This window comes from Citrobacter sp. CK206 (assembly GCF_030333125.1).
GTDB classification, from domain to species: Bacteria; Pseudomonadota; Gammaproteobacteria; order Enterobacterales; family Enterobacteriaceae; genus Citrobacter_B; species Citrobacter_B koseri.
Genome location: NZ_JAOWGM010000025.1, coordinates 1 through 57,671, shown reverse-complemented (window position 1 = coordinate 57,671; position 57,671 = coordinate 1). Strand labels below are relative to the sequence as shown.

Genomic DNA, 57,671 nt, shown 5'->3' with positions numbered 1-57,671 from the left:
ATAGAGCAGCGTACTGGCGCTCAGTTTGGGGAAGGCGTTAATGGCCAGTGCAGGTGTGCCGCCGTTACGCAGTTTTTCCACAAAGGCATTGTCTAATTCAGGTTCGTCAGAAAACAGACCGATGATGCCGGGCACGTTGGTTTTTTCCTGCAACAGGGAAAAGATGTCCTGATGATAATGAACGAAAAACTCCCCCGTTCGCCGGGTGAGTTTGCCAAACGGCTGAGCGGAAAATTTAAAATGATGCTGATACATGGTGTCTCGCTGTACTTTCTGGCTTCTGGAAACGTTGCGCTAAAAATAATTGAGCGGGTTTATTCGGGCAAATGCCGGACAGGAGAAAATTACTCTGATTATTTTCGATAACACCAGTAAGTGAAATCGTCAATGTTTTTCTGCAATAAAGTTGCCGGGAAAGCGAGTGGTCGACTTTCTTGCCGCTCATTACTATTTGCCGCACCGATTGGCGCAGCCGGTGCTGCGAAATTTAGCTTTATTAAAGGCATTTAAATAATGAGGATGCAGCTTTTCTCCCGATTGATTGCTCCCTGCATGATGTTTGTTTTACTGATATTCAGCGGGCATCAAGGGTATGTCGTTTTTAAAAACTATAATAAGGTTACAAACAAGTTAAATAACAGAAAAATTAACGTGCGTAAAAATGACGAAAAAGAAAAGTCATTTGCGCTTTTTCAGCCTGCCGTCTGGCAGCGAAATACGCCAGCAGCGGTTAAATCGCCGCTCTCTGCCGAGATTGAAGGCATCGTCAGCAGCGATGAAAGATGGCTATCGTTTGCCATTATTAAAACGCCTGCGGGACAGCAAAGTTATCGCGAAGGCGAAAGCCTCGTGGGAGTGAATGACGCCTGTATTGAGGAGATCAATAACGACAATGTGGTGGTTAATTATGAAGGTACTACGCAGGTACTGGCATTAAAGAAACCTGATTATTTCAGAGGCGGTGTTGAAAGCGGCCCACTACAAAAACCGACAAACGATGCCGGTGCAGAGAGCCTGCATCTTAATGATGTCCTGGTGCTAAAACCGTTTATTGAAAAAGGTCGTCTGGAGGGGTACGAAATCAACCCGCGCAATGCTTCGTCTTTCTTTCAGAACAGTGGGCTGGAGAAGGGCGATGTGGTTGTGAAGGTGAACAGTACCGATATGACGAAAGAAGAACAGGCGAAAAGCATCATTGCTGGCTGGTCAAAAATGAAAGAAGCGGCGGTAGTCGTAAGACGTCACGCTCACCTGGAAAATATTCAGGTCAATGTTTTAAACAACTAACAAGTGAATTGCCATGAAGAAATTTCCGTGGGCGTGCGTGGCGCTGACAACTCTGGCGTTATATTCCAGTTCGCTCTTTGCGGCGAATTTTAGCGCCAGCTTTAAAAATACTGATATTCGTGAATTTATTGATACGGTTGGCCGTAATCTTAATAAAACGATTCTGGTCGATCCGTCGGTACAGGGAACCGTATCGGTTCGGACGTATAACGTTTTGACCGAAGATGAATACTATCAGTTTTTCCTCAGCGTGCTGGATTTGTACGGACTTTCCGTGATTCCGATGGATAACGGCATGGTGAAAGTGGTTCGTTCATCCGTTGCGAGAACCGCGGGAACGCCGATTGCCGACAGCAAAAATCCCGGTAAAGGGGATGAAATTATTACCCGCGTCGTGCGGATGGAAAATGTACCGGTACGCGAACTGGCGCCGCTGTTGCGCCAGCTGAACGATGCGACCGGTATCGGCAACGTGGTGCACTTTGAGCCGTCAAACGTCCTGCTGCTCACCGGTAAAGCCTCGGTGGTGAACCGCCTGGTCGATCTGGTTCAGCGCGTCGATCGTTCCGGCGTACAGCGGCGCGAAATCGTTCCGCTACACTACGCCTCCGCGAAAGAACTTTCGGATATGTTGAATAACCTCAACAACGAAGAGCAAAAAGGGCAGAACGCACCGCAACTGGCGACCAAAGTGGTGGCGGATGAGGAGACGAATAGCCTGGTCATTAGCGGCAGTGAAGAAGCGCGGGCGCGTACCCGCACGCTGATAGCGCAGCTTGATCGCGAGCAGAATAACGAGGGGAATACCCGTGTCTTCTACCTGAAATATGCTAATGCCGCCAAAGTGGTGCCGGTGTTAACGGGCATTGGAGAGCAGATGAAGGACAAGCCGGGCGCGGCGAAAAGTAAATCGCCGGTTGCCGCGACCGATCTGAATATTACTGCCGACGAGTCGACAAACTCACTGGTGATCACCGCGCAGCCGAACGTGATGAACTCGCTTGAGAAGGTGATCGACAAGCTGGACATTCGCCGTCCCCAGGTACTGGTGGAAGCCATTATCGCTGAAGTGCAGGATGGCGCCGGAACCGATCTCGGCGTGCAGTGGACGAGTAAACACGGCGGCGTACAGTTTGGCGCAACCGGTCTGCCGATCGGCCAGGTTAAGAACGGGACGATAAAAGGCGTGAATTTTACCGGTATGGCGACAGGTTTCTTTAACGGCGATTTCGGCGCGCTGATGACGGCGCTGTCGACCAACGGCAAAAACGACATTCTCTCCACGCCGAGCGTGGTGACGCTGGATAACAAAGAAGCGTCGTTTAACGTTGGTCAGGATGTGCCGGTGCTTTCTGGTTCGCAGACGACGACGGGCGACAACGTCTTTAACACCGTTGAGCGTAAGACGGTGGGGACGAAGTTGAAGATCCTGCCGCAGATTAATGATGGCGACATGATCCACATGAAGATCGAGCAGGAAGTTTCCAGCGTGGACGCCAGTTCGACGGAGGATTCGTCTTTAGGCCCCACCTTTAACACCCGCACGATCAATAACGAAGTGATGGTTCACAGCGGGCAGACGGTAGTGCTGGGAGGGCTTATCGAAAATGTCACCAAACAGAATGTGTCGAAAGTGCCGTTGCTTGGCGATATTCCTCTGGTGGGGCAACTGTTCCGCTACACCTCGCAGGATACCACCAAACGAAACCTGATGGTCTTTATCCATACCACCGTTCTGCGCGATGACGATAACTACAGCGCCGCGTCGAAAGAGAAATACGACCAGGTGCGCGCGCGCCAGCAGCAGCGTATGGAGGAGAAGAAAATGGGCATCCTGGAGCCGGGCGATAACGCCATTCTGCCCGCGTTCCCGTCGCCCGTAAAAACCAGCACTGCTGCGCCAGCCACGGCGTCGCGCAATCCGTTTAAAGAGTAAGCCGGGGTGTCGCGTGGATGAATTAAGCAAAAATTTGTGCAGCAGCAGCTTCGCAAAAGACAACGGTATGCTGCTTTATCACAACGACGTATATATCCGTGAGGATGCGCCCGCGTTTGCCCTGCTGGAGATGCGTCGCGTGCTGGGGCGTGCCTTTACGCCGGTAACATTAACGCCAGAAGCGTTTGAAGAGATGCTGGCTAAAATCTGGCAGCAGAATAGCGGTGTTTCGCAGCAGCTGGTTGATGATATGGATGCCAATATCGATCTGATGGCGTTAACCGAGGAGATCCCCGATAACGAGGATTTGCTGGATAACGATGAAAACTCGCCGGTTATCCGTCTGATTAACGCCATTCTTGGCGAGGCGGTGAAGGATGGCGCGTCGGATATCCATATCGAAACCTTTGAGCGCACGCTGAGTATCCGTTTTCGCGTTGACGGCGTGCTGCGTCCTGTATTGCAGCCCGCGCGTAAGCTGGCGCCGCTGCTGGTATCGAGGATTAAGGTGATGTCCAAACTGGATATCGCCGAAAAACGCCTGCCGCAGGACGGTCGCATCTCCCTGCGCATTGGGCGTAAAGCAGTGGATGTGCGTGTCTCAACCATCCCGTCGCAGTATGGCGAGCGGGTGGTCATGCGTCTGCTGGATAAAAGCAACCTGAAGCCGGATATCAATAAACTGGGGCTGATCGACGAAGAACTGGAACAGCTCAAGGGACTGATTGGCCGCCCGCACGGGATTATCCTGGTGACCGGGCCGACCGGGTCCGGTAAGAGCACGACGCTTTACGCCATCCTCTCGGCGCTAAACGGCCATGAACGCAATATTCTTACCGTTGAAGATCCGATCGAATATGAACTGGAAGGCGTGGGGCAGACGCAGGTTAACCCGCGAGTGGATATGACGTTTGCCCGAGGCCTGCGCGCGATCCTCCGTCAGGACCCGGATGTGGTGATGATCGGTGAAATTCGTGACGGCGAAACCGCGCAGATTGCGGTTCAGGCGTCGCTTACCGGCCATCTGGTCATGTCTACGCTGCATACCAACAGCGCGGCGGGAGCGATTACCCGGTTGCGCGATATGGGGCTGGAGTCGTTTTTAATTGGTTCATCGCTGCTTGGCGTCATTGCCCAGCGTCTGGTTCGTCGGCTGTGCCCTCACTGCCGTGCCGTCAGTCCGCTGGATGATAATGAAAAACCGCTGTTCAGCTTTATGGAGAGCCCCCCCGACGTGATTTATCGCGCCGTGGGGTGTGAACAGTGCCGCCAGAGCGGTTACCAGGGACGCGCCGGTATTCATGAGTTTCTGCTGGTGGACAGCGCGATGCGCCGCGCTATTCATGAAGATAAAGACGAAATGTCGATTGAAACTCAGCTGTTTAAGCAGGCCTACAGCCTGCGGGAAAATGGTTTGTTGAAGGTGATCTCCGGCGTCACCTCGCTGGAGGAAGTGATGCGTGTTACCGCCGAGCGCGGAGGTGACGAATAATGGCCTGGTTCGCATGGACGGCTACGGATGCCGCCGGGAAAACCCGGCGCGGCGCCTTGCAGGCTGAAGGCCCAAAGCAGGTGCGCCAGACGCTGCGCGAACAGAAGCTGATGCCGATCAGCATTACGCTCACCCGCGAGCGCGCCGCCGGAAAGGGGGCTCAGAAAGGCGCAAAACTTTCGACACCGGTGCTCTCAATGTTTACCCGCCAGCTGTCGACGTTGGTTAATGCCGCACTGCCGCTGGAGAGTGCGCTGAAGGCGATTTCTAAGCAGACGGAAGACAAAAAGCTGGCGGTGATGGTCGGTGAGATCCGCGATAAAGTGGTGGAAGGGCACACGCTTTTCGACGCTTTCAGCCAGTTTCCGCGTACTTTCGACAAGCTCTATTGCACGCTGGTGATGGCAGGGGAAAAGACCGGGCATCTCGGCGGCGTGCTGGAAAAGCTGGCTGAATACAACGAACAGCGACAGAAAATGAAAAGCAAGCTGTCGCAGGCGATGGTCTATCCCATCACCCTGACGGTGGTGGCGATTGCGGTTATCTCCATTCTGCTGGTGGCGGTGGTGCCGCAGGTCATCGAACAGTTTGTGCATATGAAGCAGCAGTTGCCCGTCACCACCCGTACCCTGATTGCGGTCAGCGATTTTTTGCAGGCTTACGGAATGGTTATCGGCGGCGGCCTTGTCGGATCGTTTATCGCTTTTAACGCCTGGCTTAAAAAAGAGCGTCATCGTTTTGCATATCACCGCTGGCTGGTGAACCGTTCGCCGCTGAAAAAACTGGTCTGTGCAATAAACAGTGCCCGTTACATCCGCACCCTGAGCATTTTACAAGCCAGTAGCGTGCCGTTGCTGGAAGGTATGTATATCGCGATGGACGGTATTGAGAATCTGTATGCGCGTCAGGTACTGGAACAGGCGGCGGATACCGTGCGTCAGGGCGCGTCATTATATAACGCACTGGAGCAGGCCAGATTATTTCCGCCAACCATGCTTTATATGATTGCTTCTGGCGAAGAGAGCGGCGAACTCGGTTCATTAATGGATCGCGCCGCCGAAAACCAGGAGTCGGCATTACAACATCGCATTACATTAACGCTGTCGGTATTTGAACCGGCGCTGGTGGTGACGATGGCGACGGTGGTTTTATTTATCGTACTGTCAATATTACAACCGCTTCTTCAGCTCAATAATATGGTGGGTTAATTATGTCTGTGAAAAAAAATAGCCTGAAAGGTCAGGCCGGGTTTACTTTGCTCGAATTAATGGTGGTCATCGTTATTCTTGGTGTTCTGGCCAGCATGGTGGTGCCGAATCTGATGGGGAATAAAGAGAAAGCGGATGCGCAAAAAGCGACCAGCGATATTGTCGCACTGGAAGGCTCGCTGGATATGTATAAGCTCGATAACCATCGCTACCCAACCACCGAACAGGGGTTGCAGGCGTTGGTGACGAAGCCGGAGATCGCGCCGATTCCCAACGGCTATCGTGCTGACGGTTATATTCGCCGTCTGCCGCAGGACCCGTGGGGAAATGATTACATTCTGGTTAGCCCTGGCGAACATGGCGCGGTAGATGTTTTCTCCTCCGGCCCGGATGGTGAAGCGAATACCGCCGATGATATAACGAACTGGTCTTTAGATAAAAAAGATAAGTAATGAATAAGCAACGTGGATTTACATTGCTGGAAATTATTCTGGCGCTGGTTATTTTTGCCAGCTGCGCCATGATGGTGGTTTCGACAATACCCTCACGCAGCGGCGCAGATATATTAGGCCAGCAATTACAATCCCTCGTTGAATATGGTTCTGATCGGGCAGTGATGGACGGAAATATAGTCGGGCTGGTGATGACGCCAACGGAATATCAGCTGGTGAAGTGGGCCGGGGAAAACGGCGGGCGTCATTGGGCGCCGCTGACAGCCGGGCGTATTTTCACCCACGGACAGTTTCCTGAAGAGATGCACGTTTCGCTCGCTCCCCAGCGTCTGGCGGCCACGCCTGATGCCGATCCGCAGGTGCTCTTTTTACCGGATGGGGAAATTAGCCGATTCACGCTGACGTTGCAGAGCTATGACAAACAGCACCATTTCCGCGTGGTGTCGCAGGGCGCTTCACCCGTTTTGGTAGAGAACAATGACTAAACCGGAAGCGAAAGAACAGGGTATGACGCTGTTGGAAGTCATGGTGGCGCTGGTGATCTTTTCTACCGCAGCGCTGGCGTTGATGAATTCCGTCTCGCTGAATGTGCGTTTTACGCACGGTCTTGCCGATACGCTACAGGCCAGTTGGGTTGCGGAAAACCAGCTCGCGCAAGCGCAGCTTGCAAAAAGCGTTTTTCCCGACGTCGCTGAAGAAGGCAGTGAAACGATGGGTGGACGCAACTGGAACTGGCGCAAACAGCGGGTGAAAACCGATGACAAGGCGTTTGCCGATGAAGTCCAGGTGTATGCCGAAGGCGAAGAGGGCCAGCCGGTCATCACGCTGCGGGTTGTCCCGCCGAAGGAGCGCAAATGAATACGCCACTCCGTCGCCAGCAAGGTTTTACGCTGCTGGAGATCATGATTGCGCTGACGATTTTTGCCGTGATCAGCACCCTTGCCTGGCAAATCCTTGACGGCGCGATGCGCACCACCACGGCAACGGATGCTGCTGCGACGACGCTTAATCAGCTTCAGCGAGCCTGTAACCTGCTGGAGCGCGATTTCTCTCAGCTCCAGCCGCGCGCGCCGCGCAATGAAACGGATGTGTTTCGTCTGGATCAACATGCCGTCGAGCTGACGACGGTAAGCGGCGTCAGTGGGCAAATTCAACTGGAACGCGTGCGCTGGCGGCTGGAGGCGCATCGCCTGTGGCGTGATGTCTGGCCTGACATTGATAGTCCAACTGACGTGAGTCCAGAAGAAGTCCCGATTTTAAGCAACGTTAAAGCGATGAAGTGGCGATTCTGGCGACAGGGCTGGCAGACGACATGGGTTGAAACCGCCCATCAGCCGGAAGGCGCCGAACTGACGCTGACGATGGAAAACGGGGATACCTGGCGCTGGGTGTTTATGACGCCGGGAGACATGCCGGAAATCCAGGGAGCAAAGAAAGACGAAAGCGCTGAGGCTGCACAACCCACGCCTGCTGACGTTACGGCATCGGTTCCGCCAGCACGCGATGGAGAACAGCAATGAACACGCAATCGGCGCAAAAACAGCGCGGCGTCGCGCTGCTGGTGGTGTTGATTTTGCTGGTGATGATGTCAGCGCTGGCGGCAAAGATCGGTCAGCAGTTTTGCCGAAATTTGCAGAAAACCCGCTATCAGGTCAGTCAGCAGCAGCTGCGCTGGGCGATGCAAGGCCAGGCTGCGGCGATAAAAGATCGTCTGCAAACCGACGCCAGCGGTGAGAGCAATGGATTATCGCCAGAAGGCGCGTGGCACGAACCGCTGGAAACTCAGGGTGAGAACTATACCGTCGTGAGCCAGATTGAGGACGCCCAGACCTGCTTTAACGTGAACAGTCTGCTGGTCATTGACCCTGCTCTTCCTGCGGATAGCGCCGCCGCGCAGCCGACAAAGCCGGTGAAAGAGCAGATCGTTGAACAGTTGCTGATCGACAGCGGCATCAGTACGGCAGCGGCGGAAGAGGTTTATCAACAACTGGTGGATTATCTGGACGCTGACAGCACAACCGCAAAAGAGGCTCTGGAAAGCGATGCCTGGGCGGGCGTGACGCCGCAGCGCCTTCCTGCGAATCAGATGATGCGCACCATCAGCGAGATAAAACGGTTGCCGGGTTTTCCGGTGGCGGCTTATCCCCGCGCCAGCAAGGTGCTGTGCGCGCTGCCTGATACGGAGAGCAAAGTGGATGTGAATACCCTGAAGCCCGGGCAGGCGCCGCTGTTGTCTGCGCTGTCTGCGGGGACGTTAAGTGAGGATGACGCAGCACGGCTGATTGCCTCGCGCCCGGAAGAAGGGTGGGCGTCGGTTGACGCGTTCAGTAAAACGCTCGAAACAAACTATCCGCAGAGCAAAGCGATCCTCGCGCAGATGCAGGCGTTTGTTGCGGTGAACAGTCACTATTTCCGGGTCGAGAGTACCGGTAATACTGATGATTTAACGCTGCGCGTTGTCAGCCAGATTCATGTCGATCGTGACTCTGGCGAGGTGAGAACCTGGCAACGCCGTTACCGAATGATTGAATAAGAAAAGTCATAGTCTATGAAACAGGTACTTTTTATTCGTCCCGATGCAAACGTGGACGGGAAAATCGAGTGGTGCGTCTCCGGTAGCCAGCAGGTGGCAACGCTGGAAAGTCGGGATGCGCTGAGAACGCTTGCCGTAAATCCCCTGGCGACACGCGTTTGTTTGCTGTTGCCCGCCAGTGAGATGGTGTTCCGTCATTTTACCCTGCCCAAAAAAGGGTTATCGACGGCCTCCACACCGTTTTCATGGCTGGCGGAAGAGACGCTGATCGGCGATGTGGACTCGCTGCACTGGACGGTATTGCGGAAAAAAGGGCGGGAAGTGGATGCCGTGGCCATTGACGCCACCTGCTTTGAGCGCTGGCTTGCGCTGTGCGAAGAGGCCGGACTGAAGGTGATTCAGGTATTGCCGGACGCCGTTCTGCTGCCGGTAAACGAAGGCGGCAGTACGCTGGTTTCCTGTGACGAAAGCTGGTGGCTGCGTTTTCCGCCGTTCGGCGCCTGCGAAGCGGATGCTACGCTGCTGCCGCTGTTGCTGGCGCAAGGCGGCGATGGCGAAGTGCGCTGCTACGGCGAAGCACCTGCGGGTATCGATGTCACTGAACAACTGCCGTGGCAGCATCCGCTGGTATTGATTCAGCCGCAATGGAAAGCGTGTCGCGCCAATATGCTGCATGGCGCATTTGCCGCCTGCGGCAAAGAGGTGGGGCGATTTCGTCATCTGAGGACAGCAATGGCGGTGTCTGCGCTGCTGTCGATGGGGTTGCTGATTGGCCCGCGAGTGGCAATGGCATGGATGTTGGTTCAGCAGGAAAATCAGGTACAGGCCGAGATTTCCCAGGTCGCTCAACACTATTTCCCGAGTCTGCGGCAGAAAACCAATATCAAATACCATTTTGGTCAGAATATTAAAAAACAGAGCAAAGGTATTTTTCTGCAACTTGAGGCGCTGGGACAGGTTAAACAGTCTGTGCCTGCTATTGAGATAAATGAAGTGGAATATGACAACGCGCAGAATGTGTTGACGCTGAACGCGGCCTCGCCGAACGCGCAGGCGTTACAGGATTTCGTTACGCAGGCCACTCCCCATTTTGACTTTGCGTTACAACCGGTTTCGAACCAGTCACCCTATACGGCGATCGTGACGGGGAAATATAAATGAAAGAGCGAATTGCACAATTAAAAGCGCGCTATCAAAACTACAGCGATCGCGAGCGTGGTCTTATTACGCTATGTGCGGCGGCGATGTGCTGCGCGGTAATTTATTACGGCGGCATTATTCCGCTGGATCATATGATTCAAAACAGCCAGTCCACGTTAATGCGGCAAAAAGAGACGCTGCGCTGGATGCGGGACGAAATCGATAAAAATCATTTACAGGCGAAAGTCTTAAAAACGAACAACCCGCGAACGGTTATTGAAGAGAGCGCGAAAGAGATCCATCTCGCGTTGTCTGATATTCGTCAGGATGAACGCTCACTCTCTTTTGTTGTTGAACAGGTCAATATTTATGAACTGAAAAACTGGCTACGTGAAGTGAATGTCACGTCCGGCGTTCAGTTGCAAAAAATGGATTTGCGGCCGGTCGATCGTCAAAGCGACGTGAAAGCCAATATTACGCTGAGCTGGAATAAAAACGCATGAATACGATCATGTTGTTTCGGGAAAGCTGGCCGATTGGGTTTTGCATAATGAGCGCCTGCCTGGGCGGGATCCTCGGCAGTTTTCTTGGCGTAGTCAGCGAGCGCGTTCCCGCAATGGTGATGGAAAAGGAAGGGGCGGGGAATTTACTTTTTCCTGCCTCGCACTGCGCGGACTGCGGGCATCAACTGGCCTGGTGGGAAAATATTCCGTTACTGAGCTGGTGCTGCCTGCGCGGTCGTTGCCGCCATTGCCAGTCTGTGATTCCCCTGCGCTTGCTGTTGGTGGAGTTAGCCAGTGCGCTTTTTTTTGCGGCAACGGCGGCGGCGCTCCCTTCCTTTGTCACGCTGATCGCGCTGTGGGTTTTATGGTGCGGTTTGCTGCCGCTCACGATGATTGATGCGAAATATATGCTGTTGCCGGATTGTCTCACGCAGCCGCTGCTGTGGGCTGGGCTGCTGCTGCATTGCGTTTTCCACACGATGCCGTTGGCGAGCGCGTTATATGGCGCCGTTGCGGGGTATCTCATTCTGTGGCTGGTGTACTGGAGTTTTCACCTGCTGACGGGGCGGGAAGGGCTTGGACAGGGCGATTTTAAGCTACTGGCGGCGCTGGGGGCGTGGTGCGGCTGGCAGGCGTTACCGTTATTAATTCTGGTTGCGGCATTAAGCGGTATTGTGCTGTATGGCCTTTTTTACTCTGGCGTAAATAAAGCGGGGCAAATTCCTTTTGGTCCCTGTCTGGCCTTTTCGGGAATGGCGATGTTTATCTTCCAGACATTGCAATTCACATTCTGACGCGGTTGGTCAAGTGTTTTTTTAAATTCTTTCGCCGAGGGAATAAAGGGAACTTATTTATTTTCCAGATTATCATTGTCGCATAAGTCAATAGAATTAATGCTTATGCCATTTTAGGGAGGAGCGCAAAGCGAAATAGATTATTTCATTTTTATAATGGGTTGGTTTCCGTTGTCTTAAATACATTACTGTTTGCAATTCGTCCATGCTCTAAGGAATGCATGGCTGTTAAATATTCACGAATAAAATTATCAGGAATTAATAATGAAATTTATGAAGCCTAAATATCTGGCACTTTTTGTGGCAGCAGCGACAAGTCCGGTTTTTGCCGCTGCGCCGGGTACGCCGTCTATTACCAGCGGCAATGATAAATTCGCTATTGTGGAAGTGGATCAGGCTGCGCAGGATTATAACAACCTGGTGAAAGTTCATAACGATGGCGTGGACGTCAAGGTGGAATGGAACGTCTGGAGCGGCGATGCGCCGACCTCCGCGAAAGTGCTGTTGGATGGTAAGACCGTATGGTCTGGCGCAGGTAGCGCTGCCGGTTCTGCGACCTTCAAAGTCAAAAAAGGCGGTCGTTATCAGGAGCAGGTTGAATTATGTAATACCAGCGGGTGTACGAAAAGCGCCAGCAAGCTGATTATTGTGGCGGATACCGACGGTAGCCATCTGCTGCCGCTGAATACCACCATGAAGGAAAACAATAAAACGTTTGCTCAGCATACCGATAAAGTGGTGGGCGCGTACTTCCCGGAATGGGGCGTGTATGGCCGTAATTTCCCGGTAGATAAAATCCCGGCGGCTAACCTGAACCATATCCTGTACGGCTTTATTCCCATTTGCGGCGGTGACGGCATCAATGACAGCCTGAAATCCATCGAGGGCGGCAACAGTTTTGAAGCGCTGAAACGCGCCTGTAATGGCCGACAGGACTATACCGTGGCGATCCACGATCCGTGGGCGGCGCTGCAAAAACCGCAGGCTGGCGTCTCTAACTGGGATGACCCGTATAAAGGCAACTTCGGTCAATTGATGGCGCTGAAAAAAGCGCACCCGGATCTGAAAATCCTGCCATCGGTTGGGGGATGGACGCTTTCCGATCCGTTCTTCCAGATGCATGACAGCGCGATTCGCGCGCGGTTTGTTGCTTCCGTTAAGGATTTCCTGAAGACATGGAAATTCTTCGACGGCGTAGATATTGACTGGGAATTCCCGGGCGGCGGCGGTCAGAATGAAACGCTGGGCAACCCGCAGCAGGATAAAGCGACCTACACGGCACTGATGCACGATCTGCGCACCATGCTTAACGAACTGTCTGCCGAAACCGGTCGGACTTACGAGTTGACCTCCGCTATCGGTTCCGGTCAGGACAAAATCGAAGACGTGGACTACGCCCAGGCGCAGCAGTATATGGATCACATCTTCCTGATGAGCTACGACTTCTACGGCGGCTGGAGCAACACCGATCTGGGGCACCAGGCGGCGCTGCACGGCGCAGAGTGGAAACCGGACACCAAATACACCACGGAAAATGGCGTCAATGCGTTGCTGGCGCAGGGCGTGCAGCCAGGCAAGATCGTGGTGGGCGCGGGGATGTATGGCCGTGGCTGGACTGGCGTGCATGGCTATACCGGCGACAATCCGTTTACCGGTACGGCTACCGGCCCGGTGAAAGGCACCTGGGAGCCGGGCGTGGTTGATTATCGTCAGATTGTTAATGAATACAAAGGCAAACCAGGCTGGGAATACCGTTACGACGCTGCGGCGGAAGCGCCGTATATTTTCAATAAATCCACCGGCGACCTGATTACCTATGAAGACGCCCGCTCTGCGGCGGCGAAAGGTAAATACGTCCTGGCTAACAACCTCGGCGGCCTGTTCTCCTGGTCTATCGACTCTGATAACGGCGACATTCTGAACGCGATGAACGAAAGCTTGCTGGGTGGGGGTTCTACGCCGGTTGAGCCGGTTGTAACCAACCATGCGCCAGTCGCGACCGCAGTTGATCAGGTCGTCACCGGCCCGGCGACGGTCACGCTGGACGGTTCTGCCTCTACCGACCCGGATGGCGATGCGATCACCTATAAGTGGATGCAGATCTCCGGTCCGTCCGTAACGCTGAACAAGAGCACCAGCGCGAAAGCGAACTTTAACGTCGCCGCCGTCTCCAGCAATCAGAATCTGGCGTTCCGTCTGACCGTTACCGATGCGAAAGGTCTGAGTAACGCCATTGACGTTCAGGTCGTGAACAAAGCGCCAAAAGCGAACCAGGCCCCGGTTGTGAATCCGCTGGAAACGGTGTCGCTTGAAGCAGGCGCAACCTACACGCTGAATGCGCAGGCTGCCGATCCTGATGGCGACGCGTTGACCTACGCCTGGAGCGTGCCGGGCGACATGAACGCGACGGGGACAGACACCTCCAGCGTGACCATCACCGCGCCGGAAGTGAGCTCTGCCTCGACTTACACCGTCAGCGTCGTGGTCAGCGATGGTAAAACCAGCGTGCAGTCCAACGTGCAGATTAACGTTACGCCAAAAGCGGCGCCGGTGCCGTCCGACGAAGGGACGACACCGTCTGATGAAGGCACCACACCATCCGATGAGGGGACGACGCCGTCTGATGAAGGCGCGGCAACCGGCGGTTGCGACAGCCCGGTTGATGCCAATGCCAGCCACTACGCGGCATGGGACGCCAGCAAAATCTACAACAATGGCGATACCGTCAGTTTCGATCACCTGGTGTGGAAAGCGAAGTACTGGACGCAGGGCAATCAGCCAGGCTTCGGCGTGGACGCGTGGGAACTGGTCAGCCAGGTGAAATTCAACTGGCGTTCCGATGTGGTTTACAACGGCGGTGAGACTACCACCTATCAGGGGTCTGTATACCGCGCCAAATGGTGGACGCAGGGTGATAAACCCGGCAACAGCGATGTGTGGGTGAAAGAAGGCGCCGCCGCAGACTGTCAATAATCCTCTTACCTTAATAATGCGGATACGTTATCTATCCGCGAAGGGTAGCCGCCCCTGTCTGGGGGCGGCCATCTCTAAAAAATAATGTGCATAACGGACAAGGAGCAGATCACCCCGACAACTGGATGAAAATATGAAACGTTTAATTTTGTTGTTATTGATGTTAAGCCAAAGCGCGTTTGCCAACTGCTGGGACAGAGCCGCAAATTATTATCATGTTGACCCTTATTTATTATTTGCCATTGCGCAAGTCGAGTCTGGCATGAATCCCTATGCGGTAGGCCGAAATCACGACGGGACGAGAGATGTCGGGTTGATGCAAATAAATAGCTCGCATTTTTCAGCGCTGGAACGCCGTGGCATTGATGAGTATCGACTGATACTGGAACCCTGTACATCTATTATGGTCGGCGCGTCGATCTTATCCGATATGATCAAAGTATATGGTTATAACTGGGAGGCGGTAGGCGCATATAACGCCGGGGTTAAAAAAGAGAATTACCCGCAGCGCATGATTTACGCGCATAAAGTCTGGGAAACATACCAGCGTATAAAAATGACCACGCAATATAAATAAATCCAGTCGTTTTTATTTTTTGAAGAATTCCTGCTGGTGTTCTTCGAAAAGTAAAACCCCAGGTTCTGACGTTTGTTTATTCGTGTTGTTAATGGACAACGCAGAATTTGAATTAATCACTATTGTACATAAAGGAAAAATTGAAATGAGCAAAAGGACATTATTGAGTGTACTCATTGCGGGTGCCTGTACGGTGCCGTTTATGGCGCAAGCAAATACATTGCAGGCCAGCAGCAGTGAGCCTTACACCATAAAAGCCAGCGATCTGGCGAAAAAGGAGCAGGAGCTGACAAATTTCCCGTTGATGGCTTCGGTGAAAGAGACGATCCAGACGCTGGATAATGCCCAGGTAGAACTCATTGAACCCGGTCGCGCCGCCAACCCGGAAAACGTCAAACGCGTTGAGGGGATCATCAAAGCCAGCGACTGGGAATATCTTTTCCCGCTGCGTGCTAAAGAATATACCTACAGCAATTTCCTGAAAGCAGTCGGCAAATTTCCGGCGCTGTGTAAGACCTATAACGATGGTCGCGACAGTGATGCGATTTGCCGCAAAGAGCTGGCTACGATGTTCGCCCACTTTGCGCAGGAAACCGGCGGCCATGAGAGCTGGCGTCCAGAGGCCGAATGGCGTCAGGCGCTGGTGTATGTGCGTGAAATGGGCTGGAGCGAAGGGCAGAAAGGCGGCTATAACGGCGAATGTAACCCGAGCGTCTGGCAGGGGCAAACCTGGCCGTGCGGCAAAGACAAAGATGGTGAATTCCTGAGTTACTTTGGCCGCGGTGCGAAACAGTTGTCCTATAACTACAACTACGGGCCGTTCTCCGAAGCGATGTATGGCGACGTTCGCACGCTACTGGATAAACCGGAGCTGGTTGCCGATACCTGGCTGAACCTGGCGAGCGCTATTTTCTTCTTCGCCTACCCGCAGCCGCCGAAACCTAGCATGTTGCAGGTCATCGATGGCACCTGGCAGCCGAACGCGCACGATAAGGCTAACGGTCTGGTGCCCGGCTTTGGCGTCACCACCCAGATTATCAACGGCGGCGTTGAATGCGGCGGCCCGACGGAAATCGCGCAGTCGCAGAATCGTATCAAATACTACAAAGAGTTCGCTAACTACCTGAAAGTACCGGTTCCGGCAGATGAAGTGCTGGGCTGCGCCAACATGAAGCAGTTCGATGAAGGCGGCGCGGGCGCATTGAAGATTTACTGGGAACAAGATTGGGGATGGAGCTCGGATACGCCGGACGGCAAAACCTATGCCTGCCAACTGGTGGGTTATCAGACGCCATTCAGCGCGTTTAAAGAGGGGGATTACACGAAATGTGTACAGCATTTCTACAATGTGAACATCATTAATGATGACGGTTCTTCGACTAAACCGGATGAAGAGCCCGTAACGCCAACACCGGCTGATGATACGCCTGCACCTGCGCCAGTGCCGGATGAAACGCCAGCAGAGCCGACCACCGTTAACCATGCGCCGGTAGCCCATATCGCAGGGCCGATTGGCGCGGTAGATGCGGGGGCGCAGGTCTCTTTGAGCGCGGAGGGGTCGACTGACGAAGACGGCAACAAACTGACCTACACCTGGCGTGCTCAGGATGGTCAGACCGTGTCTGGCGAAGACAAAGCGGTCGTAACCTTCGCCGCGCCGGAAGCGGCGACCGCTCAGCAGTACGAGGTGAGTCTGACCGTCAGTGATGGTGAGCTGAGCAGCACCACCTCTTATCTGCTCAACGTGAAAGCGAAAGCGGCAACGCCATCTCAGGACGACGGCGCTTCGGGTTCGTATCCGGCATGGAGCGCGAACAGCAAGTACAATGCGGGCGATATCGTGAATAACCACGGTAAGCTGTTCCAGTGCAAACCATTCCCGTATAGCGGCTGGTGTAATACGGCGCCGGCCTATTATGAACCCGGCGCGGGTCTGGCATGGTCTGACGCGTGGAGCGCGCTGTAATGACAATATAAAACGACAACGCCTGAAATGCCCGATGGCGAAGGCTTATCGGGCCTGCGGCGGGTGGGTCGTATCTATTGTGCCATCCGGTACAACAACAATCTGACGGCAACCTGATGGTTGCCGTTTTTTGTGTTCACTGTGCGCCGGTCAGCGCGGTAGCTTGCCGTGATCGCGCAGCCAGGCGGCGGTACGCTCAATGCCTTCATCCAGCGTGACGATGGGCTGATAGCCCAGCTCTTCCTGGGCGCGCGTGGTGTCCAGCGTAAAATCGAAATTCAGCTTGGAAACGCCGTAGTGCGTCAGCGTCGGCTCTTTCGCCGATTTATTGCCGAAACGCTCCATGCTGCGGGCGATCATATCCAGCATCGGATACGGAACCGAACGGATTCGGCAATCAATGTTTAATTCATCAATCAGCTTTTGCACAATGCTGCGCAGCGTCCGGTGTTCGCCATTTGTGATGTTATAGACCCGACCAGAAGGCAGCTTGTCACTGCTTTCCTGGCTTGCCAGCCACATCGCGTGGACGGCATTTTCATAATAAGTCATATCCACCAGCGCGCTGCCGCCGTGCGGCAACAGAACGCTGCCGTAGTGGTGCATCATATGCGCCAGACGCGGAATAAAGACTTTATCGTGTGGGCCAAACAGACTTTGCGGGCGCAGGACGGTAAAACGCGTCTGCGGGTTGGCCTGCGCCAGCAGGTTAATCACCTCTTCACCGGCCGCTTTGCTGCGTGCAAATTCATTGGCGAAGCGGTGCGGACGAAAATCCTCTTTGATATCGCGATGGTGGTGATAATCAAAATAGAGTGACGGAGAGGAGATATGAATAAAGTTACGTACGCCCCAGGCGACGGCCCATTCGCCAAGGCGTCGGGTGGCGCGAACGTTCGCCAGATCGAAGGCTTCCTGGGTTCCCCACGGCGAGGTGAAACTGGAGCAGTGCCACAGCGTATCAATGCCTGCGAGCATCACTTTTGCCTGCGAAGAGACCAGCTCGGTCAAATCCGCATGGACAAATTCCGCTCCCATTTTTTGCAGCAGCTTGCCCATCGCTTCATTGCGACCGGTAGCTCTGACGCTGATGCCTTTATTGCGCAAAAACTCAACCGCGTTTCGACCTAAGCCGCTGGTGGCGCCGGTAACCAGTACCTTCATATCAATCCACTGTGGTTAATAGAACTTCGTGCGCATTCTTCCGTGAATTACGTCGGTATGCAATGGGAAACATGAAAGAATACAGTATGTTTTTATGATTAATCTGTGATTTGTTCTGCAAGCCGGGCGATTCGCTTTGCCATGCCCCGGAAAATAAAGAGATGCGCCGGGATCATCAGCAGCCAGTAGAAAAGGCCGGGCATCCCGTGCGGGTGCCACCAGGCGCGCACGTCAATTTGCCGGTGATCGCCTTTATCTTCAAGGGTAAAGCTCAAACGGCCAAGGCCCGGCGCTTTCATGCCAAACAGTAAGGTCAGCTGCTTTTCCGGCTCGACAATGATGACTTTCCAGCTGTCCACCGTGTCGCCGGTCTGAAGAAGCGCGTGTTCAGGTCGGCCTTTTGCCAGTCGATGCCCCACCAGCAGATCCATTGCCGCACGCGTTTTCCAGAGAATATTGCCAAAGAAATAGCCTTCTTTGCCGCCGAGACGGTTGATCACCTGCCACAGGGCTTTCCGGCTGGCGGAGGTTTTAACCGTGAATCCGGCCTGTTTGGCAAAATAGCCATACTCTGGTCGCCAGCGGGCAAATGCCTGGGCGTCGTATCCCCAGTCGCTGGAGTTGACCAGTTTTTCTTCCTCCTTCAGCGTGCGACGCACGGCATCGTCAAAGGTGATAAGCGTCTGGGGAACCAACGTCCGCAGTTCGGTATCATCGGCCAGCAGGTCATGTTTCAGCCCCTGGATCAGCGCTTTTGCCGTGGTCGGCGGAACGGACGTAATGACATTTAAAAACCAGACTGAAATCCAGCGGGTCGGAAAAGGGATGGGGATCAGCAGGCGATGTTTGCCGCTGACGGCCATAAAGTGCTTGAACTGCTCCTGATAGCTTAAGACCTGCGGCCCGGCGGCTTCGAGAACCCGGTGCTCGCAGGCAGGGTGATCCAGCAACGCCACCAGATAGTGCAGCAAATTTTCCAGCGCGATGGGCGTGGTTCGGGAGCGCACCCAGCGAGGTGGCGTCAGCACCGGCAGGTTGTAGACCATATCGCGCATCACTTCGAAGGCGGCTGAACCTGCGCCGACGATAATGCCGGCGCGCAGTTCAGTCACCGGCACGCCGGATTCGCGCAGCGTCTCCGCAGTTAACTGCCGGGCGCGCAAATGGTCAGACTGCTCATGTTTCGGCGCCTGCAACGAACTGAGGAATATGAGCTGTTTGACCGGTACTTCACGCAGCGCATCGCGCACGTTCATCGCAACCTGGCGCTCATGGGCAATAAAATCGCCGCCTTCGCCCATGCCATGCACCAGATAATAGACGGTGTCGACCTCGCGGAGCAGCGCGGGCAGATTATCCGGCCAGTTGAGATCGACTTTATGACAACTGACGTTAGCCAGTTGCTGTTTTTCCAGCCGTTCAATGCGACGTGCCGCCGCCAGAATCTGATGCCCTTGCGCGCTGAGCGCCCGCACCAGATGTTGACCAATGTAACCACTGGCGCCAAGAACCAAAATACGTTGCGGCACGTCCGTCTCCTTAGCGGGTTAAAAAGGTGCGCCAGTGGGCGGCGACTTCAGCAAGCTGTTCACGCGATACGTCCAGATGCGTCACCAGACGCACGATCGGCGACGCGTTGATCAGCACGTCATGTGCCTTCATGTATTCGCCCAGCGCCGCCGCGTTCTCTTCACCAACGCGGACAAACAGCATATTGGTGTCGTGACGCATAACATCCGCGCCGGCTTCACGCAGTTGCTCCGCCATCCAGGCCGCGTTGTCGTGATCGTCCTGTAAACGTGCGACGTTATTCTTCAACGCGTACAGCCCGGCAGCCGCCAGAATACCCGCCTGACGCATACCGCCGCCGGTCATTTTGCGCCAGCGGATGGCGCGCTTAATGTAGTCCTGGTTGCCGACTAACAGTGAGCCTACCGGCGTCCCCAGACCTTTTGACAGGCAAATGGTGAATGAGTCGCAGTATTGGGTAATGTCTTTCAGTTCGCAGCCGTAGGCGACGACCGCGTTAAAAATACGCGCGCCGTCAACGTGTAACGCCAGACCGCGCTCGCGGGTAAATTCCCACGCCTGTTTTAAATATTCGCGCGGCAGCACTTTACCGTTGTGGGTGTTTTCCAGACTGAGTAAGCGAGTGCGGGCAAAATGGATATCATCCGCCTTGATCTTCGCGGCGACCTTATCCAGCGGCAACGTACCGTCTGCGGCGGCATCAATGGGCTGCGGTTGAATGCTGCCCAGCACCGCCGCGCCGCCTGCCTCGTACAGATAGTTATGCGCGCCCTGACCGGCGATATACTCTTCGCCGCGTTCACAGTGGCTGAGCAGAGCGACCAGGTTAGCCTGAGTGCCGGTGGGTAAAAAAATCGCCGCGTCTTTGCCGGAAAGCTCAGCGGCGTATTGCTGGAGGGCGTTGACGGTTGGGTCATCTCCGTACACGTCGTCCCCGACCGGGGCGGCCATCATCTCTTCGAGCATGGCACGACTTGGCCGGGTAACGGTATCACTACGTAAATCGATCATTGCACATCCCTATAGTTTAAAAGGCGATGTGCATTGTTTTACCTTAGCCAGTTGGTTTTCGCCAGTTCGATCACTTCATCACCGCGCCCGCTGATGATCGCGCGCAGCATATACAGGCTAAACCCTTTGGCCTGCTCCAGTTTTATTTGCGGCGGAATGGCCAGTTCTTCTTTCGCCACGACCACATCGACCAGTACCGGACCGTCGATAGACAGCGCGCGTTGCAGCGCCTCGTCGACGTCGGCGGCTTTTTCAACGCGGAGCCCTGTAATGCCGCAGGCTTCAGCAATGCGGGCGAAGTTCGTGTCGTGCAGTTCGGTGCCGTCGGTGAGGTAGCCGCCCGCTTTCATCTCCATTGCCACAAAGCCCAGCACGCTGTTGTTGAAAACAACAATTTTTACCGGCAGCTTCATCTGTACGACAGAGAGGAAATCGCCCATCAGCATACTGAATCCCCCGTCGCCGCACATGGCGATCACCTGACGACCCGGTTCGGTGGCCTGGGCGCCTAACGCCTGCGGCATGGCATTGGCCATTGAACCGTGGTTAAACGATCCCAGCAGACGGCGCTTACCGTTCATTTTCAGATAACGCGCCGCCCATACGGTCGGCGTGCCGACGTCGCAGGTAAAGATGGCGTCATCTGCGGCGAAACGGCTGATCTGCTGCGCCAGATATTGCGGGTGAATCGCTTTCTCGCTCGGTTTGGCTAAATCATCCAGCCCTTTGCGCGCGTCGCGATAGTGCTCCAGCGCTTTATCAAGGAATTTACGATCGGTTTTTTCTTCCAGCATCGGCAATAACGCGGCGAGCGTGGAGTGAATATCGCCGACCAGCGCCATATCGACTTTACTGTGCGCGCCAATGCTTGCCGGGTTGATATCGATTTGAATGATTTTGGCGTCGGTCGGGTAAAAGGCGCGATAGGGAAACTGGGTGCCGAGCAGGATCAGGGTGTCAGCATTCATCATCGTATGGAAACCGGATGAGAAGCCGATCAATCCCGTCATGCCCACATCGTAAGGGTTGTCGTACTCCACATGCTCTTTGCCGCGCAGCGCATGAACAATTGGCGCTTTAATTTTGGCGGCGAATTCCACCAGCTCTTTATGCGCGCCCGCGCAGCCGCTGCCGCACATCAGGGCGATATTGCTGGAGTAACGTAATAGCTGTGCCAGTTTTTTCAGCTCTTCTTCGGCCGGGGTCACGATCGGCAGCGGGGCATGATACCAGTGGGTGCTGGCGCTTTCCGGCGCCGGTTTCAGCGCAACGTCGCCCGGCAGCACCACGACGGAGACGCCACGGTTAAGCACCGCTTTACGCATGGCGATCGCCAGTACCTGCGGAATCTGCTCCGGGGTGGAAACCAGCTCGCAATAGTGGCTGCATTCGCGAAACAGCTCTTGTGGGTGGGTCTCCTGAAAGTAGCCGCTGCCGATTTCGCTGGAAGGAATGTGGGCGGCGATAGCCAGAACCGGGACGTGATTACGGTGGCAATCGAACAGACCGTTAATCAAATGCAGGTTGCCAGGCCCGCATGAACCCGCGCACACCGCCAGTTCACCGGTGAGTTGCGCTTCCGCGCCAGCGGCAAAGGCGGCGACCTCTTCATGGCGCGTCGACATCCAGTCAATCGTCCCCATCCGGTTCAGGCTGTCGCTCAGGCCGTTCAGGGAGTCGCCCGTCACGCCCCAGATACGTTTCACGCCAGCCTGTTCAAGTGTTTTTGCAATGTAAGCGGCAACGGTTTGTTTCATGGTTTTCCATCTCCTGTAATGTGATACCGGTTACAAGTTTAGATGAAGATAATCGTTACGCTTTGTCATCCCCCCTTATTTTCAGCAGCTATATTTCAACCGACAGAACGCGTAATTTAATGGCAAACCAGCCGGAACCAGGAGTCAATTCAGATGGTTACAACGTTATTAAATGCAGTGAACCGTATGCTGACGCATGAAGATTTTGGCAAGTTTCTGTTACGCCTCGCAGTAGGGGGGCTGATGCTGTTTCACGGCCTGCATAAACTGTTCGACGGTATTGATGGCATTAGCAATATGCTGATTGCAAAAGGATTGCCCGGGTTTATCGCCTATGGCGTGCTGGTGGGCGAGGTGATTGCGCCTTGCCTGATTGTGCTGGGTATTCTTACGCGTCCTGCCGCGCTGGTGCTGGCATTGACGATGGTGGTGGCGTGGTTAATGGTCGGCACCGGGAAAACCTGGCAACTGGATGCCGTCGGCGCATGGGCGATAGAGAGTTTAGTTTATTTCTTTATTGGCGCGCTGGCGGTGGCGTTTCTGGGGGCGGGGCGGTTCTCTGTTGCGGGAAATTCGGCCTGGCGGTGAGGAATTGCCGGATGGCGGCGTAAATGCCTTACCCGGCCTGCCGAAAAATGGCAGGCCGGGTAAGCGAAGCGTCATCCGGCAATGAGAGCTTATGCCAGAACTAAATCGCCCTGCGGATGGCAGGAGCAGGCCAGTACATAACCGTCGGCGATTTCCGCATCGGTCAGCGTCATGGTGCTGCTGACCGTATATTCACCGGAAACCACTTTGGTTTTGCAGCAGCCGCATACGCCAGCACGACATGCCACAGTCACCGGAACTTTATTGCTTTCCAGCGCGTCCAGCAGCGTGGTGCCGACAGGCGCGTAAAACTCCTGCGCCGGTTGCAGTTTGGTGAACTTCAGACCCTCCGTTGCCGCTTCGGCAACTGGTGTAAAGAACTTCTCTTTAAAGAAGCGCGTTACGCCGAGCGCTTTCACTTCCTGCTCAACCATGTCCATATACGGCGCCGGGCCGCAGGTCATGACGGTGCGCGATGCCAGGTCCGGCACGTTTTTCAGTAATTCAGTGGTCAGGCGACCCGCCACGAAACCGTGGGTCGCATTGTTCTCCGCCACCAGCGTGACCGGGTACTGACGCCATTCCTCAGCGAAAATCACATCCTGCGGCGAACGCACGTTGAAGATCACCTGCACATCTGCCTGCGGGCGGTATTTTGCCAGCCAGCGACGCATCGACATAATTGGCGTGACGCCGCAACCGGCCGCCAGCATCAGGAACTTGTCTTCGGCTTTGTCTTCACAGATAAAGTCGCCCATCGCATCGGACAGCCAGATATAGTCGCCGCGTTTCACCTCGCGGGTTAACCACTGTGAACCTGCGCCTTCATCAATGCGACGGATCGTCAGCGTAATGTACTCGCTCACGCCCGGCGTGGACGAAATGGTGTAGGCCCGCAGCGTATCCGCAGAGTTGCGAACGCTGACCAGCGCATACTGACCGGCACGGTACGGATAGTGATCGTGACACAGTAATGAGAGAGTCCACACATCCGGGGTTTCCTGATGGATGTGATGTACCTGCATCCGCCACGGACACTGAGTGGTTGGCATCGTCATTCTAAAACTCCTTACGCGCTCAACAGTTGCTGCATATCTTCTTCAACGGTGGTGACCTGACGCAGGCCAAATTTCTCGTTGAGGACAGCCAGCAGATCCGGGGTGAAGAAACCTGGCGCAGTCGGCCCGGTCACGATGTTTTTCACGCCCAGAGACAACAGCGTCAGCAGGATGACGATCGCTTTCTGTTCGAACCAGGAGAGCACCAGAGACAGCGGCAGGTCGTTCACGCCACAGCCCAGTTTTTCTGCCAGCGTGACGGCCAGAATGATGGCGGAGTAAGCGTCGTTACACTGACCAGCGTCAACCAGACGCGGCAGACCTTCGATGTCGCCGAATTCCAGTTTGTTGAAGCGGTATTTACCACAGGCCAGCGTCAGAATCAGGCAGTCATCCGGTACGCTGGTCGCGAAATCGGTGAAGTAGTTACGTTCGCCACGCGCGCCGTCACAGCCGCCCACCAGGAAGATGTGACGCAGTTTTTCGCGGCTGACCAGGTCGATCAGGCTGTCTGCTGCGCCCAGCAGCGTCTGGCGACCGAAACCAACGGTGATCAGATGCGGGATTTCGCTGTACGGGAAGCCTGCCATCTGCTGCGCCTGAGCGATAACCGGAGAGAAATCTTCGCCTTCCAGGTGGTTTACGCCCGGCCAACCGACGATGCTGCGCGTCCAGATACGGTCGTCATACGCGCCAACGGTCGGGTCAATGATGCAGTTAGAGGTCATCACGATAGGGCCAGGGAAGCGGGCGAATTCAACCTGCTGGTTCTGCCAGCCGCTGCCGTAGTTACCGACCAGGTGTTTGAATTTACGCAGTTCCGGGTAACCGTGCGCGGGCAGCATTTCACCGTGGGTATAGACGTTCACGCCAGTCCCTTCGGTCTGCTCCAGCAGGTTGTACAGATCTTTCAGGTCGTGACCGGAGATCAGGATGCACTTACCTTCAACCGCTTTCACGTTAACCTGAGTCGGGGTCGGGTGGCCGTATTTGGTGGTTTCACCGGCATCCAGGATGCTCATCACTTTGAAGTTCATCTGGCCGATTTCCATAGAACATTCCAGCAGAGCGTTCATATCGGAAGGCCAGGTGCCCAGCCACGCCATGATTTTGTGGTACTGCGCGTAGATGTCGTTGTCATACTGACCCAGAACGTGGGCGTGCTCCATATACGCTGCCGCACCTTTCAGACCATACAGGCAAAGCAGACGCAGGCCGAGGATGTTCTCGCCAATAGCGGCTTTGTCTTTGTTCGGGGTGAACTCGGCAGCCTGACGTTGCAAATCGCCTAGATCGTCGCTGACCAGTTGCAGGTCGGCCATCGGGTTGTTTACCGTGGCGCTTGCATCGATGTTCTGGCACTGCGCTTTCAGCGATTCGCGCAGGGCGATCGCTTCACGGGCATAGCCGACGATACGCGGAGAGTCGAAGTTAACGTTGGTCAGAGTGGAGAAAAATGCACGCGGGGCAAAGTTGTCAACGTCATGATCGATGATGCCATATTCACGGGCTTTAGCAGCCCATGCAGACAGACCTTGCAGGGACGCAATCAGCAGATCCTGGAGATCGGACGTTTCCGCTGTTTTACCGCACATACCCTGCGCGTAGGAGCAGCCGTTCCCCGCCGGAGTACGGATGGTTTGTTCACATTGCACACAAAACATGGTCACACCTTTTTTAAAGTTATATTTAATATACATGTTTAAGGTTATGCCTGCGCGCAAAGGGATAAAAGTGATTTCTTACATAATTTACAGGGAGATTGATTTAGCGCAATTTTGGCGGCAGGGTTCTACCGCCAGGGAGGTATCAGGCTGAGAAAAAGGCCATCAGGATTGGCACCAGCAGGCTGAGGATAAAACCGTGAACGATGGCGGCAGGCACCATCTCCAGACCGCCTGTACGCTGAAGTACCGGCAACGTGAAGTCCATCGACGTGGCGCCGCATAACCCTAACGCGGTGGAGCGACTGCGACGAACCAGACCGGGGATCAGCATAATCGCTATCAGCTCGCGCGCCAGATCGTTAAAGAAAGCGGCGCTGCCAATTACCGGGCCGAACGATTCGGTCAATAAAATGCCGGACAGGGAATACCAGCCGAAACCTGATGCCATTGCCAGCGCGGTTTTGATCGGCAGGCCGAGAATGAGCGCATTGATGACTCCGCCGAGCATAGAGCTGGCGACCACCACCACGGCGACAATCATCCCCCGGCGATTCAGCACAATCTGTTTTAAGGTCATGCCATTGTTTCGCAACTGGATGCCGATCAGGAATAATAAGAAGATCAGCGTATATTCGCTGGCTTCCGTAGCGTGTTTGAGAAATGCCAGCCCGCTGAGGCCAAGCAGAAAACCCAGCACCACGACGCCGCATAATTTAAGTGACTCAAGCGCCATCGCGATACGTGAAGGTAATTTCTCCTGCTGGTGGTTGTGTCGCCACGGTAGCGAACGTTCCAGCCAGAATAATGCCGCGATGTTGCACAGCAAAATAACGGTAATACTGACAGCGGAATAATGAAAAATAGCGAGCAAATTACTGGCGAGATTATCCAGGAACGCCAGGCTGATCCCCATAAAAAAGAGAATGACGTAGACAATCCAGCTTAACAGCCGGTTGATCAGTTTTAATGCGGCCTGATGCTGAAGTGGAATGAGGTAGCCCACAATCAGTGGAACCAAAATGATTAAAAGTCCTGAAAACATGAACAACCGGGTCCTTTATATGCGAGACAGCGCAATGACACTACCCAATAAAGGCGGTCAGGTAAAGGAGCAAAAAAAAGCCGGGTGGCGCTAACGCTTACCCGGCCTGCTTATTGTACTGTACCGCAGGTCGGGTAAGGCGTAGTCGCCACCCGACACCACGGACTTCACTCAATTAATCGCGTTTTTCAAGCAGCGTGCGGTACAGCACGCCACCCAGAATACCGCCGATAATCGGCATCACCCAGAACAGCCACAGTTGTTGTAATGCCCAACCGCCCTGGAAGATCGCAACCGCGGTGCTGCGCGCCGGGTTCACAGAGGTGTTGGTGACCGGAATACTGATCAGGTGAATCAGGGTTAACGCCAGACCAATGGCGATTGGGGCAAAACCTGCCGGGGCATGTTTGTCCGTCGCGCCATGAATGACCAGCAGGAAACCGGCGGTCAGCACGATTTCAATGACGATGGCGGAAAGCATGGAATAACCGCCAGGGGAATGTTCGCCGTAACCGTTAGAGGCGAAACCGCTGGCAGCGGCATCAAAGCCTGCTTTACCGCTGGCAATCAGATACAGCACCGCCGCGGCAATAATACCGCCGACAACCTGAGCGATAATATAGCCAATGACCTCTTTTGCCGGAAAACGACCGCCAGCCCATAAACCTAATGTCACTGCCGGGTTAAAATGTCCGCCGGAAATATGACCTACGGCGAATGCCATTGTCAGTACGGTCAGACCAAAAGCCAGCGCGACACCCGCAAAACCAATTCCCAGTTCAGGGAATGCCGCAGCCAGAACGGCGCTTCCGCAGCCACCGAAAACGAGCCAGAATGTACCGAAACATTCGGCTGCTAATTTTCTAAACATAACCACCTCAAATAATAAAATTAACCACATTGAATATGCGGCTGTTTTTTTATCGTCATAAAAGGGTGACGACATAATGCAGGAAACTATATTTTAAGAACGAACGTCACCCAATCACCAGTTAAAAAAATTCAGTTAGTTTGATTTAGGGCAATGTGGTGTGAATCCTTGTTCTGATTTGTCTTAATAAAGAGTGTAGTGCACGGACTTAATGCTGCAATTATCACGCCATGCAACGGATTTTGTCGTTATACTGCGGAAAGGATAAGTTGTTCATTTCTGGAGGATACATGATTCTCGAACGCGTTGAGATTGTGGGTTTTCGCGGGATCAATCGATTATCGTTGATGCTGGAGCAAAACAACGTGCTGATTGGGGAGAACGCGTGGGGGAAATCCAGCCTGCTGGATGCCTTAACTCTGCTGCTGTCGCCAGAATCGGAACTGTATCATTTCATCCGCGAGGATTTCTGGTTTCCCCCCGGAGATATTCAGGGACGTGAACATCATCTGCATATTATCCTCACTTTCCGTGAATCTCAGCCTGGCCGCCATCGGGTGCGTCGATACCGCCCGCTGGAGGCATGCTGGTCTCCTTGTCAGGATGGTTTTCACCGTATTTTCTACCGCCTGGAGGGGGAGAGCGCGGCAGATGGCAGCGTGATGACGCTGCGCAGCTTCCTTGATGGCGACGGCCACCCGCTACCGATCGATGATATTAATCGCCAGGCACACCATCTCATTCGTTTGATGCCGGTACTGCGCCTGCGCGATGCGCGCTTTATGCGACGCATCCGTAACGGTACGGTGCCCGATGTTCCCGATGTTGAAGTTACCGCCTGCCAGCTGGACTTTCTGGCGCGAGAACTGGCGACCCGTCCGCAGAATTTAACGGACGGGCAGATCCGCCAGGGGCTTTCGGCGATGGTACAGCTGCTGGAGCATTACTTTTCCGAGCAAGGCGCGGGGCAATCCCGTCATCGGTTGATGCGTCGCCGTTCGAACAACGAACAGCGTAGCTGGCGCTATCTGGACATTATTAACCGGATGATCGACAAACCCGGCGGCCGCACGCATCGCGTGATCCTGCTGGGGCTGTTCTCCACGCTGTTACAGGCAAAAGGGACGCTGCGGCTGGATAAAGATGCCCGACCATTATTATTGGTTGAAGACCCGGAAACGCGTCTGCATCCGATTATGCTGTCGGTGGCATGGCAGTTGTTGAATCTTTTACCGCTGCAACGTGTGGCAACGACTAATTCCGGCGAGCTGCTGTCGCTGACGCCTGTGGAGCACGTTGTCCGTCTGGTGCGTGAATCTTCACGGGTCGCGGCCTGGCGACTGGGGCCTGGCGGGCTGAGCGCGGAAGATGGTCGCCGCATCGCCTTTCATATTCGTTTTAACCGGGCCTCGTCGCTGTTTTCCCGCTGCTGGCTGCTGGTGGAAGGCGAAACGGAAACCTGGGTTATCAACGAACTGGCGCGCCAGTGTGGGCACCACTTCGATGCCGAAGGGATTAAAGTGATCGAATTCGCCCAGTCAGGCCTGAGACCGCTGGTAAAATTCGCCCGCCGGATGGGAATTGAGTGGCATGTGCTGGTGGATGGCGACGAAGCCGGGAAAAAATATGCCGCAACGGTGCGCGGTTTGCTGAATAACGACCGGGAAGAAGAGCGTGAGCACCTGACGGCATTGCCTGCTCTGGATATGGAACATTTTATGTATCGGTCAGGATTTGCTGATGTCTTTCATCGGGTGGCGCAAATACCGGAAAACGTTCCAATGAATATGCGGAAAATTATCTCGAAGGCGATCCACCGCTCGTCAAAGCCTGATTTAGCCATTGAAGTGGCGATGGAGGCAGGGCGACGCGGCGTTGACGCGGTGCCGACGCTGTTCAAAAAAATGTTCTCCCGCGTACTCTGGCTGGCGCGCGGGAGAGCGGATTAACGGCGAAACAGCCGCGACATCTGTGGCGGAATGCAGTCCAGCAATGGATAGCGACGGCGATATTCGGCGCGTTTTTCAGTGTTTGTTTATTTACCGTTAAGGTTTATCTTCCCACTCTGGTGGATATCTCGGGGAATGTTGGATCGTTATGAAGCTCAAGGGAAAAATGAAAAAGCGCTATATTCTCATCGCCCTCATTATCATCGTGGCGATGTTTACGCTCTGGCGAACGTTAAATGCGCCGCTACCCCACTATCAAACGCTGATTGTCCGTCCGGGCGACCTCCAGCAGAGCGTGCTGGCGACGGGGAAACTGGATGCGCTGCGCAAAGTGGATGTCGGGGCGCAGGTCAGCGGCCAGCTTAAAACGTTGTCGGTCGCAATTGGCGACAAGGTGAAAAAAGATCAGCTGCTTGGCGTTATCGATCCTGAACAGGCGGAAAACCAGATCAAAGAGGTGGAAGCCACGCTGATGGAATTACGCGCTCAGCGCCGACAGGCTGAAGCCGAGTGGAAACTGGCGCGCGTCACCCTGTCACGCCAGCAACAGCTGGCGAAAACCCAGGCGATTTCGCGACAGGAACTGGATACGGCCGCGACGGAAATGGCCGTCAAACAGGCGCAAATCGGCACGATTGACGCGCAGATTAAGCGTAATCAGGCTTCTCTTGATACGGCAAAAACCAACCTGGATTACACCCGCATTGTCGCCCCGATGGCAGGCGAGGTGACGCAAATTACCACCTTGCAGGGACAGACGGTGATTGCCGCTCAACAGGCGCCAAATATCCTGACGCTGGCGGATATGAGCACCATGCTGGTGAAGGCGCAGGTTTCCGAAGCGGACGTTATTCACCTGCGTCCCGGACAAAAAGCCTGGTTTACCGTGCTGGGCGACCCTCAGACCCGCTATGAAGGCGCGCTGAAAGATGTCCTGCCCACGCCTGAAAAAGTGAACGACGCTATTTTCTATTACGCGCGTTTTGAAGTTCCTAACCCGAAAGGGATTTTGCGCCTGGACATGACCGCACAGGTGCATATTCAGCTCACGGACATTAAAAACGTGTTGACGATTCCGCTGGCGGCGCTTGGCGACCCGGTCGGCAACAACCGCTACAAAGTCACGCTGTTGCGTAACGGCGAAACCCGTGAACGCGAGGTGTCGATTGGCGCGCGTAACGATACCGACGTGGAGATCGTCAAGGGACTGGAAGAGGGCGATGAGGTGGTGATCAGCGAGAGCAAACCTGGAGCCGCGCAATGACGGCATTGCTTGAGCTGAGCAATATTCGCCGTAGTTATCCGTCAGGTGAAGAACAGGTCGAGGTGCTGAAGGGCATCTCCCTGCAAATTCATGCCGGAGAGATGGTAGCGATTGTCGGCGCGTCCGGTTCCGGTAAATCGACCCTGATGAATATCCTCGGCTGTCTGGATAAACCTACCAGCGGCACCTATCGGATTGCGGGGCGGGATGTCTCCACGCTCGACAGCGACGCGCTGGCGCAACTTCGCCGCGAACATTTTGGTTTTATCTTCCAGCGTTATCATTTGCTCTCACATCTGACGGCGGCGCAAAACGTTGAGGTGCCCGCCGTTTATGCCGGTACGGAGCGCAAACGGCGGCTGGAGCGGGCCGAAGAGTTGCTGCAACGGCTGGGGCTGGGCGATCGGGTGGATTATCAGCCTTCGCAGCTCTCCGGCGGGCAACAGCAGCGGGTGAGTATTGCGCGCGCGCTGATGAACGGCGGGCAGGTGATCCTCGCCGATGAACCGACCGGGGCGCTCGACAGCCATTCCGGCGATGAAGTGATGGCGATTCTGCATCAACTGCGCGATCGGGGGCATACGGTCATTATCGTGACCCACGACCCGCAGGTTGCCGCTCAGGCCGAACGGGTGATTGAAATCCACGATGGCGAGATCGTGCGTAATCCGCCGTCGCAGAAAACGCAAGCGGGGCAAGGCATTGCGGAGCCCGTCGTCAAAACGGCCTCTGGCTGGAGCCAGTTTGTCAGCGGATTTCGTGAGGCGCTCACGATGGCGTGGCTGGCGATGGCCGCCAATAAAATGCGCACCTTACTCACCATGCTGGGGATTATTATCGGGATTGCGTCGGTGGTGTCGATCGTGGTGGTCGGCGATGCGGCAAAACAGATGGTACTGGCGGATATTCGCGCCATTGGCACCAATACTATCGATATTTACCCCGGTAAAGACTTCGGCGACGACGATCCGCAATATCAGCAGGCGCTGAAATATGACGATTTGAACGCGATTCAGAAGCAGCCGTGGGTAACGTCCGCGACGCCTGCCGTATCGCAAAATCTGCGGCTTCGCTATGGCAACATCGACGTGGCCGCCAGCGCCAATGGCGTCAGCGGCGACTATTTTAACGTCTACGGCATGACCTTTAGCGAGGGGAACACGTTCAACAGAGAGCAGTTGAATGGCCGGGCACAGGTGGTGGTGCTCGACAGCAACACGCGGCGTCAACTTTTCCCCAATAAAGCGAAAGTGGTGGGCGAAGTGATCCTGGTCGGCAATATGCCTGCAACGGTGATCGGCGTGGCCGAAGAGAAACAGTCTATGTTCGGCAGCAGTAAGATCCTCCGCGTCTGGCTGCCGTACAGCACGATGTCCGGGCGGGTGATGGGGCAGTCATGGCTGAACTCCATCACCGTTCGGGTGAAAGAGGGATTTGACAGCGCGCAGGCTGAGCAGCAGCTTACCCGCCTGCTGACGCTGCGCCACGGGAAGAAGGATTTCTTTACCTGGAATATGGACGGCGTCTTGAAAACCGCCGAAAAGACCACACGTACTCTTCAACTGTTCCTGACGCTGGTTGCGGTGATCTCACTGGTGGTAGGGGGGATCGGCGTAATGAACATTATGTTGGTTTCCGTCACTGAACGAACCCGGGAGATTGGCATCCGTATGGCGGTAGGCGCGCGCGCCAGCGATGTGCTGCAACAGTTCTTAATTGAAGCGGTGCTGGTGTGTCTGGTCGGCGGCGCGTTGGGGATCGGGCTGTCGATGCTGATCGCCTTTACGCTACAGATGTTTTTACCCGGCTGGGAAATTGGCTTCTCGCCCGTCGCGCTCCTGACGGCGTTCTTGTGCTCGACGTTTACCGGGATACTGTTTGGCTGGTTGCCCGCACGTAATGCTGCACGACTCGATCCGGTAGATGCGCTGGCGCGGGAGTGAATCTTGCCGGATGTTTGTAGGCCGGGTAAGGCGCGTCAGCGTCGCTATTCGGCAAAAAGCAATGGCGCAGAAATAAAAATGCCAGCCGATCGGGCTGGCATTTTGACTGCGGGATGTACACAATGAGACAGAAGAGCTATGCAACGGCTTCTGCTTCGATGGGCACGATGACACTGGCATGATTGCCTTTTGGCCCCTGGTGGACATCAAACCGGACAGACTGCCCGGCTTTAAGCGTTCTGTAACCATCCATTTGAATGGTGGAGTAATGGGCGAAAATATCTTCGCCGCCGCCTTCAGGGCAGATGAAACCAAACCCTTTGGCATTGTTGAACCACTTTACAGTACCCGTTTCCATGCTTCGACATCCTTCGTAAATCTTATATAAGTAAGATGGAATGAACCGGTGGCGGAGTGGGGGCTGTTCAAAACCTCGCCAACTCTCGAAACTACAATTTAGAGAAATCAGGCGGGGCGTCAAGCGCCAGGCGGGGTGGATGGGGTAAAAATGAATCAAAAATTTGAAGCAGTTAACGCTATTGCCGGTAATGTGACAGATGTCGCGGATGACAGAGATAGATGATAGTTATCTATTAATTGGGGTAGATTGATTGCGTGCATAGGCTCTTGTCAGCGGCAGTACGTTCTGCCGGTAACCGTAACCGAAGATGACGACTGACAATGGGTAAGACGAACGATTGGCTGGATTTTGACCAGCTGGCGGAAGATAAGGTGCGCGACGCGCTAAAACCGCCATCTATGTATAAAGTGATATTAGTCAATGATGATTACACTCCAATGGAGTTTGTTATTGACGTGTTACAAAAATTCTTTTCTTATGATGTAGAACGTGCAACGCAACTGATGCTTGCGGTTCACTATCAAGGTAAAGCTATCTGCGGCGTATTTACCGCCGAGGTTGCGGAGACCAAAGTGGCGATGGTGAACAAGTATGCGAGGGAGAACGAGCATCCGTTGCTGTGTACGCTGGAAAAAGCCTGAATGCAGGCGTAAAAATTGGGGGAGGTGCCTATGCTCAATCAAGAACTGGAACTCAGTTTAAACATGGCTTTCGCCAGAGCGCGCGAGCACCGACATGAGTTTATGACCGTCGAGCACTTGTTACTGGCGTTGCTCAGTAACCCATCGGCCCGCGAAGCGCTGGAAGCGTGCTCCGTGGATTTGGTGGCGCTCCGTCAGGAACTTGAAGCCTTCATTGAACAAACCACACCCGTACTGCCTGCCAGCGAAGAAGAGCGCGACACACAGCCGACGTTGAGTTTTCAGCGCGTGCTGCAACGTGCGGTCTTTCACGTTCAGTCCTCCGGGCGCAGTGAGGTAACTGGCGCGAATGTGCTGGTGGCTATCTTCAGCGAACAGGAATCCCAGGCGGCTTATCTGCTGCGTAAGCATGAAGTCAGCCGCCTCGACGTGGTGAACTTTATTTCTCATGGGACGCGAAAGGACGAGCCGAGTCAGTCTTCTGACCCCGGCAATCAGCCAAATAGCGAAGAACAAGTTGGCGGGGAGGAACGTATGGAGAACTTCACGACTAACCTTAACCAGCTTGCTCGCGTGGGCGGAATCGATCCGCTGATTGGTCGTGAAAAAGAGCTGGAGCGTGCCATTCAGGTGCTGTGTCGCCGCCGGAAAAATAACCCGCTGCTGGTGGGTGAGTCCGGCGTCGGTAAGACGGCGATTGCCGAAGGTCTGGCCTGGCGTATTGTCCAGGGCGATGTGCCGGAAGTGATGGCGGATTGCACCCTCTACTCGCTGGATATCGGCTCGCTGCTGGCGGGCACCAAGTATCGCGGCGATTTCGAAAAACGTTTTAAAGCGCTGCTCAAACAGCTGGAACAGGACACCAACAGCATCCTGTTTATTGATGAGATCCACACCATTATCGGTGCGGGTGCGGCGTCGGGCGGCCAGGTGGATGCCGCAAACCTGATTAAACCGCTGCTCTCCAGCGGTAAGATCCGCGTGATTGGTTCCACGACGTATCAGGAATTCAGCAACATTTTCGAGAAAGACCGCGCGTTAGCGCGTCGCTTCCAGAAAATTGATATCACTGAGCCGTCCGTGGATGAGACTGTGCAGATCATCAACGGTCTGAAACCGAAGTACGAAGCGCACCACGATGTTCGCTACACGGCGAAAGCGGTGCGTGCGGCGGTAGAGCTGGCGGTGAAATACATCAACGACCGTCATCTGCCGGATAAGGCGATTGACGTCATCGACGAAGCCGGTGCGCGTGCTCGTCTGATGCCGGTCAGCAAGCGCAAGAAAACCGTCAACGTGGCGGATATTGAGTCCGTGGTGGCGCGCATTGCGCGTATTCCTGAGAAAAGCGTCTCGCAGAGCGATCGCGATACGCTGAAAAACCTCGGCGACCGCCTGAAAATGCTGGTCTTCGGGCAGGATAAGGCAATTGAAGCGCTGACCGAAGCGATCAAAATGAGCCGTGCGGGTCTCGGTCATGAACATAAACCTGTCGGTTCGTTCCTGTTCGCGGGGCCTACCGGGGTAGGGAAAACCGAGGTAACGGTACAGCTCTCCAAAGCGCTGGGTATTGAGCTGCTGCGGTTTGATATGTCCGAGTATATGGAACGCCACACCGTAAGCCGCCTGATCGGCGCGCCTCCGGGATATGTCGGTTTCGACCAGGGTGGTCTGCTGACCGATGCGGTTATCAAACATCCGCATGCGGTTCTGCTGCTGGATGAAATTGAGAAGGCGCATCCAGATGTCTTTAACCTGCTGTTGCAGGTGATGGACAACGGCACGCTGACGGACAACAACGGGCGTAAAGCGGATTTCCGCAACGTGGTGCTGGTGATGACCACTAACGCCGGTGTGCGTGAAACTGAGCGTAAATCGATTGGCCTCATCCATCAGGACAACAGTACGGACGCGATGGGTGAAATCAAGAAAGTGTTTACGCCGGAGTTCCGTAACCGTCTCGACAACATTATCTGGTTCGATCACCTGTCTACTGAAGTGATCCATCAGGTTGTTGATAAGTTTATCGTCGAGTTGCAGGTTCAGCTGGATCAGAAAGGCGTCTCCCTGGAAGTGAGTCAGGAAGCGCGTGACTGGCTGGCAGAGAAAGGCTATGACCGCGCGATGGGCGCACGTCCAATGACGCGCGTCGTCCAGGACAACCTGAAAAAACCGCTGGCAAACGAGCTGCTGTTCGGCTCGCTGGTTGGCGGCGGCCAGGTGACCGTTGCGCTGGATAAAGAGAAAAATGAGCTGACGTATGGCTTCCAGAGTGCGCAAAAGCACAAACCGGAAGCCGCGCATTAATCTCGTAGCCGGTAAAATCTGAACGCCAGTCGCGTTCAGATAAACTCGCTAAAATCCGTAATCTCTTTTGAGGTTACGGATTTTTTTTGCCGTCATGCCCCGGATACCTGAAAACCCTTTTTTTGAGTGTTTTTTTAACGCTATGATTTTTATGTGTTTATATTTTTCTTTATTAACACCATGATAGCGACGAACAGCTTCAGTTCACTGCCGTACAGGCAGCTTAAAAAAGCGTTACAGGAACTTGAGGCCGGTTCATGGCGTAAGGGGCTGAATGATTATTGCCAGTGTATGGCGATAACGCCTGTTCCGGCTGTAAAAGGCTGGCGCACGGTGAGTCGGGTGCAGGTGAAAAGCAGTCCACAACGGTTATTGCGGCGTTCCGTCAGGAAGGGATGGTTAACGGAAGAGCAGGCGCAACTGCGCCTGGTGGAGTCAACCGAACAGCATAGCGATTTGCCTTACCTGAACGTTAAGAGCTTGTCGAATCAGCAACAATTTCGGGTGTTTATTCGCCACGGTGAACTGCGTTCTGAACCTGTTAGCGGGACATTCACAAGCTATGGATTAAGTTCTACGGCGACCATTCCCTGGTTCTGAGAAGCCTGATGGCGCTTCGCTTATCAGGCCTACAGAGCGCCACTCGTAGGCCGGATAAGGCGCGAGCGCCGCCATCCGGCAATGTGCAATAGGCGAAAAAAAAGCCCGTACTTTCGTACGAACTCTTTTTCTGAATATGGCGGTGAGGGGGGGATTCGAACCCCCGATACGTTGCCGTATACACACTTTCCAGGCGTGCTCCTTCAGCCACTCGGACACCTCACCATATTGTATTGCTGCCTGACCGCTTGGGGGGCAACGGGGCGCTACTATAGGGAGTTGCGCCAAAACGGTCAAGCAGAATTTACGCTTTAATTATCGTTTGGTTACGCAATGAACATATTCCCTGCCCTGGGGGAGCAGGGAATACGATTAGCGCTGTGAATCCAGTATCTCACCGTTTTTCACCACTTCCTGCGCTTTGCTGTAACTCTCGATCAACAACTGATACGCCGGGAACACTTTAGTGTAAACCTCAGCCCACTCTGCTGCGTCTTCACGGTTCCAGGTGCCCTGCAACTCGGAAGCCACTGCGGCGGTATCCATCGGTACGACGCCCGCCTGAACAACGCGTGCCAGCGTGATTTCCTGGGCCATTTTGCTGTAGGTGCCGGAAGCATCAATAACAGCAAACACTTTATAACCTTCCGCGACTGCGCTAATCGCCGGGAATGCCATGCAAACGCTGGTAATCGTACCGGCGATGATCAGCGTTTTACGGCCAGTCGCTTTTACCGCCTGGACGAAATCAGCGTTATCCCAGGCGTTGATCTCGCCTTTACGGGCAATATACTGCGCGTGCGGTGCATTGGCGTGGATCTCCGGGATCAGCGGGCCGTTCGGTCCCTGCGGTACAGATGCCGTCGTAATGACCGGCATCTTCGACAAGGTCGCCATTTTGGCCAGCGCGGCCGCACGGGCGCGCAATTCAGGCATCGGCATATCGCCAACGGTCTGGAAAAGCCCGCTCTGGTGGTCGATTAACAGCATAACGGAATCGTTAACGTCAATTACCGGGCGCAAACCATTAAAATTAGCAGGACTGGACATGTTGTGTACTCCTCAATGTTTTCAGATTTGGCCAAAACGGCCGGAGTTGAAATCGCGTACGGCTTCTGCGATTTCTTGTTTTGTGTTCATGACAAATGGGCCGTAACCGACAATGGGCTCATTCAGCGGCTCGCCCGACAACAGCAGAACGCTGGCATCGCTACTGGCTTCGAGATACAGGTTTTCACCTTCCTGGCTTAACACCACCAGTTGCGCTTCATTTACCGGTGTTGTGCCATTCACCGTAATACTTCCTTTCAGGACGACCAGCGCGGTGCTCCACCCTTCAGCGACGGGCAGCGTAAGATGACGATCGCGTTGCAGGCGCATATCCCAGACATTCAACGGTGAGAAGGTATGCGCCGGGCCTTTCACATCCTGATAGCGGCCCGCAATAATGCGCGCGGTTCCGGCTTCGTCAGGCAGCGTTACGGCAGGGATGAGATCGCTGCTGATGCTTTGATAACCCGGCACCGCCATTTTGTCTTTCGCGGGCAGGTTCACCCACAGTTGCACCATTTCCAGCTCGCCTCCCTGTTGGGTAAAGGCTGAAGAATGAAACTCTTCATGCAAAATGCCTGCGCCTGCGGTCATCCACTGCACATCGCCAGGGCCGATGACGCCGCCGCGGCCTGTTGAATCGCGGTGCTCAACTTCGCCGCTGTAAACAATCGTGACGGTTTCAAAACCGCGATGCGGGTGTTCTCCCACTCCACGTTTTTCGTTTTCGGCGCCAGGGGCAAAGGTATGCGGCCCGGCATAGTCCAGCAGCAGGAACGGGCTTAACTGCTCTGCATGGGACTGATAAGAGAATAGCGAACGAACCGGAAATCCATCGCCAACCCAGTGCGGGCGAGGTGCGGTATAGACGCCTGTAATCTGTTTCATGGTGGTCTCCTCGGTGGCGTTGTCTTGATGTAAATAAGCTTATATCTATGACAATGAACTGAGTAGTCGCTAAAATAGACCTTACCGTTCTATATACAGGACAATGTAATGACAAAACCGGATCTCAATGATTTTGCGTGGTTTGTTCATGTCGTCGAGGAGGGGGGATTTGCGGCGGCAGGGCGAGCGCTGGATGAACCAAAGTCAAAGCTTAGCCGACGTATTGCGCAACTGGAGGAACGGCTGGGCGTTCGCCTTATTCAACGAACCACGCGGCAATTTAATGTCACCGAAGTCGGGCAGACCTTTTATGAACATTGTAAGGCAATGCTGGTGGAAGCACAGGCGGCGCAGGATGCGATAGCCGCCTTGCAGGTCGAGCCGCGCGGCATTGTAAAACTGACATGTCCAGTGACGTTGCTACATGTACATATCGGCCCAATGCTGGCGAAGTTTATGGCGCGTTATCCCGATGTGTCGTTACAACTTGAAGCAACCAACCGCCGTGTTGACGTGGTTGGCGAGGGCATTGACGTTGCAATTCGCGTCCGGCCGCGTCCTTTTGAAGACAGCGATCTGGTGATGCGCGTGCTGGCGGACAGGGGGCACCGTTTGTTTGCCAGCCCGGCATTGGTACAGCGTATGGGGAATCCTTCTTCGCCAGCAGAACTGCATCACTGGCCCGGACTGAGCCTGGCTTCAGGTAAACATATCCACCGCTGGGAACTCTTTGGTCCACAGGGCGCGCGTGCTGAAGTTCACTTTACACCGCGTTTGATCACCACAGACATGCTGGCGCTGCGTGAAGCGGCCGTTGCGGGCGTCGGCCTCGTTCAGTTACCTGTTTTAATGGTGAAAGACCAACTGGCTGCGGGGGAGCTGGTTGCCTTGCTGGAAGGATGGGAACCCAGAAGAGAGGTGATTCATGCGGTATTCCCGTCCCGCCGTGGATTATTGCCGTCCGTACGCGCGCTGGTGGATTTTTTGACAGAAGAGTATGCGCGGATGGTGGAGGATTAAAACAGAGCGCAATATACCCTTTTTTATTTTATGTTACTAACTTATTGATTTTATTTTATATATACAACTTGGGTGAAAAAGGGTCTGACAGGAAGACGTTGCGTTTTTCTTCAATAAATCAACGTGATTGTCTGATATTATTCCTGTTCACTGCCGTACAGGCAGCTTAGAAAACGATATACAACGAGATTTACTGACTTGCTATGTTCACTGCCGTACAGGTAGCTTAGAAATGTGGCTGCGGATGGCGAAACCTTATGCCGGTATCCACTGCCGCACAGGCAGTTCAGTATTTAATGTAGAAGGAAGGGACGCTGCGGGGAATAAAAATAACGTTAATTCGCATCAACGGTATTCATGCAGGAAAGGGACAACAAAAAGGCCGGATAAACCGACCTTTTTTTATCTTTACGCCACCCGGGCGTGAAAACAATCAGCGACTACGGAAGACAATGCGGCCTTTGCTCAGGTCGTACGGGGTCAGTTCAACAGTCACTTTGTCGCCCGTCAGGATGCGGATGTAGTTTTTACGCATTTTACCGGAGATGTGTGCAGTAACCACGTGACCGTTTTCTAATTCTACGCGGAACATGGTATTAGGTAACGTTTCGAGAACGGTACCCTGCATTTCAATATTGTCTTCTTTGGCCATCTAATCCTCTGGGGTATCACTACCGTAATTTGAACCGGCAAGATAATGCCGAAGTTCTTTAAATAAGTAAAGATTTGCGCGTTTAAAACGCAGCAAATCAGGTTTGGCGCATTACTCCGAAAAACACGGCAAAGCCGCACTTGAAGCGCAACGTATAAGGGAGCGATGAGATAAACGATGGGCGTTACCTGACGCGAACGGTTCCTTAACGGCGGCGGGGTAATGGGCATAACCTGCTCTGCGGCACAATTATAACACCCTGACAAAAAATGTGCCGAAAACATTCACGCCTGAGGCGAAAATAACGTGCGCGGCACCCAGAAATGACCCGGTAATCGCTGTTGCCGTAATGATCCCAGATGCTCAAGGTATTGCCTGCGGGGAATTTCGACAGCGCCAAGCGATGCCGTGTGGCTATTCAGCACCTGGCAGTCGATTAATTTTCCACCCTGACGAATAAATTCAGCGCAAAAAACAAGCAGCGCGGTTTTGGAGGCGTTCTCCTGGCGACTGAACATCGATTCGCCGCAAAACAGGGTGCCTTGCGAAACGCCATACATGCCGCCGACGAGCGCGTTGTGTCGCCATACTTCGATGGAATGCGCATGCCCCAGCTCATGTAAGCGGTGATACGCTTCCACCACATCGCGCGTGATCCAGGTTCCTTCGTCACGATCGTTGGCGCAGCCTTCAATAACCTGACCAAACGCATAATTAAGCGTGACGCGATAGGGCGATCGTTTGTGAAAACGCTTCATGCTGCGGCTGATGTGTAATGTTTCAGGCTGCAAAATAGCGCGAGGATCGGGTGACCACCAAAGAATCGGGTCGCCCGGTGAAAACCACGGGAAAATACCCCGCTGATAGGCCATCAATAAGCGGGCAGGGCTGAGATCGCCACCAAGCGCCAATAAACCATTGGGTTCACGTAACGCGCCTTCCGGCGAGGGGAAGGCGATTGAGTGGCGAGAAAGCTGAACCAGGCGCATGACCGCAGAACTCCAGTACGCAAGTCGGATCGTTCAATAATAGCTTACAGACGTTGCTTAAACTGGTAATAACGACCCTGCCTGGCTAACAGATCTGCGTGATTACCTTGCTCAATAATTTGTCCGTTGTCCATCACTATTATTTGATCAAAACGTGACAGCCCGCGCAGACGGTGCGTGACCATTAAAACGGTTTTCCCGCGCATAACCTCTGCCAGCAATTCAAGCATCTGGCTTTCGGTTGTCGCGTCCAGCCCTTCAGTGGGTTCATCGAGCAGCATGAGCGGCGCATCGTGCAGCAGGGCACGGGCGATAGCCAGACGACGAAGCTCGCCGCCTGACAGCTGACGTCCGCCTTCGCCTAGCCAGCTGTTAAGTCCGCCATCCTCCAGCAGCTTTTCCAGCCCGACACGGCGCAGCATCTCTGAGAGCGTATCGTCGTTTGCGTCTGGCGCTGCCAGCAGCAGGTTGTCACGCAATGTGGCGCTGAACAGGTGTACTCGCTGCGACACCACGCTAATGGTGCGACGCAGGGCCGCTTCATCCAGCGTTGAAATCGGTTGATCGTTAAGCAGAATATCGCCGCTCTGTGGGTCCCAGGCGCGGGTGAGCAGTTGCAGCAATGTCGATTTCCCGCAGCCGGTACGTCCGAGAATAGCGATATGTTCTCCGGGCGCGACTTGCAGAGAAAGGGCATCCAGCGCTTTTTGCGGCTGCTCCGGGTAACTGAATGAAACGTCACGCAGCGTCAGCGTTACCTGCCGGGGAGCCGCTGCTTCGCCATCCGGGAAGGTCACTTCAGGCTGCTGCTCGGTCAGTTCGGTAATACGCAGCGCAGAGGCGATGACCTGGCCAAGATGTTGAAACGCGCTGGTAACGGGGGCAAGCGCTTCAAATGCCGCCAGTGCGCAAAAGACAAACAGCGCTATCAGCGCGCCAGGCTGGCTGTTATCGCCGACGCCGCCGGAAGCCATCCATAACATCAGCATTACCGCCAGTGCGCCAATCAGCAGCATTAAGGCCTGGGATAGCGCCGTTAATTCAGACTGACGTCGCTGGGCTTCATGCCACTGTAATTCCGTGGCTTCCATTTGCGCCCGATAGCGCGAGCTGGCGCCAAATATTGTCAGTTCCGCCTGACCCTGTAGCCAGGCGGTTAACTGCTGGCGATACTGACCGCGTAAATGGGTTAAGTTCTGCCCGGTGCTTTTTCCGGCGCGATAGAAGAGCGGCGGCATAATAAACAGCGTCAGCAGCATAATGCCGCCCAGCGTAATCGCGAGGGTGAAATCGAGAACACTCAGCCCCAGCGTGACCACCATAATCACCACAAACGCGCCAACCAGCGGAGAAATAACGCGCAGGTAGAGGTGATCCAGCGTGTCGACATCGGCGACAACGCGGTTCAGCAGCTCGCCCTGACGATAGCGGGCAAGACCAGCAGGGGAGAGCGGCATCAGCTTGCTAAACGTATGAATACGCAAATGTTGCAATACGCGGAAGGTGGCGTCATGGCTGACCAGACGCTCGAAATACCGGCCCGCAGTACGGGTGATCGCCGCACCGCGCACGCCAGCAGCCGGCAGCATGTAGTTAAAGCTATAGATACCCGCCACACCGACTACGGCTGAAGCGGAGAGGAACCAGCCAGAGAGCGTCAGCAAACCGATACTGGCCAGTAGCGTGACGATGGCCAGAATAATACCGAGCGTTAACATCCACTTATGACGTTTATACAGCGTCAGATACGGTAGCAAGGCGCGCATTTAAATGTCCTCCTGACGATGAGCCAATAGTGTCGCAAACGCGCCGTTGGCGCTGCTGAGTTGGGCATAATCACCTTGCTCGATGATCTGCCCATCCTGCATAACCCAGATCACATCCCAGTCGGCAAGATCTTCTAACTGATGCGTCACCATCAGCGTGGTCTGGCGTCTTGATGCGGCATTCAGCGCCTGCATTACACGCTGCTCGCTGTGGGCATCCAGACTGGCGGCGGGTTCATCCAGCAACAACAATTTGCAGGGATTTAGCAAGGCGCGGGCAACCGCAACCCGCTGCGCCTGACCGACGGAAAGGCGACCAGCGTGATCGCCAGTCGGCGTGTCTACGCCTTGCGGCAACAGAGGTAAAAACTCACTGACCCAGGCGCTGTCGAGAGCCGCCTGTAGCGCTTGTTCACTGGCATCCGGGCGGGCAAGCAGGACGTTTTCACGGAGCGTGCCAGCCGGTAATTGTGGGTTTTGCCCCACCCAGGAGAGATGTTTTCGCCAGGATTCCGGGGATAAATCACGAAGTTCAACGCCGTTAATGCACAGGGAGCCCTGATAAGAGAGAAAGCCAGACAGCGCGTTTAACAGCGAACTCTTTCCTGAACCGCTGCGACCAACCAGTACGGCGCGCTGACCTGCGGCCAGTGTGAAATTCAGCGGTCCGGCAAGCGTTTTACCTTCCGGCGAGGTAATTATCAGATCCTGCGCTTCAAGGGTTACCGGTTCTTTCCCGGAAAGTTCGACATCACCGCGTTCCGGGTGAGCGAGAGGTGTTTCCATAAAGGTTTTCAGACTGTCAGCCGCACCTACCGCCTGCGCTTTGGCATGGTAAAAGGTGCCCAGATCGCGCAGTGGCTGGAAAAACTCCGGCGCCAGAATCAGCGCCAGGAAGCCGGCGGCAAGCGTGACGCCTGTCCCGTAATGGCCGAAATTAAGTTCGCCGAGGTAGGAGAAACCGAAATAAACCGCGACCAGCGCAATGGACAGCGACGTGAAGAACTCCAGTACCCCGGAGGATAAAAAGGCGAGACGCAGGACTTCCATTGTGCGCTGGCGAAAATCTTGTGAAGCGACACGAATGCTTTCCGTTTCTGCTTCACCGCGCCCGAAGATGCGCAGCGTCTCCATACCGCGTAAGCGGTCGAGGAAATGCCCGCTCAGGCGGGCAAGCGCCTGGAAATTACGGCGGTTAGCGTCGGCGGCGCCCATTCCCACCATCGCCATAAATAATGGGATCAGCGGTGCGGTGCCGAGCAAAATCAGCGCGGCGGCCCAGTTTGACGGGAAAATCGCCGCCACAATCAACAAGGGAACGCAGACAGCAAGCGCCATTTGCGGCAGATAGCGGGCATAGTAATCATGCATATCGTCAATCTGCTCCAGCACCAGCGTCGCCCAGCTACCAGCCGGTTTACCCTGAATCCAGGCGGGCCCTGCCTGTTGCAGGCGATCCAGCACCTGGCGGCGGATCTCAAATCGGATATGCTGCCCGGCATGAAAACCCACCCGCTCGCGCAGCCAGACCACCCAGGCGCGCAGGACAAACACCAACATCAGTACGATGAAGGGGAGCAGGAGGGCTTCGCGGGGAATATTGTCCATGATCATATGCTGGAGAATGCGAGCCATGATCCAGGCCTGAGCGACAATCAGTACGCCACTCACGAAACCCAACAGGCGTGAAATGTTCAGCCAACGTTGGGAAATTACACTTTGCTGTTTTAACCAGCGGGTCAATTCTTTTTGACGGGTTTTATTCATTGCACGCTTAGCAGGTGAGTTATCGGAATTTTTGGCACGGCAATGTTACAACGGGGCAAAAATAAAGGCGACTTATAGTCGCCTTTTTTACTTTTGTTACTGATTTGTAAAAACTATTTGCACGCGTCAGCCAGACCGTCAAGGTAGCGTTCAGCGTCCAGCGCCGCCATGCAACCTGTGCCCGCTGAGGTGATTGCCTGACGATAAATATGGTCCATCACGTCGCCTGCGGCGAACACGCCGGGAACGCTGGTCTGCGTGGCGTTACCGTGGATGCCGGACTGGACTTTGATATAGCCGTTTTCCAGTTCAAGCTGACCTTCAAAAATCGCAGTGTTCGGACTGTGGCCGATGGCGACAAACAGGCCTGCAACGTCAAGGGATTCAATGTTGTCCGGGTTTTGCGTATCACGCAGACGCAAACCGGTAACGCCCATCTGATCGCCGGTCACCTCTTCCAGAGTGCGGTGGGTGTGCAGCACGATGTTGCCGTTTTCCACTTTATCCATCAGGCGCTTGATCAGAATTTTTTCGGCGCGGAAGCCGTCGCGACGGTGAATCAAATGCACTTCAGCGGCGATGTTCGCCAGGTATAACGCTTCTTCAACCGCCGTGTTGCCGCCGCCGATGACCGCGACCTTCTGGTTGCGGTAGAAGAAACCGTCGCAGGTGGCGCAGGCAGATACGCCACGGCCTTTAAATGCTTCTTCAGACGGCAGGCCGAGGTAGCGTGCGGAAGCGCCGGTTGCGATGATCAGCGCATCGCAGGTGTATTCGCCGCTGTCGCCGGTCAGACGGAAAGGACGGTTTTGCAGATCCACGCTATTGATGTGATCGAAGATGATTTCAGTATCAAATTTTGTCGCATGTTCGTGCATGCGCTCCATCAACAGCGGGCCGGTCAGATCGTTCGGATCGCCAGGCCAGTTTTCCACTTCCGTCGTGGTGGTCAGTTGACCGCCTTTCTCCATACCGGTAATCAGAACCGGTTGCAGGTTTGCGCGCGCAGCGTAGACCGCAGCGGTATATCCCGCCGGTCCAGAACCCAGGATAAGCAGTTTACTGTGTTTGGTCGTGCCCATGAGATCCCCATAGTTGTTGGCAGACAATGGGCAGGATTGTAGGGAATTTGCAGACGTAAAAAAAGAGTATAGCGATTTTGTTAACAATATGTGTAATAGCAGGAACCGATGAATGGGCGGATTTAGGGCTGCGATATAACGCTTTCTACTTAAAATCGGCCAGTTATAAGGTGATAAAATGACGATTTAGCGCCGCTCTTAATGAATAACTGGCATGTTGTACTAAAAATCGATGTTTTGCTTTGACAATCCCCTGCTGTTTTGCGAAAACATCTTCTGGAAGAAAAAAACAGTGTTATGTGTGTGCTGCATAATCATGCATATAAGCACCATGTTTACCGGGCTAGTGAAATCTACGCATGGCGTGGACAGACGCCATTCGTGATGTCGATAGCTGCCATCCGGCAACGGTCTTCTCACCATAGGCCCTGGCATTGCGCGCCGTTAATCCCTCTGGGTTCGGTCTATTGTGATGGGCATCGACTCTGAACAGTGATGTTAGTAGAGTCAGGCAGGAGTAGGGAAGGAATACAGAGAGACAATAATAATGGTAGATAGCAAGAAGCGCCCTGGCAAAGATCTCGACCGTATCGATCGTAACATTCTTAATGAGTTGCAAAAGGATGGGCGTATTTCTAACGTCGAGCTTTCTAAACGAGTGGGACTTTCACCGACGCCTTGCCTTGAGCGTGTCCGTCGGCTGGAAAGACAGGGTTTTATTCAGGGCTATACGGCGCTGTTAAACCCGCATTATCTGGATGCATCACTTCTGGTTTTTGTTGAGATTACTCTGAATCGTGGCGCTCCAGATGTGTTTGAACAATTTAACGCCGCAGTACAAAAACTTGAAGAAATTCAAGAGTGTCATTTAGTTTCCGGTGATTTCGACTACCTGTTGAAAACACGCGTGCCGGATATGTCAGCGTACCGTAAGCTGCTGGGTGAAACCCTGCTGCGTCTGCCTGGCGTGAATGACACACGTACTTACGTGGTAATGGAAGAAGTCAAACAGAGCAATCGTCTGGTAATTAAGACGCGCTAACACGGAACAGGTGCAAAATCGACGTAGTTTGATTACACTCCTGTTAATCCATACAGCAACAGTGCCGGGGCAACCCGGTGCTGTTGTCCGTTTTAGCATCGGGCAGGAAAAGCCCGAAACCTGGAGAGCCTTTTTTGAGCCAGGAATACACTGAAGACAAAGAAGTCACATTGAAAAAGTTAAGCAGCGGGCGCCGACTTCTGGAAGCGTTGCTGATCCTTATTGCCCTTTTTGCCGTCTGGTTGATGGCAGCCTTACTTAGCTTTAACCCTTCAGATCCCAGTTGGTCGCAAACCGCATGGCATGAGCCTATCCATAATTTAGGCGGCGCGCCGGGCGCGTGGCTGGCTGACACGCTGTTCTTTATCTTTGGCGTGATGGCCTACACCATCCCGGTGATTATCGTTGGCGGCTGCTGGTTTGCCTGGCGGCACCAGAGCAACGACGATTACATCGACTATTTTGCCGTGTCGCTGCGTATTATCGGCGTCCTGGCGTTGATTCTTACCTCCTGCGGATTAGCCGCAATTAATGCTGATGATATCTGGTACTTCGCGTCCGGCGGCGTCATTGGCAGCCTGTTAAGCACCACGCTTCAGCCTCTGCTGCACAGCAGCGGGGGAACGATTACGCTGCTGTGCGTCTGGGCAGCTGGTCTGACGCTCTTCACCGGCTGGTCCTGGGTGAGCATTGCAGAAAAACTGGGTGGCTGGCTGCTGAATATTCTCACCTTCGCCAGCAACCGTACTCGCCGCGATGACACCTGGGTCGATGACGACGAGTATGAAGATGATGACGAATACGAAGAAGATGAAGCGGTGGGCGCACAGCGCGAATCCCGACGTGCGCGCATCCTTCGTGGCGCCCTGGCGCGCCGTAAGCGGCTGGCAGAGAAGTTCAGCAATCCGCGTGGGCGACACACGGATGCGGCGCTTTTCTCCGGCAAGCGTATGGATGATGAAGACGATATCGAATACAGCGCGCGTGGCGTGGCTGCCGATCCTGATGATGTGCTGTTCTCCGGCCATCGTGCGACGCAGCCGGAATATGAGGAATACGATCCTCTGCTGAATGGGCATTCGGTCACGGAGCCTGTTGCCTCCGCTGCTGCGGCGACAACGGCAACGCAAGCCTGGGCGGCGCCTGTTGATCCGGTTATGTCTGCACCGTCGGTGCCAGGTGCTGAAACCGCGCCTGCGCAACCGGTGGTGGAATGGCAGCCTGTGCCGGGGCCGCAAACCGGCGAACCGGTCATTGCGCCCGCGCCGGAAAGTTATCCGCCGCAACCACAATATGCGCAGCCGCAAGCGCCACATTATGAACCGTGGCAGCAGCCTGCGCCGACCGAGCCGCAAGCGCAGGAACCTGCGGCGGAACAACCCTGGCACCCTGAGCCGGTTTATCCGCAAGAGCCTGTTTATCAACACGAGCCGACTTTCGAGCCGCAACCGGCTTACCCGCAGGAACCGGTTCAGGATACGTATTACCAGCAGCAGCCTGCTGTTGAGCCGCCGTCTGCGGTGGAGCCTGAGCCTGTAGCAGAAGAAATTAAACCCGCCCGTCCGCCGCTCTACTACTTTGAAGAAGTGGAAGAGAAACGCGCGCGTGAGCGTGAGCAACTGGCTGCGTGGTATCAGCCGATTCCTGAGCCAGCGAAAGCGCCGGAGCCGGTTAAACCATCGGCACCGACAGCAGCTTCTGTGCCGCCTGTTGAATCCGTTGCCGCGGTTGCGCCGTTGGCGGCAGGCGTCAAAGATGCAACGCTGGCCGCAGGCGCGGCGGCGGCATCCGCTGCACCTGCGTTTAGCCCGGTAAGCGGTGGTGCGCCACGCCCACAGGTTAAAGAGGGGATTGGCCCGCAACTGCCTCGCCCTAACCGCGTTCGCGTTCCGACCCGCCGTGAGCTGGCCTCGTATGGCATAAAATTACCGTCTCAGCGTATCGCGGAAGAGAAAGCGCGTGCGGCGGGGCGTCATCAGTATGATGCCGAAACGCAGTATACCGATGATGAAATTGATGAGATGCAGCAGGATGAGCTGGCACGTCAGTTCGCCCAGTCTCAGCAGCATCGTTATGGTTCCGAATATCAACATGACGCTCCTCAGGCAGAAGATGAGGATGCAGCAGAAGCTGAACTGGCTCGCCAGTTTGCCTCTTCACAGCAGCAGCGCTATGCCGGGGAACAGCCTGCGGGAGCCCATCCGTTCTCGCTGGATGATTTTGAATTCTCGCCGATGAAAGCGCTGGTGGATGAAGGCCCGCATGAGCCGTTGTTTACTCCCGGCGTGATGCCTGAGCAGCCGGTTGCGCCACAGCAACAGTATCAGCAGCCGCAACAGCCCGTCGCGCCACAGCAGCAGTATCAGCAGCCGCAACAGCCCGTCGCGCCGCAGCAACAGTATCAACAGCCGCAGCAGCCGGTTGTGCCGCAGCAACCGTATCAACAACCGCAACAACCGGCCGCGCCACAGCCGCAGGAAAGCCTGATCCATCCGTTGTTGATGCGTAATGGCGACAGTCGTCCGTTGCAGAAACCTACCACGCCGTTGCCGTCGCTGGATCTGCTGACGCCGCCGCCGAGCGCAGTGGAACCGGTCGATACTTTCGCGCTGGAACAAATGGCGCGCCTGGTCGAAGCGCGTCTGGCGGATTTCCGCATTAAAGCTGACGTGGTGAACTATTCCCCAGGGCCTGTTATTACCCGTTTTGAGCTGAATCTGGCGCCGGGCGTGAAAGCCGCGCGTATTTCTAACCTGTCACGCGATCTCGCGCGTTCACTGTCAACCGTTGCGGTACGCGTGGTAGAAGTGATCCCTGGTAAGCCTTACGTGGGCCTCGAACTGCCGAACAAAAAACGTCAGACCGTCTACCTGCGTGAAGTGCTGGATAACGCTAAATTCCGCGAGAATCCGTCGCCGCTCACCGTGGTGCTGGGTAAAGATATCGCTGGCGATCCGGTTGTGGCCGATCTGGCGAAAATGCCTCATCTGCTGGTTGCGGGGACGACGGGTTCCGGTAAATCGGTTGGGGTCAATGCCATGATCCTCAGCATGCTGTATAAAGCGCAACCGGAAGACGTGCGTTTCATCATGATTGACCCGAAAATGCTGGAACTTTCGGTCTATGAAGGCATTCCACATCTGCTGACCGAAGTGGTTACCGATATGAAAGACGCCGCCAACGCACTGCGCTGGAGCGTTAATGAAATGGAACGCCGCTATAAGCTGATGTCGGCGCTTGGCGTGCGTAATCTGGCGGGCTATAACGAGAAAATTGCCGAAGCGGCACGGATGGGGCGTCCGATTCCAGACCCGTACTGGAAGCCGGGCGACAGCATGGATGCCCAGCATCCGGTGCTGGAAAAACTGCCGTATATCGTGGTTCTGGTCGATGAATTCGCCGATCTGATGATGACCGTCGGTAAGAAAGTTGAAGAGCTGATTGCGCGTCTGGCGCAGAAAGCGCGTGCCGCAGGTATTCACCTGGTGCTGGCGACTCAGCGCCCGTCGGTTGACGTTATTACCGGTCTGATTAAGGCCAACATTCCGACGCGTATCGCCTTTACCGTATCCAGTAAGATCGACTCACGCACGATCCTCGATCAGGGCGGTGCGGAGTCCCTGTTGGGGATGGGGGATATGCTTTATTCCGGCCCGAACTCAACCATGCCGGTACGTGTTCATGGCGCGTTTGTCCGCGACCAGGAAGTGCATGCGGTGGTGCAGGACTGGAAAGCGCGTGGTCGCCCGCAATACATTGACGGCATCACCTCGGATAGCGAAAGCGAAGGGGGCGGCGGCGGTTTTGACGGCGGCGAGGAGCTGGACCCGTTATTCGATCAGGCGGTGAGCTTTGTGACCGAAAAACGCAAAGCGTCCATTTCTGGCGTTCAGCGTCAGTTCCGTATCGGTTACAACCGTGCGGCGCGTATTGTCGAGCAGATGGAAGCCCAGGGCATTGTCAGCGAACAAGGCCATAACGGGAACCGCGAGGTGCTGGCGCCACCGCCGTTCGAATGATTGCAAAGATCGGTAAATAAATAAGAATTCAGTATTTTCTTCTTTCCTCATGCTGATTTTTGGCCTGGAATAGAGAGCAGAGGGAACTCCCCATCGGGAGTGACGTATTTTGAGGAATAATGATGAAAAAAATCGCAATCACCTGCGCATTACTCTCCGGCTTTGTGGTGAGCAGCGTATGGGCGGATGCCGCCAGCGATCTGAAAAGCCGTCTGGATAAAGTCAGCAGCTTCCACGCCAGCTTTACGCAAAAAGTGACTGACGGCAGCGGCGCCGCCGTTCAGGAAGGCCAGGGAGACTTATGGGTTAAGCGTCCTAATCTGTTTAACTGGCATATGACGCAGCCCGACGAGAGCATTCTGGTCTCTGACGGGAAAACGCTATGGTTCTTTAACCCGTTTGTCGAGCAGGCGACGGCGACCTGGTTAAAAGATGCGACGGGCAATACGCCGTTTATGCTGATAGCCCGTAACCAGTCCAGCGACTGGCAGCAGTACAACATCAAACAAAATGGCGATGACTTTGTGCTGACGCCAAAAAGCAGCAGCGGTAACCTGAAGCAGTTCACCATTAATGTGGGTCGTGACGGGACTATTCATCAGTTCAGCGCAGTGGAACAAGACGATCAGCGCAGCAGCTATCAGCTGAAATCTCAGCAGAATAGCGCTGTCGATGCATCAAAATTTACCTTTACTCCGCCGCAAGGTGTAACGGTAGACGACCAACGTAAGTAGAGGCGCATGAGTGAGCAATCTGTCGCTCGATTTTTCTGATAATACCTTTCAGCCACTGGCCGCGCGTATGCGGCCAGAAAATTTAGCGCAGTATATTGGTCAGCAGCATCTGCTGGCTGCGGGTAAGCCTTTGCCTCGTGCAATTGAGGCCGGGCACCTGCACTCGATGATTTTGTGGGGGCCGCCCGGTACGGGCAAAACCACGCTGGCCGAAGTGATTGCCCGCTATGCCAATGCTGACGTCGAACGCATTTCCGCCGTGACTTCTGGCGTAAAAGAGATCCGTGAAGCCATTGAACGCGCCCGCCAGAACCGTAATGCCGGGCGCCGCACTATTCTGTTTGTCGATGAAGTCCATCGCTTCAACAAGAGCCAGCAGGATGCGTTTCTGCCGCATATCGAAGACGGCACGATTACGTTTATTGGCGCGACGACCGAAAACCCGTCCTTCGAGCTGAACTCGGCTTTGCTGTCACGCGCCCGCGTGTATCTCCTCAAATCCTTAACGACTGAAGATATTGAGCAGGTACTGAATCAGGCGATGGATGACAAAGCGCGTGGTTATGGCGGCCAGGATATCGTTCTGCCGGACGAGACGCGCCGGGCGATCGCCGAACTGGTGAACGGAGATGCGCGTCGGGCGTTAAATACGCTGGAAATGATGGCAGACATGGCGGAAGTGGATGACAGCGGTAAGCGAGTATTATTGCCCGCATTACTGACCGAAATCGCCGGGGAGCGCAGCGCGCGCTTTGATAATAAAGGCGACCGCTTTTACGATCTCATCTCCGCATTGCATAAATCGGTGCGTGGCAGCGCCCCGGACGCGGCGCTTTACTGGTATGCCCGGATCATTACCGCTGGCGGCGACCCGCTGTATGTCGCCCGACGTTGCCTGGCGATTGCTTCTGAAGACGTCGGCAATGCCGATCCTCGCGCAATGCAGGTGGCGATTTCTGCGTGGGATTGCTTTACCCGCGTCGGCCCTGCGGAAGGGGAACGGGCGATAGCCCAGGCGATTGTTTATCTGGCCTGTGCGCCGAAAAGTAACGCGGTTTATACCGCGTTCAAAGCGGCGCTGGCCGATGCCCGTGAACGCCCGGATTATGACGTGCCTGTGCATCTGCGCAATGCGCCGACGAAACTGATGAAAGAAATGGGCTATGGCCAGGAATACCGCTACGCGCATGATGAGCCAAACGCCTACGCCGCAGGCGAGGTTTATTTCCCGCCGGAAATAGCGCAAACACGCTATTATCATCCCACAAACAGGGGTCTTGAAGGCAAGATTGGCGAAAAGCTCGCCTGGCTGGCTGAACAGGATCAAAATAGCCCCACAAAACGCTACCGTTAGCGCGATCGTTGCGGTAATGTTGGCACTGTATCCCTGTGACTGCAGGCTGTGGTCACGTTTCCTATTTTAATTCGATAAGCACAGGATAAGCATGCTCGATCCCAATCTGCTGCGTAATGAGCCAGACGCAGTCGCTGAAAAACTGGCACGCCGGGGCTTTAAGCTGGATGTAGATAAGCTGCGCGCTCTTGAAGAGCGTCGTAAAGTTTTGCAGGTCAACACGGAAAACCTGCAAGCAGAGCGTAACTCTCGATCGAAATCCATCGGCCAGGCGAAAGCGCGCGGGGAAGATATCGAGCCTTTACGTCTGGAAGTGAACAAGCTGGGCGAAGAGCTGGATGCGGCAAAAGCCGAGCTGGAGAGCTTACAGGCTGAAATTCGCGATATCGCGCTGACCATTCCTAACTTACCGGCTGATGATGTACCGGTAGGTAAAGATGAAAACGACAACGTTGAAGTCAGCCGTTGGGGAACCCCGCGTGAGTTTGATTTCGACGTCCGCGATCATGTGACGCTGGGTGAAATGCACGCCGGTCTCGACTTCGCGGCTGCGGTTAAACTGACCGGTTCTCGTTTTGTGGTAATGAAAGGGCAGATTGCCCGTATGCACCGCGCGCTGTCGCAGTTCATGCTGGATCTGCACACCGAACAGCATGGTTACAGTGAAAACTACGTGCCGTATCTGGTGAACCACGACACGCTGTACGGTACAGGGCAGTTGCCGAAATTTGCGGGCGATCTGTTCCATACTCGTCCGCTGGAAGAAGAGGCTGACAGCAGCAACTATGCGCTGATCCCGACGGCGGAAGTGCCGCTGACTAACCTGGTGCGTGATGAAATCATCGACGAAGATGCGTTGCCGATCAAAATGACTGCGCATACGCCATGCTTCCGTTCTGAAGCGGGTTCTTACGGTCGTGACACGCGCGGTCTGATCCGTATGCACCAGTTCGATAAAGTTGAGATGGTGCAGATTGTGCGTCCAGAAGAGTCAATGGATGCGCTGGAAGAGATGACCGGCCATGCTGAGAAAGTGCTTCAGTTGCTGGGTCTGCCGTACCGTAAAATCGTTCTGTGTACTGGTGACATGGGCTTTGGCGCATGTAAAACCTACGATCTCGAAGTATGGATCCCGGCGCAGAACACCTATCGTGAAATCTCTTCCTGCTCGAACGTATGGGATTTCCAGGCGCGTCGTATGCAGGCACGCTGCCGCAGTAAGTCCGACAAGAAAACCCGTCTGGTTCATACTCTGAACGGTTCCGGTCTGGCGGTTGGGCGTACTTTAGTTGCCGTGATGGAAAACTACCAGCAGGCTGATGGCCGCATCGAAGTTCCAGAAGTATTACGTCCGTATATGAACGGACTGGAATATATCGGCTAATCCCCGCTTCTCTCTGCTTAAAAAGCGCCTCCGGGCGCTTTTTTTTATGCCTGTTTGACACCGGACAAGAATGGTTACCCCTTTGGGGGTAATACTACCTTCGAATGAAGATTAGCATTTATCGCTGATTTTTCTCATATTCATTATATACAAAACTATATAGCGATTTATTCGCTGTATAAATAACTACATAACGAAGTGTCTGGCTTTTATCAATCGTGAGCAAGCAAAGTGAGTCATCATGAAAACGAATATCCCCGATGCTGTACTGGCAGCTGAGGTAACTCGTCGAGGCCTGGTAAAAACGACAGCAATAGGCGGGCTGGCAATCGCCAGTAGCGCATTGACTCTGCCATTTACCCGGATCGCCAATGCGGCTGACGCTATCAGCCCCAGCGCATCCAGCGAAAAAATTATCTGGAGCGCTTGCACCGTTAACTGCGGAAGCCGCTGCCCGCTGCGCATGCATGTGGTGGACGGTGAAATCAAATATGTTGAAACGGACAATACGGGCGATGATAACTATGACGGTCTGCATCAGATTCGCGCCTGTCTGCGCGGGCGTTCTATGCGCCGCCGGGTTTATAACCCCGATCGTCTGAAATATCCAATGAAGCGCGTTGGCAAACGTGGTGAAGGTAAGTTTGAGCGCATCAGCTGGGACGAAGCCTATGACATTATCACCACCAATATGCAGCGTCTTATCAAAGACTACGGCAATGAATCCATCTATTTAAACTATGGTACGGGTACGCTTGGCGGCACGATGACGCGCTCCTGGCCGCCAGGAAAAACACTGGTTGCCCGGCTGATGAACTGCTGCGGCGGTTACCTCAACCACTACGGCGATTACTCATCCGCGCAAATTGCCGCCGGGTTAAATTACACCTACGGCGGCTGGGCGGACGGTAATAGTCCTTCCGACATTGAAAATAGTAAGCTGGTTGTGCTGTTTGGTAACAATCCGGGGGAAACCCGTATGAGCGGCGGCGGGGTAACCTATTACCTCGAGCAGGCACGGCAAAAATCAAATGCGCGGATGATTATTATCGATCCGCGTTATACCGATACCGGCGCGGGTCGTGAGGATGAGTGGATTCCGATTCGCCCGGGTACGGATGCGGCGCTGGTAAATGCGCTGGCATACGTCATGATCACCGAAGATATGGTCGATCAGCTGTTCCTCGACAAATACTGTGTGGGTTATGACGAAAAAACCTTACCCGCCAGCGCGCCGAAAAATGGTCACTACAAAGCCTATATTCTGGGACAGGGTAGAGACGGTATTGCGAAGACGCCGGAGTGGGCGTCGCAGATCACCGGTATCCCGGCGGCGCGCATTGTAAAACTGGCGCGTGAAATCGGTAGCGCCAAACCCGCTTATATCAGCCAGGGCTGGGGGCCGCAGCGTCATGCCAACGGCGAAATCGTTACTCGCGCAATCTCTATGCTGGCGATCCTGACCGGCAACGTCGGCATTAACGGCGGCAACAGCGGTGCGCGTGAGGGATCTTACGATTTGCCGTTTGAGCGTATGCCAACGCTGGAAAACCCGGTCGAGACCAGCATTTCGATGTTCTTATGGACCGATGCCATTGAGCGCGGGCCGGAAATGACGGCGCTGCGTGACGGGGTTCGCGGCAAAGATAAACTCGACGTTCCCATCAAAATGATCTGGAACTATGCCGGTAACTGCCTGATTAACCAGCATTCCGAAATTAACCGTACGCATGAAATTTTGCAGGATGACAAGAAGTGCGAAATGATCGTCGTTATCGACTGTCATATGACCTCTTCAGCGAAATATGCCGATATTCTGCTGCCGGACTGCACCGCTTCTGAGCAGATGGACTTCGCGCTGGATGCCTCCTGCGGGAACATGTCCTACGTTATTTTCACCGATCAGGCCATTAAACCGCGCTTTGAGTGCAAGACTATCTATCAGATGACCAGTGAGCTGGCGAAGCGTCTCGGCGTGGAGCAGCAGTTTACCGAAGGGCGTACGCAAGAAGAGTGGATGCGTCATCTGTACGAACAGTCGCGTCAGGCGATTCCCGAACTGCCGACATTTGAAGCATTCCGCAAGCAGGGCATCTTTAAGCAGCGCGACCCTGAAGGTCATCACGTTGCCTATAAAGCCTTCCGTGACGATCCGCAGGCGAACCCGCTGACAACGCCGTCGGGCAAAATCGAAATCTATTCGCAGGCGCTGGCAGAGATTGCGGCAACCTGGGAACTGCCGGAAGGCGATGTGATCGATCCGTTGCCGATCTATACGCCGGGCTTCGAAAACTACAGCGATCCGTTGACCAAAGACTATCCGTTGCAATTAACGGGCTTCCACTACAAATCTCGCGTGCACTCTACCTATGGCAACGTGGACGTTCTGAAAGCTTCCTGCCGCCAGGAGATGTGGATTAACCCGATGGACGCGCAAAAACGCGGCATCAGCAACGGCGACAAAGTGCGTATCTTCAACGGTCGCGGCGAGTTGCATATTGAGGCGAAAGTGACGCCGCGCATGATGCCGGGCGTCGTTGCGTTGGGCGAAGGCGCCTGGTATGACCCGGATGCAAAACGCGTGGATCAGGGGGGATGTATTAACGTCCTGACGACCCAGCGTCCTTCTCCTCTCGCTAAGGGGAATCCGTCCCATACGAACCTCGTTCAGGTTGAGAAGGTATAAGGAGTAACCGATGACAACCCAATATGGATTTTTTATTGACTCCAGTCGTTGCACCGGTTGCAAAACCTGCGAACTGGCCTGCAAAGACTACAAAGATTTAACCCCGGACGTCAGCTTCCGCCGCATCTATGAATATGCGGGCGGCGACTGGCAGGAGGATAACGGCGTCTGGCACCAGAATGTCTTTGCCTACTATCTTTCCATTTCCTGCAACCACTGCGAAGACCCGGCCTGCACGAAAGTGTGCCCGAGCGGCGCGATGCACAAACGCGAGGACGGCTTTGTGGTGGTGGATGAGGACGTCTGCATCGGCTGTCGCTACTGCCATATGGCCTGCCCGTACGGTGCGCCGCAGTATAACGCCGCCAAAGGCCACATGACCAAATGCGACGGTTGTCATGACCGCGTTGCCGACGGCAAAAAGCCGATCTGCGTCGAGTCCTGCCCGCTGCGCGCGCTGGACTTTGGCCCGATAGAAGAGCTGCGGAAGAAACATGGCACGCTGGCGGCCGTTGCGCCGCTGCCGGGCACGCACTTCACCAGACCGAACATTGTGATTAAACCCAACGCCAACAGCCGCCCGACCGGGGATACCACGGGTTATCTGGCAAATCCGAAGGAGGT

General features: G+C 54.6%; 47 protein-coding genes, 1 tRNA gene and 1 pseudogene (1 of these 49 running past the window's edge). 31 read left to right on the top strand and 18 right to left on the bottom strand.

Going from position 1 to position 57,671, the window contains the following annotated elements:
• A protein-coding gene (locus OGX81_RS09840; RefSeq protein WP_104868862.1) for an ExeA family protein crosses the window boundary here: on the bottom strand, nucleotides 1-255 show its start. It extends 1,323 nt beyond the left edge of the window; 255 of the gene's 1,578 nt are visible here — the first part of the coding sequence; it begins with the start codon at nucleotides 253-255; its stop codon lies off the left edge, out of view.
• 300 nt (nucleotides 256-555) lie between these two features.
• Between OGX81_RS09840 and gspC the strand changes: the two genes are divergently transcribed.
• The 15 genes from gspC (at nucleotide 556) to OGX81_RS09765 (ending at nucleotide 16,861) form a co-directional block, all read left to right on the top strand.
• A complete protein-coding gene (gspC, locus tag OGX81_RS09835; RefSeq protein WP_110123798.1) occupies nucleotides 556-1,287 on the top strand; it encodes a type II secretion system protein GspC in 732 nt (243 codons plus the stop codon).
• A gap of 13 nt (nucleotides 1,288-1,300) precedes the next feature.
• Nucleotides 1,301-3,223, top strand: coding sequence for a type II secretion system secretin GspD (gene gspD / locus OGX81_RS09830; protein ID WP_104868861.1), 1,923 nt, complete (start codon nucleotides 1,301-1,303; stop codon nucleotides 3,221-3,223).
• Between the two features lie 13 nt (nucleotides 3,224-3,236).
• Nucleotides 3,237-4,715 (top strand): type II secretion system ATPase GspE, encoded by a 1,479-nt coding sequence (gspE, locus tag OGX81_RS09825; RefSeq protein WP_104868860.1) that lies wholly within the window; start codon nucleotides 3,237-3,239, stop codon nucleotides 4,713-4,715.
• On the top strand, nucleotides 4,715-5,923 hold the full coding sequence (gene gspF, locus OGX81_RS09820) for a type II secretion system inner membrane protein GspF (protein WP_104868859.1): 1,209 nt from the start codon (nucleotides 4,715-4,717) through the stop codon (nucleotides 5,921-5,923). Before gspE ends, gspF begins: the two co-directional genes overlap by 1 nt.
• Before the next feature lie 2 nt (nucleotides 5,924-5,925).
• Nucleotides 5,926-6,375: a type II secretion system major pseudopilin GspG gene (gene gspG / locus OGX81_RS09815; RefSeq protein WP_012133075.1), complete on the top strand. Its 450-nt coding sequence runs from the start codon at nucleotides 5,926-5,928 to the stop codon at nucleotides 6,373-6,375.
• The gene (gspH, locus tag OGX81_RS09810) at nucleotides 6,375-6,860 is read left to right on the top strand and encodes a type II secretion system minor pseudopilin GspH (RefSeq protein ID WP_012133074.1); all 486 of its coding nucleotides are present in this window, start codon (nucleotides 6,375-6,377) and stop codon (nucleotides 6,858-6,860) included. Before gspG ends, gspH begins: the two co-directional genes overlap by 1 nt.
• Nucleotides 6,853-7,233, top strand: a complete 381-nt coding sequence (gene gspI / locus OGX81_RS09805; protein ID WP_104868858.1) for a type II secretion system minor pseudopilin GspI — start codon at nucleotides 6,853-6,855, stop codon at nucleotides 7,231-7,233. The genes gspH and gspI overlap by 8 nt, the downstream gene beginning before the upstream one ends.
• Nucleotides 7,230-7,895 (top strand): type II secretion system minor pseudopilin GspJ, encoded by a 666-nt coding sequence (gene gspJ / locus OGX81_RS09800; protein ID WP_104868857.1) that lies wholly within the window; start codon nucleotides 7,230-7,232, stop codon nucleotides 7,893-7,895. Before gspI ends, gspJ begins: the two co-directional genes overlap by 4 nt.
• Complete coding sequence (gspK, locus tag OGX81_RS09795; protein WP_104868856.1) at nucleotides 7,892-8,908, top strand: type II secretion system minor pseudopilin GspK; 1,017 nt, start codon at nucleotides 7,892-7,894, stop codon at nucleotides 8,906-8,908. The genes gspJ and gspK overlap by 4 nt, the downstream gene beginning before the upstream one ends.
• A 15-nt stretch (nucleotides 8,909-8,923) precedes the next feature.
• Entirely contained in the window at nucleotides 8,924-10,069 is a 1,146-nt protein-coding gene (gspL, locus tag OGX81_RS09790) for a type II secretion system protein GspL (RefSeq protein WP_104868855.1), read from the top strand.
• On the top strand, nucleotides 10,066-10,551 hold the full coding sequence (locus tag OGX81_RS09785) for a type II secretion system protein M (RefSeq protein ID WP_012133069.1): 486 nt from the start codon (nucleotides 10,066-10,068) through the stop codon (nucleotides 10,549-10,551). The genes gspL and OGX81_RS09785 overlap by 4 nt, the downstream gene beginning before the upstream one ends.
• Nucleotides 10,548-11,345 (top strand): prepilin peptidase, encoded by a 798-nt coding sequence (locus OGX81_RS09780; RefSeq protein WP_104868854.1) that lies wholly within the window; start codon nucleotides 10,548-10,550, stop codon nucleotides 11,343-11,345. The genes OGX81_RS09785 and OGX81_RS09780 overlap by 4 nt, the downstream gene beginning before the upstream one ends.
• 264 nt (nucleotides 11,346-11,609) lie before the next feature.
• Entirely contained in the window at nucleotides 11,610-14,318 is a 2,709-nt protein-coding gene (locus tag OGX81_RS09775; RefSeq protein WP_104868853.1) for a glycosyl hydrolase family 18 protein, read from the top strand.
• Nucleotides 14,319-14,451: 133 nt separating this feature from the next.
• On the top strand, nucleotides 14,452-14,895 hold the full coding sequence (gene iagB / locus OGX81_RS09770) for a type III secretion system invasion protein IagB (RefSeq protein ID WP_104868852.1): 444 nt from the start codon (nucleotides 14,452-14,454) through the stop codon (nucleotides 14,893-14,895).
• 145 nt (nucleotides 14,896-15,040) lie between these two features.
• The gene (locus OGX81_RS09765; RefSeq protein WP_104869149.1) at nucleotides 15,041-16,861 is read left to right on the top strand and encodes a glycoside hydrolase family 19 protein; all 1,821 of its coding nucleotides are present in this window, start codon (nucleotides 15,041-15,043) and stop codon (nucleotides 16,859-16,861) included.
• A 150-nt stretch (nucleotides 16,862-17,011) separates the two neighbouring features.
• Here OGX81_RS09765 and OGX81_RS09760 read toward each other — a convergent pair whose 3' ends face one another.
• The 4 genes from OGX81_RS09760 to poxB form a co-directional block, all read right to left on the bottom strand.
• Nucleotides 17,012-18,025, bottom strand: coding sequence for a 3-beta-hydroxysteroid dehydrogenase (locus OGX81_RS09760; RefSeq protein ID WP_012133064.1), 1,014 nt, complete (start codon nucleotides 18,023-18,025; stop codon nucleotides 17,012-17,014).
• A 98-nt stretch (nucleotides 18,026-18,123) separates the two neighbouring features.
• On the bottom strand, nucleotides 18,124-19,554 hold the full coding sequence (locus OGX81_RS09755) for an SDR family oxidoreductase (RefSeq protein ID WP_104868851.1): 1,431 nt from the start codon (nucleotides 19,552-19,554) through the stop codon (nucleotides 18,124-18,126).
• 10 nt (nucleotides 19,555-19,564) lie between these two features.
• Nucleotides 19,565-20,566, bottom strand: coding sequence for a low-specificity L-threonine aldolase (ltaE, locus tag OGX81_RS09750; RefSeq protein WP_104868850.1), 1,002 nt, complete (start codon nucleotides 20,564-20,566; stop codon nucleotides 19,565-19,567).
• A 38-nt stretch (nucleotides 20,567-20,604) separates the two neighbouring features.
• Nucleotides 20,605-22,323, bottom strand: coding sequence for a ubiquinone-dependent pyruvate dehydrogenase (gene poxB, locus OGX81_RS09745; protein WP_104868849.1), 1,719 nt, complete (start codon nucleotides 22,321-22,323; stop codon nucleotides 20,605-20,607).
• Between the two features lie 153 nt (nucleotides 22,324-22,476).
• Here poxB and OGX81_RS09740 point away from each other — a divergent pair, with 153 nt between their 5' ends.
• Nucleotides 22,477-22,911 (top strand): DoxX family protein, encoded by a 435-nt coding sequence (locus OGX81_RS09740; RefSeq protein ID WP_024130489.1) that lies wholly within the window; start codon nucleotides 22,477-22,479, stop codon nucleotides 22,909-22,911.
• 89 nt (nucleotides 22,912-23,000) lie between these two features.
• Here OGX81_RS09740 and hcr read toward each other — a convergent pair whose 3' ends face one another.
• The 4 genes from hcr to aqpZ all read right to left on the bottom strand — a co-directional run bounded on the left by hcr (nucleotide 23,001) and on the right by aqpZ (nucleotide 27,549).
• Nucleotides 23,001-23,969, bottom strand: a complete 969-nt coding sequence (gene hcr, locus OGX81_RS09735; protein WP_024130488.1) for an NADH oxidoreductase — start codon at nucleotides 23,967-23,969, stop codon at nucleotides 23,001-23,003.
• Nucleotides 23,970-23,980: 11 nt separating this feature from the next.
• Complete coding sequence (gene hcp / locus OGX81_RS09730) at nucleotides 23,981-25,633, bottom strand: hydroxylamine reductase (RefSeq protein WP_024130487.1); 1,653 nt, start codon at nucleotides 25,631-25,633, stop codon at nucleotides 23,981-23,983.
• Nucleotides 25,634-25,778: 145 nt separating this feature from the next.
• The gene (locus OGX81_RS09725; RefSeq protein WP_012133055.1) at nucleotides 25,779-26,678 is read right to left on the bottom strand and encodes a LysO family transporter; all 900 of its coding nucleotides are present in this window, start codon (nucleotides 26,676-26,678) and stop codon (nucleotides 25,779-25,781) included.
• A 175-nt stretch (nucleotides 26,679-26,853) separates the two neighbouring features.
• Nucleotides 26,854-27,549, bottom strand: coding sequence for an aquaporin Z (gene aqpZ / locus OGX81_RS09720; RefSeq protein ID WP_024130486.1), 696 nt, complete (start codon nucleotides 27,547-27,549; stop codon nucleotides 26,854-26,856).
• Between the two features lie 290 nt (nucleotides 27,550-27,839).
• Between aqpZ and OGX81_RS09715 the strand changes: the two genes are divergently transcribed.
• The 3 genes from OGX81_RS09715 to macB all read left to right on the top strand — a co-directional run bounded on the left by OGX81_RS09715 (nucleotide 27,840) and on the right by macB (nucleotide 32,705).
• A complete protein-coding gene (locus OGX81_RS09715) occupies nucleotides 27,840-29,498 on the top strand; it encodes an ATP-dependent endonuclease (RefSeq protein WP_049009763.1) in 1,659 nt (552 codons plus the stop codon).
• A 166-nt stretch (nucleotides 29,499-29,664) separates the two neighbouring features.
• Nucleotides 29,665-30,762, top strand: coding sequence for a macrolide transporter subunit MacA (gene macA, locus OGX81_RS09710; RefSeq protein ID WP_370662145.1), 1,098 nt, complete (start codon nucleotides 29,665-29,667; stop codon nucleotides 30,760-30,762).
• Nucleotides 30,759-32,705 (top strand): macrolide ABC transporter ATP-binding protein/permease MacB, encoded by a 1,947-nt coding sequence (gene macB / locus OGX81_RS09705; RefSeq protein WP_047457825.1) that lies wholly within the window; start codon nucleotides 30,759-30,761, stop codon nucleotides 32,703-32,705. The genes macA and macB overlap by 4 nt, the downstream gene beginning before the upstream one ends.
• A gap of 136 nt (nucleotides 32,706-32,841) precedes the next feature.
• On the opposite strand, the gene cspD is transcribed toward macB, so the two are convergent.
• Complete coding sequence (gene cspD / locus OGX81_RS09700; RefSeq protein ID WP_000447499.1) at nucleotides 32,842-33,063, bottom strand: cold shock-like protein CspD; 222 nt, start codon at nucleotides 33,061-33,063, stop codon at nucleotides 32,842-32,844.
• Nucleotides 33,064-33,213: 150 nt separating this feature from the next.
• Here cspD and OGX81_RS09695 point away from each other — a divergent pair, with 150 nt between their 5' ends.
• The 4 genes and pseudogenes from OGX81_RS09695 to cas6f form a co-directional block, all read left to right on the top strand.
• The gene (locus OGX81_RS09695) at nucleotides 33,214-33,288 is read left to right on the top strand and encodes a hypothetical protein (protein ID WP_213164981.1); all 75 of its coding nucleotides are present in this window, start codon (nucleotides 33,214-33,216) and stop codon (nucleotides 33,286-33,288) included.
• Between the two features lie 98 nt (nucleotides 33,289-33,386).
• Nucleotides 33,387-33,707 carry an ATP-dependent Clp protease adapter ClpS gene (gene clpS, locus OGX81_RS09690; RefSeq protein ID WP_012133050.1) on the top strand — a complete coding sequence of 107 codons (321 nt, stop codon included), beginning with the start codon at nucleotides 33,387-33,389 and terminating at the stop codon, nucleotides 33,705-33,707.
• 30 nt (nucleotides 33,708-33,737) lie between these two features.
• Nucleotides 33,738-36,014 carry an ATP-dependent Clp protease ATP-binding subunit ClpA gene (gene clpA / locus OGX81_RS09685; protein WP_012133049.1) on the top strand — a complete coding sequence of 759 codons (2,277 nt, stop codon included), beginning with the start codon at nucleotides 33,738-33,740 and terminating at the stop codon, nucleotides 36,012-36,014.
• A 231-nt stretch (nucleotides 36,015-36,245) separates the two neighbouring features.
• A pseudogene (cas6f, locus tag OGX81_RS09680) lies at nucleotides 36,246-36,614 on the top strand (type I-F CRISPR-associated endoribonuclease Cas6/Csy4); the annotation flags it as partial.
• A 137-nt stretch (nucleotides 36,615-36,751) separates the two neighbouring features.
• On the opposite strand, the gene OGX81_RS09675 reads toward cas6f, so the two are convergent.
• From OGX81_RS09675 to OGX81_RS09665, 3 genes are all read right to left on the bottom strand, one after another.
• Nucleotides 36,752-36,839 (bottom strand) — tRNA-Ser (locus OGX81_RS09675).
• Nucleotides 36,840-36,986: 147 nt separating this feature from the next.
• Nucleotides 36,987-37,664 (bottom strand): isochorismatase family protein, encoded by a 678-nt coding sequence (locus OGX81_RS09670; protein ID WP_012133047.1) that lies wholly within the window; start codon nucleotides 37,662-37,664, stop codon nucleotides 36,987-36,989.
• Between the two features lie 21 nt (nucleotides 37,665-37,685).
• Entirely contained in the window at nucleotides 37,686-38,552 is an 867-nt protein-coding gene (locus tag OGX81_RS09665) for a pirin family protein (protein WP_058668951.1), read from the bottom strand.
• 108 nt (nucleotides 38,553-38,660) lie between these two features.
• Between OGX81_RS09665 and OGX81_RS09660 the strand changes: the two genes are divergently transcribed.
• A complete protein-coding gene (locus OGX81_RS09660) occupies nucleotides 38,661-39,572 on the top strand; it encodes a LysR family transcriptional regulator (protein ID WP_012133045.1) in 912 nt (303 codons plus the stop codon).
• Between the two features lie 433 nt (nucleotides 39,573-40,005).
• On the opposite strand, the gene infA is transcribed toward OGX81_RS09660, so the two are convergent.
• From infA to trxB, 5 genes are all read right to left on the bottom strand, one after another.
• A complete protein-coding gene (infA, locus tag OGX81_RS09655; RefSeq protein ID WP_001040187.1) occupies nucleotides 40,006-40,224 on the bottom strand; it encodes a translation initiation factor IF-1 in 219 nt (72 codons plus the stop codon).
• A 284-nt stretch (nucleotides 40,225-40,508) separates the two neighbouring features.
• Nucleotides 40,509-41,213 (bottom strand): leucyl/phenylalanyl-tRNA--protein transferase, encoded by a 705-nt coding sequence (gene aat / locus OGX81_RS09645; RefSeq protein ID WP_012133041.1) that lies wholly within the window; start codon nucleotides 41,211-41,213, stop codon nucleotides 40,509-40,511.
• Nucleotides 41,214-41,257: 44 nt separating this feature from the next.
• Nucleotides 41,258-42,979, bottom strand: a complete 1,722-nt coding sequence (gene cydC / locus OGX81_RS09640; protein WP_104868848.1) for a heme ABC transporter ATP-binding protein/permease CydC — start codon at nucleotides 42,977-42,979, stop codon at nucleotides 41,258-41,260.
• On the bottom strand, nucleotides 42,980-44,746 hold the full coding sequence (cydD, locus tag OGX81_RS09635; RefSeq protein WP_104868847.1) for a heme ABC transporter permease/ATP-binding protein CydD: 1,767 nt from the start codon (nucleotides 44,744-44,746) through the stop codon (nucleotides 42,980-42,982).
• A gap of 113 nt (nucleotides 44,747-44,859) precedes the next feature.
• Nucleotides 44,860-45,828: a thioredoxin-disulfide reductase gene (gene trxB, locus OGX81_RS09630; RefSeq protein WP_012133038.1), complete on the bottom strand. Its 969-nt coding sequence runs from the start codon at nucleotides 45,826-45,828 to the stop codon at nucleotides 44,860-44,862.
• A gap of 547 nt (nucleotides 45,829-46,375) precedes the next feature.
• Between trxB and lrp the strand changes: the two genes are divergently transcribed.
• From lrp to OGX81_RS09595, 7 genes are all read left to right on the top strand, one after another.
• On the top strand, nucleotides 46,376-46,870 hold the full coding sequence (gene lrp / locus OGX81_RS09625) for a leucine-responsive transcriptional regulator Lrp (RefSeq protein WP_000228469.1): 495 nt from the start codon (nucleotides 46,376-46,378) through the stop codon (nucleotides 46,868-46,870).
• 134 nt (nucleotides 46,871-47,004) lie between these two features.
• Nucleotides 47,005-50,889 (top strand): DNA translocase FtsK, encoded by a 3,885-nt coding sequence (locus tag OGX81_RS09620; protein WP_104868846.1) that lies wholly within the window; start codon nucleotides 47,005-47,007, stop codon nucleotides 50,887-50,889.
• Between the two features lie 122 nt (nucleotides 50,890-51,011).
• Nucleotides 51,012-51,623 carry an outer membrane lipoprotein periplasmic chaperone LolA gene (gene lolA / locus OGX81_RS09615; RefSeq protein WP_024130482.1) on the top strand — a complete coding sequence of 204 codons (612 nt, stop codon included), beginning with the start codon at nucleotides 51,012-51,014 and terminating at the stop codon, nucleotides 51,621-51,623.
• A gap of 10 nt (nucleotides 51,624-51,633) precedes the next feature.
• Entirely contained in the window at nucleotides 51,634-52,977 is a 1,344-nt protein-coding gene (gene rarA, locus OGX81_RS09610; protein ID WP_024130481.1) for a replication-associated recombination protein RarA, read from the top strand.
• Between the two features lie 91 nt (nucleotides 52,978-53,068).
• A complete protein-coding gene (gene serS / locus OGX81_RS09605) occupies nucleotides 53,069-54,361 on the top strand; it encodes a serine--tRNA ligase (protein ID WP_012133033.1) in 1,293 nt (430 codons plus the stop codon).
• 241 nt (nucleotides 54,362-54,602) lie between these two features.
• Nucleotides 54,603-57,047 (top strand): dimethylsulfoxide reductase subunit A, encoded by a 2,445-nt coding sequence (dmsA, locus tag OGX81_RS09600; protein ID WP_104868845.1) that lies wholly within the window; start codon nucleotides 54,603-54,605, stop codon nucleotides 57,045-57,047.
• Nucleotides 57,048-57,057: 10 nt separating this feature from the next.
• Nucleotides 57,058-57,671, top strand: a 614-nt coding sequence (locus tag OGX81_RS09595) for a dimethylsulfoxide reductase iron-sulfur subunit DmsB (RefSeq protein ID WP_104868689.1), incomplete at its 3' end; no start/stop codon positions are given.

Coding starts and splice junctions, on each gene's coding strand:
- clpA (WP_012133049.1), top strand. CDS start 33,738: ATGCTCAATCAAGAACTGGAACTCAGTTTAAACATGGCTTTCGCCAGA.
- aqpZ (WP_024130486.1), bottom strand. CDS start 27,549: ATGTTTAGAAAATTAGCAGCCGAATGTTTCGGTACATTCTGGCTCGTT.
- gspL (WP_104868855.1), top strand. CDS start 8,924: ATGAAACAGGTACTTTTTATTCGTCCCGATGCAAACGTGGACGGGAAA.
- lrp (WP_000228469.1), top strand. CDS start 46,376: ATGGTAGATAGCAAGAAGCGCCCTGGCAAAGATCTCGACCGTATCGAT.
- gspH (WP_012133074.1), top strand. CDS start 6,375: ATGAATAAGCAACGTGGATTTACATTGCTGGAAATTATTCTGGCGCTG.
- hcr (WP_024130488.1), bottom strand. CDS start 23,969: ATGACGATGCCAACCACTCAGTGTCCGTGGCGGATGCAGGTACATCAC.
- gspI (WP_104868858.1), top strand. CDS start 6,853: ATGACTAAACCGGAAGCGAAAGAACAGGGTATGACGCTGTTGGAAGTC.
- gspJ (WP_104868857.1), top strand. CDS start 7,230: ATGAATACGCCACTCCGTCGCCAGCAAGGTTTTACGCTGCTGGAGATC.
- ltaE (WP_104868850.1), bottom strand. CDS start 20,566: ATGATCGATTTACGTAGTGATACCGTTACCCGGCCAAGTCGTGCCATG.
- macB (WP_047457825.1), top strand. CDS start 30,759: ATGACGGCATTGCTTGAGCTGAGCAATATTCGCCGTAGTTATCCGTCA.
- hcp (WP_024130487.1), bottom strand. CDS start 25,633: ATGTTTTGTGTGCAATGTGAACAAACCATCCGTACTCCGGCGGGGAAC.
- OGX81_RS09660 (WP_012133045.1), top strand. CDS start 38,661: ATGACAAAACCGGATCTCAATGATTTTGCGTGGTTTGTTCATGTCGTC.
- macA (WP_370662145.1), top strand. CDS start 29,665: ATGAAAAAGCGCTATATTCTCATCGCCCTCATTATCATCGTGGCGATG.
- OGX81_RS09775 (WP_104868853.1), top strand. CDS start 11,610: ATGAAATTTATGAAGCCTAAATATCTGGCACTTTTTGTGGCAGCAGCG.
- gspC (WP_110123798.1), top strand. CDS start 556: ATGTTTGTTTTACTGATATTCAGCGGGCATCAAGGGTATGTCGTTTTT.
- gspD (WP_104868861.1), top strand. CDS start 1,301: ATGAAGAAATTTCCGTGGGCGTGCGTGGCGCTGACAACTCTGGCGTTA.
- gspK (WP_104868856.1), top strand. CDS start 7,892: ATGAACACGCAATCGGCGCAAAAACAGCGCGGCGTCGCGCTGCTGGTG.
- cydD (WP_104868847.1), bottom strand. CDS start 44,746: ATGAATAAAACCCGTCAAAAAGAATTGACCCGCTGGTTAAAACAGCAA.
- OGX81_RS09715 (WP_049009763.1), top strand. CDS start 27,840: ATGATTCTCGAACGCGTTGAGATTGTGGGTTTTCGCGGGATCAATCGA.
- trxB (WP_012133038.1), bottom strand. CDS start 45,828: ATGGGCACGACCAAACACAGTAAACTGCTTATCCTGGGTTCTGGACCG.
- OGX81_RS09765 (WP_104869149.1), top strand. CDS start 15,041: ATGAGCAAAAGGACATTATTGAGTGTACTCATTGCGGGTGCCTGTACG.
- poxB (WP_104868849.1), bottom strand. CDS start 22,323: ATGAAACAAACCGTTGCCGCTTACATTGCAAAAACACTTGAACAGGCT.
- iagB (WP_104868852.1), top strand. CDS start 14,452: ATGAAACGTTTAATTTTGTTGTTATTGATGTTAAGCCAAAGCGCGTTT.
- cspD (WP_000447499.1), bottom strand. CDS start 33,063: ATGGAAACGGGTACTGTAAAGTGGTTCAACAATGCCAAAGGGTTTGGT.
- clpS (WP_012133050.1), top strand. CDS start 33,387: ATGGGTAAGACGAACGATTGGCTGGATTTTGACCAGCTGGCGGAAGAT.
- OGX81_RS09670 (WP_012133047.1), bottom strand. CDS start 37,664: ATGTCCAGTCCTGCTAATTTTAATGGTTTGCGCCCGGTAATTGACGTT.
- gspF (WP_104868859.1), top strand. CDS start 4,715: ATGGCCTGGTTCGCATGGACGGCTACGGATGCCGCCGGGAAAACCCGG.
- dmsA (WP_104868845.1), top strand. CDS start 54,603: ATGAAAACGAATATCCCCGATGCTGTACTGGCAGCTGAGGTAACTCGT.
- OGX81_RS09785 (WP_012133069.1), top strand. CDS start 10,066: ATGAAAGAGCGAATTGCACAATTAAAAGCGCGCTATCAAAACTACAGC.
- lolA (WP_024130482.1), top strand. CDS start 51,012: ATGAAAAAAATCGCAATCACCTGCGCATTACTCTCCGGCTTTGTGGTG.
- gspG (WP_012133075.1), top strand. CDS start 5,926: ATGTCTGTGAAAAAAAATAGCCTGAAAGGTCAGGCCGGGTTTACTTTG.
- OGX81_RS09725 (WP_012133055.1), bottom strand. CDS start 26,678: ATGTTTTCAGGACTTTTAATCATTTTGGTTCCACTGATTGTGGGCTAC.
- serS (WP_012133033.1), top strand. CDS start 53,069: ATGCTCGATCCCAATCTGCTGCGTAATGAGCCAGACGCAGTCGCTGAA.
- OGX81_RS09740 (WP_024130489.1), top strand. CDS start 22,477: ATGGTTACAACGTTATTAAATGCAGTGAACCGTATGCTGACGCATGAA.
- infA (WP_001040187.1), bottom strand. CDS start 40,224: ATGGCCAAAGAAGACAATATTGAAATGCAGGGTACCGTTCTCGAAACG.
- cydC (WP_104868848.1), bottom strand. CDS start 42,979: ATGCGCGCCTTGCTACCGTATCTGACGCTGTATAAACGTCATAAGTGG.
- aat (WP_012133041.1), bottom strand. CDS start 41,213: ATGCGCCTGGTTCAGCTTTCTCGCCACTCAATCGCCTTCCCCTCGCCG.
- OGX81_RS09665 (WP_058668951.1), bottom strand. CDS start 38,552: ATGAAACAGATTACAGGCGTCTATACCGCACCTCGCCCGCACTGGGTT.
- OGX81_RS09760 (WP_012133064.1), bottom strand. CDS start 18,025: ATGAAGGTACTGGTTACCGGCGCCACCAGCGGCTTAGGTCGAAACGCG.
- OGX81_RS09780 (WP_104868854.1), top strand. CDS start 10,548: ATGAATACGATCATGTTGTTTCGGGAAAGCTGGCCGATTGGGTTTTGC.